Below are 56945 nucleotides of genomic sequence, written 5' to 3'. Positions count from 1 at the left end.
CCGGCAGTCGCTTGCACTGGAGCTCGCGGCCGAGGCGAGTCACCACGTGTCACCGCCCCCGCCCGGTTCCACGCACCCCGAGGAGTTCCTCCACGCCGTCGTCGCATCCCGCAGGGACCGCGACTACGCGGCCATGATGCGGCAGAGGGAACGCTCGGAGACGACGGCCCGGAGAGTGCACCGGCTCCCGTTCAGCTGAGGAGCTCTGCGCGTCAGGGCTGGTTGACCCACTCGGTCCAGGGCACGTTCCAGTCGCCGAAGCCGTCCCACACGTACATGGGCCCGTAGTCCGTGTTGAGGATCTGCACCACGTCACCCGCGCCGAACGTGTCGTAGAAGTACTTGGCGCCCTCCGGGGACATGCCGATGCAGCCGTGCGAGACGTTGAAGCTCCCGAGTGCCACCTGCGCCGCCGGCAGGGCCTCGTGGACGAAGGCCCCGCCGTTGCTGAGCCTGCTGGCGTGGTTGACCACCGTGGGCGGGTAGTACGCGGGGTCACCCGGCTCCAGCCCGATCGACTCCGCGGTGAACTGCGTGGACTCGTACTTCTCCATGACCACCATGTAGCCCTCGGTGGAGGGCCACTCCTCGGTACCGAGCGTCACGGGGAAGGTCCGGTCCAGCTTCCCGTCGAGGTACACGTTCATGGTCTTCGTCGTGTTGTCCACGACGGCGAGACGCGTGTTGTGCGTCTTCACGGTCATGGTGCGGTCGGCGTTGCCGATCATTCCGTTGCCGAAGTCCACACCGAAGAGGGCCGTGGAGACCGTGATGGTGCTGTTGGGGGCCCAGAAGGCCTCCGGTCGGTAGCGGACCTTCGTGTCCGACAACCAGTAGAAGGCGCCCTGCTGGCCACTGGTGCTCGTCACCGTGATGGCCTTCTCGACGGCGTCGCGGTTGACCACGGGCTCGCTGAAGGTGAACTCGAGGGGCTGGCCCGTGCCCACGGTGGCGCCGTCGAGCGGGAACATCGCCGCATCCGCCTCATTGGCGGGTTCCACGGTGCTGAAGCGCGAGGTGGCTTCCTGCCGCTCGCCGCGGGAGTCGAGCACGATGTAGGTGAGTTCGTAGTCGGTGTCGAAGGCGAGGCGCTCCGAGGCCGTCCAGCTCGCACCGTCCTCCGAGAGCGCGCCGGCCACGGGCGTGCCGCCCGCGCGCGGCGCCAGTTCGACGGTCTCGAGGGTGCCCCCGGTGACGGCGATCGAGGCCAGGGTGGCCGGGTTCACCGCGAAGGCCTCGTCGGTGGGTGTGAGACCCACGGTGAACGGCTCGGCGGACGCCTCCGGGGCGTCCGGCGTCGGCTCCTCGGAGGGGGCCGTGCCGGGCGTCGTCGCGGTCGGCCCCGCACTCTCCGTCGAGGTGGGCCCGGCCGAGAGGACATCCCAGGGTGACGCCGTCGCGATCCCCACGCCGCCGCCGATCACGACGACGGCGGCCGCCGCGATGGCCACGACAGTCCACCCCTTGCGGCGTGCCGCGGTTCCGCTCGACTCCTGCTTCATGCGCATGTTCGCCCCTAGGTTCAGCTGATCCCCAGCGACTTTACGCGAGGAAGGGGTGCAGGAGCGTCGGCAGGTCACCGTGTGTTCACAACGATTGGGCTACTGCGAGAACTGCGGGAGCCCCGCGCGCGGTGCTGTCACGCGGTGGCTCCCTCTCCGACCTAAATCAGTAGCGGTACTGCTCGGGCTTGTACGGCCCGGCGACGTCGAGGTCGAGGTACTCGGCCTGGCCCTTGGTGAGCTCCGTGAGCTCCACGCCGAGCGCGTCGAGGTGCAGGCGCGCCACCTTCTCGTCGAGGATCTTCGGCAGCACGTACACCTCGTTCTCGTACTCGCGGTTGCCCTCGGCGTCGTCCTGCTCGAACTTGGTGTACAGCTCGATCTGCGCGATCGTCTGGTTCGCGAACGAGTTGCTCATGACGAAGGAGGGGTGGCCGGTCGCGTTGCCGAGGTTCAGCAGGCGCCCCTCGGACAGCATGATGATCGAGTGCTGCTCCACACCCTCGGCCTCGTTCGCGGGGATGACCCACTCGTGGACCTGAGGCTTGATCTCGATCTTCTCGACGCCGGGGATGCGCGCGAGCCCGGCGATGTCGATCTCGTTGTCGAAGTGGCCGATGTTCCCGACGATCGCCTGGTGCTTCATGCCGGCCATGTGGTGCGCCATGATGACGTCCTTGTTGCCGGTGGTCGTGATGAAGATGTCGCCCTGGGCGAGGACGTTCTCGAGGGTCGTGACCTGGTAGCCGTCCATGGCTGCCTGCAGGGCGCAGATCGGGTCGATCTCCGTGACGATCACGCGGGCGCCCTGCCCGCGCATCGCCTCGGCGGCCCCCTTGCCGACGTCGCCGTAGCCGCAGACGACGGCGACCTTGCCGCCGATCAGGACATCCGTGGCGCGGTTGAGGCCGTCGGGCAGCGAGTGCCGGATGCCGTACTTGTTGTCGAACTTGGACTTCGTGACGGAGTCGTTCACGTTGATGGCGGGGAAGAGCAGCTTGCCCTGCGCCGCGAGCTGGTACAGGCGGTGGACGCCCGTGGTGGTCTCCTCCGTGACGCCCTTGATCCCTGCGGCGATCGTGGTCCACTTCTGGGGCTCGGACTCGAGGGTCGCGCGGACGGTGTCGAGGAAGACCGTGTACTCGTGCGAGTAGTCCGCGTCACCCTCCTGGGGGTTCGTCGGAACCGCCCCGAGTGCCTCGAACTCGGCACCCTTGTGCACGAGCATCGTGGCGTCCCCGCCGTCGTCGAGGATCATGTTGGGGCCGAGACCCTGGGCCTGGCCGGGCCACGTGAGGATCTGCGTGGCGGTCCACCAGTAGTCCTCGAGCGTCTCGTTCTTCCACGCGAACACGGGGACGCCCGCGGGCTCCTCGACCGTGCCCGTGCCGACCACCACGGCCGCGGCGGCTTCGTCCTGGGTCGAGAAGATGTTGCAGGACGCCCACCGCACCTCGGCTCCGAGGGCCGTCAGCGTCTCGATGAGCACGGCGGTCTGCACCGTCATGTGCAGCGAACCGGCGATGCGCGCTCCGGCGAGCGGCTGCGCGTCGGCGTACTCGCGGCGGAGGGACATCAGGCCCGGCATCTCGTGCTCCGCGAGCCGGATCTGGTGTCGGCCCGCCTCGGCGAGGGAGAGATCGGCAACTTTGTAGTCGAACGTCATGGTCAGCTGATCCTTGGTGTCGGGGTGGGAGGTGATGCTCGTGCCTCGGGTGGTGCCGGTCCGGTCAGGACGTCGGACGGGCACCCTCGAGGAGTTCGGTGCGGAGGAGCACGGGGATGCCCTCGTCGAGGGTGTAGGTCAAGGGTGTGCCGTCGGGGCCGTCGGCCCGGGAGGTGAGAATGTCACCGTTCTCGATCAGGGGCGACCCCGTGACCGGGCAGCGGAGGACGTCGAGCAGACGTGCTGGGAGGTGGGCCATGAGTCAGCTTCCGGTCGGGTGGCGGCGGCGTTGGTGCGGTCGATTCTATCGCGGAGGATACGCGGCCCGTGGCCCCGGGGGTCAGGTAACGCGGGCGTCAGGTATCGCGCAGGATGCGCAGATGCCCGCGCCGCGGACCGGTGACGCCCGCAGGTGGTTCCATGGGCGCCCGGACGCCCCGCTGACCCTGGGCCGGCTGCTCGACGGCGGGCTCCGCTGCTGCTTCGCGGACGGCGTCGGCGAGGGCGAGGAGATCGTCGGAGTTGTGCTCGGGTGGCGCGTCGGGAAGGGCGAGGCGGAGGACCTCCCACCCCCGCGGTACGGTCAGGCGATCCGCGTGGATGGTGCAGAGGTCGTAGGTGTGCGGCTCCGCGTACGTGGCGAGCGGGCCGAGGACGGCGGTCGAGTCCCCGTACACATAGGTGAGCGTCGCCACCGCCGGCCGCTGGCAGGCAGATCTGGAGCATTGACGGAGGGATCCCACGAGTAGAAAGCCTACCGGTCCGGCTTCCTACCCTCCGTCAGGCAGGACCGGACGAGGAGTCACCGGTGATCGTGGCGACATCGGGCGTGCGGCTCGAGAGGTCCAAGGCTTAGAGTCGATGCATGCAGGATGGCAGCACCTTCTCGATCGAGCTCGACGACCCCGCGTCGGACGGCTCACGCCCCACGCGGTCGTTCTACGAGCGACGCCGTAATCGGCGCGGGCGCGGCATGCGGGGAGAACTGCTGCCACAGCACCTTCCCGGCTCCCGCTCGCGGTCCGAGCAGTTCGACGACTGGGTGATGGAATCGGCCCAGCGGCTCGAACGCCTGTGGGGCGAACGGATCCAGGACGTGCAGATCATGGTGCAGGAGATCCCGGACGGCCTCGAGGACATGACGGCGGACACGCTGCGCGGGCTCCTGGGTTCCTGCTCCCCCGCCACGCCGGGCCGCCCTGCGACCATAACCGTGTACCGGCACCCAGTCCTCATGGCAGCGCGCAACGCGGTACCCGTCAACGAACTGGTGCACGACGTCGTCGTGGAGCAGACCGCGGAACTCATGGGGCTGGCACCCGAGGCCGTCGATCCCGCCTACGGTCGCTCGCAGGCGTGACTCACCACTCCTGATCCTGCGCAGCGGACGGGATCCAGAGCGGCCCAGTCCTGACGCCTGCGGGTGTCAGCGCACGAGCGCTCGGGCCCTGCGAGAGTCCGGGGTCAGAAGCCGAGGTCGATCGGGATGCTCTGGGGACCCGTGACCGCCGGCGGCACCGTGGTGACAGAGACCCCCGCCGTGTTCCCGGGGAGCGTGAGGACCTGTGCGCCGTACGCCGGATCGCCCGTGGCGTCGATCAGGACACCCACGGGTTCGGCCCCGAGGGCCTGCCGTGGCACCGAGACACTCGTGCCTCCGGCGATACCGATCACGACGGGCGCGCCGAGCGTCCCGTCTGCTGCGACGGGGGTCAGCGTCAATTCCGCCCTCCCCGTCGGCACCCCGAGGACGAGGGCTGCGTCCGCCCCCTCCGCCAGGGCCACCGCGTGATCGCTCCCGAGCCTGCTCGCGGAGGGCACGCCGCCGAGATCCACGGGCTGGCCGACGTCGATCCCGCGGGTCACCCTCGCCGACGCGACGACGGACACGTCGGAGGTGACCGCGACCGTGTAGCTGCCCTCCGGCAGCGCGTCCAGCGCGACGGCGGTGACCGAACCGGCGGCGGCGGACACCACTCCCCCGCCCGGCAGCTCCATCTCGCCGTCACGGCCGTACACCTTGATGTCGAGCACCGCGTCCGTGGAACCCGGGACGAGCACCTGGAGTTGAGGCGTCACGGCCGCATATCCCTCCTGCTCGCGGATGCGACGCGCGTCCGCCGCGCTCTGCACGACGACGCCGGGCACCACCTGCGTGGTGCCTGCGGGAGCGCTCGGCGAGAGCAGGTCCACCCCGCCCGGCGTGAGACCGCGGAGCACGCTCTGCTGGATCACGGCCGAGACCCGACCGCCGTCGCTGCGGACCCGCACGGCCACGAGCTCCTGCGGACCCGTGAGCCCGGCGAGCACGAGCTGCCGTGTGCCGCCCGGTGCCACGAGCAGTCCGCGGGAGCCGGCCGCGTCGATCGGCCCGCCCGGCCCGTAGAGCTCGAGGGCCATGGTGGCGGGTGTGCCGGTGGGATTGGTCAGCGTGAGGATGGCGGACTGGCCGACGGTCGTCGACGCACCGACGAGCCAGAGGTCGCTGGACGGGAGCTGGCAGCTCGTCGCGGCGAGGCCGCGCAGATCACCCTCGCCGGCCGTGTACGTGCTGGTGGCGGCAGCCGGTGGCGTCAGGCCCCCGAGAGGCTGCGCGCGGAACACCGTGGGGGCATCGACGGCCACGGCGCGGGCCACGGCCCCGATCCTCGTGGTCAATCCGGTGTCCGTACTGCTGGCCGGCGCGTCCAGCCCGATCCCTGACTCTTCGCTGAACTCCCTGAGTTGTGCGAGTGGGGCCCCGCCGCCGAGCGGCAGGAGACCGCTGCCGGGTACCGTCGCGCTGAGATCGCTGAGGACCATCGCCGAGACGTTAGTCCGCGCCGACGGTGACGCCGTGCTGAACTCCGGGTCCTCGCCCTCCACGGCGGGCTCGAACAGGCGCGGAGGCCCGGGGCAGACGGCGGTGTAGTCGCCCGCGGGTACCACCGCGACGGGCACGGCGACCTCGGTGTCCGCCGCGGTGGACCAGGTATCGGTGACCGCGCCGGAGGCGACGGCGGCCGTGGCACCGAGGAGCAGGACACCGGTTGCAGCGCCGACGACGGTGCGCAGCCGGGACGTGCCCCCGACCCCCGTTCCGCCGGCGCGGTCGCGCGCGACGGCACGGGCCGCGACGGCGGCATCCTGCGCCGGGGCATGGGCCGATCCGTCGGGAGGGGTTGCAGCCTCCGGTGACTCGGAGACCTGCACCGGCTCAATGGCCTGTGCCGGCTCGTGAAGCTCGTTCTCCTGTTCCGAGGCCGTCGGCTCAACGGGGTCGGTCGGCTCTGTGAGCTCGTGCTGCTGTGCCGACTCGGTCGACCCGGTCACCTCTGCGCGCTCGGTCGACTCGCTGGGCTCCTTCACCTCGGCCGTGGCCTGCGCTTCGTCCGGTCTGTTCTTCCGTCTCCACCTCATCAGGGGTGTCCTCCGCTTCCAACCGGTTGCTCGCGGTGAGGCCCCGATGCGGCGTCACCGTCGATGGGCACGTCAGGCTCCGACCGACGCGCGGGCTGCGCGCGCTGATGCCTACGCTGCGCGGTTGCGCCGGCTGGTCCCGGCGCGCCCCCGTGTGCTGCTCCAGCACGCGCTGTTCGCGGGCGCACAGCCGGTCGACGCGCAGGGATGGGGATGGCGAGAAGGGCGGTCAGCGCGAGGACGGCGATCTGCACGGCTTCGACCCAGGGCTGGTACGGGCTGAGGTAGCTCACGCGCACGGTACCCGCGTCGGGAGGGAGCACGAACGCCTGCTGCCAACCGTCGGGCACCGGCTCGAGCCGCTCGCCGTCGAGCGTCGCCTGCCAGCCCTCGTCCGCCGTCTCGGCGAGCACGAGCATCCGGCCCTCCGCACCTGCGGGAACCGTCCCCTTGGCCGAGACGTCCTGCGAGGGGATCACCGACACGGTGGCGCCGTCGGCGTCGGTCACGCGGACCCTCGCCGTCCGCGACCCGGCGTCCTCCGTGCCGTCGTCGAGCGTGGCAGGGACCACGCGCCAGAGGCGGCCGGAATCGGTGTCGCCCACCGAGGTGAGGCCGGGGACGGAGTCGATGCGCGCACTGAGGAGTTCACCCGCGGCCTCCGACTGGCGGAGGACCACGAATCCGACGCCGAGATCGCGCAGTTCGGTGCGCGGGTCCGCTCCGGTGGCACCGACGATCACGGCGACGGTGCTCCGCAGGATCCGCGACGCCTCGTCGTCCGCGCGGACACCCGCCGGGCTCGAGGCGTCGACCTGGCGCGCTGCATAGAGCGGATTCAGGGCGTCGAGCGTGGTGCCGGAACCGCGCATGAGTGAAGCTTCGACGTCGTCCTCGTCGTCGACCGTGATGACGAGGGTCCGCGTCTGCTCCGGTCCGGTCCCGCGGTCCGACGCCGTCGCGGGCAGCGGCCGCTCGGCGACGGGCCGCAGCGCGACGTCCGTCCCCAGGTCCGTGGTGGACGGCGCGGCCGTCGGCGGTGCATCGGTGGCGGTCGCGCCGGGCAGCAGCACGGGCTCCGCGATCACGGAGGTCGACTCGGTGACCTGCGGAACGACCCACAGCCCGAGGCTGAGCACGGGACCGGCCAGCAGGACGGCGCCGCCGGCCACGGTCAGGCCGCGACGCACCCGCGTGGCTGGAGCGCGCACCACCGGCATACCCGACAGCGCGGCAGCGAGGAGCCCGAGGGTGGCCACGGAGACGAAGGGCCCCGGGAACACGCCGAGGAGCTGGGTGGAGCCGACCGACACCGGCACGAGCGGCACCACGACGGCGAGGGCCAGGGCCGCGACGGTCAGCAGCCAGAAGGCGCGGACCGCCACCGATGCCGCTCCCCGGCGGAACAGGGCCGCGGCGGCGAGCACCACCACCGGACCGCCGATCAGCAGGGCCGCGGCGAGGGACCACGGCCCGGCACCCAGGAAGGCGAGTGCTACGGGAGGCAGGAAGGAATCGAACGCCACCGGGAACCCGAGGAGCTGCTGCCACGGAGCGGCGGTCGCGAAGGCGACGGGCAGTCCGTTCTCGCCCAGCAGGCCGCGCGGCGCGTCGAGCGCGGACAGGACGAAGGGCAGGTGCAGGGCGACGACGGGCAGGAGAGCCCACCACAGCGGCCTCGCCCGGCGCCCGCCGATCAGTACGGCGACCACCAGAACCGCGACCACGAACGAGAGGAGTGCGGGCACCGACGCCGTCACGAGTGCGAGGACCAGCCCGCCGGCGGCGGCAGCGGTCCAGCTGCGCGTGCCGGCAACCCCGGGGGCCGCCACGCCGTCGGGCAGCGGTCGGGCAGAGCGGGCTCCGCCCACGGCGCGCACCACCGCCAGGAGGGCGAGCGGCAGGAGGACGTGCGCCACGAGGGCGCCGAGCCGGCCGCTGCCGAGCGCCACCTGCAGCACCGGAGCGGCGCCCCAGGCGAGTGCCGCCCAGAGCCGCAGCCCGCGTGAGTCCGTCAGGGCTCCTGCTCCGAACCAGGCGCTGAGTCCGGCGATCGGCAGGGCGCAGACCACCAGCGCGACGACGGCGGTGTTCGCCGAGCCGAGCCCGAGGACGGAGAGGATCCAGAGCACGAAGGCGAACGGGGACCCGTGGGCGGCGAACCCGGTACCGAGGGTCGTCCACCAGGCCGTCGCGCTCTCCCAGACGGCCCGAGGGGTCTCGGCCACCGGCAGCAGTGCGCCCCCGGTCAGCGCGGAGGCGCCGACGAGTCCGTGCAGCGCGGTCAGGGCGGCAGCGAGGAGCACCACGACGGCGACCACCGCGCCGCCCCCGACCCAGAGACGCGCAGGCCCGGTCAGGGCCGCGAAGTCGTCGTTGCTGTCACCCGCGGGGATGTATTCCTCGGTGCTCCCGGTGGTCCGATCGGCCCGGTCCCGGACCGATCCTCGGGAGGTGAAGGCGTCGACGACGGAGCGGCGGTGCGCCCAGACCTCGCGGCGTGAGGTGACGAGAGGCCGCACGATGGATCGCGGCCGCCTGCGGCTGCGCGCCGCGGACCGGCGGGACCGCCACAGCCGGAAGGGTCGCAATACCCCGGCCAGGCTGCCGAGCAGTTGTCCGGTGCCGTGGGCCGGATCCTTCGCGAGGAGACCGAGCAGGAGACGCGCGACTCCGCCGAGCACGGCGCCGACGGCGAGGAAGGGCACGGCGACGGCCGGTGCGTGCGTGAGCCGGAGACGGACCTCGGCGGTTCGTGCGGAGCGGGCGGAGGCGAGGGGATGGGGCCTGGCGGAGGCGTGCCGCAGAATTGCTCCGGGCACCACCACCACGCGGTGACCCGCGAGCCGGTTGCGCCAGCAGAGATCGACGTCGTCGCCCACGCCCGGGAAGGCGGGGTCGAACCCGCCGAGCTCGTCCCACGCGTCCCGCCGGACCAGCATGCCGGCGGAGTTCACGGCGAAGACATCGCTCCGGGCGTCGTACTGGCCCTGGTCGTGCTCGTCGACGTCGATGAGTGTGAGGCGCTCCGCCCAGCGGCTGATGGACAACCCCACATCCACGAGTTCACGCGGGTTGTCCCACGCCACCTGCTTCGCTCCGGCGATGGTCACCGAGGGGGCGCGTTCGACGGCGAGGAGGAGCTCGGCGAGGGCCTCGGGCTCGGGAGCGGAATCGTCGTGCAGGAGCCACAGCCACTCATGCGCACGGTTGTCCGCCCCGTCACGGCGGGCGGGGATCTCGGCGACGGCCGTGCGGACGGCGGCACCGAACCCGGAGCGGGCGGGCGCACCGACCACGGGGCTGCCGGTGGGCAGATGGAGCTGCAGGATCGACGCGGATGCGTCGGTGGAGCCGGTGTCGACGCCGACGACGAAATCAGCCGGCCGGATCTGGCGATCAAGCGCCTCCAGGGTGTCCGGGAGGAACTCCGCGCCGTTGTGGGCTACGACAACGGCGGTGACGCGGGGGTGGACCTGAATCAGACCGCTCGCTTCCGCAACCTGCGCCGCTCACGTTCGGACAGTCCTCCCCAGATGCCGAAGCGCTCGTCGTTCTCCAGCGCGTACTCGAGGCACTCGGATTTCACCATGCAGGACCCGCAGACCTTCTTGGCATCCCGCGTGGACCCGCCCTTCTCGGGGAAGAAGGCCTCGGGGTCGGTCTGGGCACACAGGGCGTCGGCCTGCCAGGAGAGTTCGCCGTCGTCGTCGATGGTGCCCGGGACGAGGGGTTCGCTGATCCAGGAGGGCTGCACAGCGGGCGCCGACTGCGGACGGAGATCGAGCGGGGCATCCGGGACCAGGGTGATGCCGGGGTCCGCGAACGGAAGGACGAGGAGACTGCTCGGAGCCTCCGTGACCTCGGGGAGGCCGGCAAGTGCTTCGTGGGCGGTGAGGAACGCCGTGGCCTGGTCGTCGAGCGAGGACGGTCCGCCCTCGCGGTACCGCTCCCCGGCGAGGGGGTCGGCGGGGTCGAGGAACCAGTCGGCGGGAACGCCCCTGGATCCGTAGCGAGCAGAGGCCTGCGCTGCAATTTCTGGTCGTTCTTCGTGGCGCTCTGCGTGCCCCATGGTGTGCCTTCCCGGTCCTACCGTTCCAACATCAGCGTGGGCGACCCTCGCGCCCCGCTGCTGGAACGAATCCGATGACTAATTACACGGGTGTAAGTACGAAGCGTCAAGCCGCGGCCGGAATCTTATAGAGTCGGAATCGCGCGACTCCGGGCGCCACGCCGGAGGCACTACCTGTTCTGCTCGGCGCGTCGGAGCCGGTGCGCTGAGTGCGCCGTCCCCCGCGGAGAGACCCCGCACATGCCCTCCACCGACGGCGACCTCCCAGGAGTCCTGATGCCCCGCACCCCCTCCGACCTGCTGGCCCGCATGCGGTCGGTGCACTCCGCCTCCCCCCGTCTGGTCTGGCACGGAGCAGACGGGCGGATCGAGCTCTCGGGCCGCGTGTTCGACAACTGGGTGGCGAAAACCTCCAACCTCCTCGTCGAGGAGCTCGATGCCGTTCCGGGCACCGCCGTCGAGCTCGACCTGCCACCGCACTGGAAGTCCCTCGCCCTGGCGTTCGCCTGCTGGCAGGTGGGCTGCACCGTCGTCCTGCCCGGTGCAGCCGGCGGAGCGGACGGCGGAGCAGACGGCGGAGCGACGACGACGCAGCCGAACCTCACGGACCTGCCTGACATCCTCGTCACGTCCCGGGAGGTCCCGCCGGTGGATCCCCCGCGACTCCTCCTCTGTGTTGCTCTGGGCTCCCTCGCCTTCAAGTGGGACGGAACCCTGCCACGCGGTGCCGTGGACTACGCCGAAGAGGTCCGCGCGCAGGGCGACGTGTTCCTCGGCGACGGCGACCTCGGACCCGACAGTGGAACCGGACCCGACATCAGGATCCACGCATCGGCATCCGGCGGCGCCGAGCAACTGACGGCCGACGCCCTCGGAGCGCTGCTCGCACCGCCGTCATCCCTCGGAGCAGCCGGGGCCACACCGGATGCTCCGGATGCTCCGACGACGCTCCTGGCTGAGCCGGGAACGTCACTCCTGCACGCGCTCGCAGCAGCCGTCGCCACCTGGGAGCAGGACGGGACACTCGTGCTCGTCGAGGAGGGCGTCGAGGTCTCCGACAGCATGCTCCGCGGCGAGCGGATCACTGGGATGCTGAGGCCCGCCTGACGGGCTGGGGCGCGGCGGTCTCGGCGTGCGCGTCCGCCGCGGCCGGCGAGGCGGGATCGGCCGGTGTTGCGGAGGTCTTCCCACCGGAGGGCTGGGCAGCGTGCGGGTGCAGGATCTCCTGGTCGTGGCTGAACTCGGGCTCCTGGTCCAGCTCCACGTTGAACACCCAGAAGCGGTAGGCCAGGAAGCGGACGGCCGTGGCGAGCACGGTCCCGAAGATGCCGACGAGGAAGATGGTGCTCGGCTCGACGACGCCGAAGCCGTACTTGGCGACCGCCACGCAGCCGGCGGCGATCCCCATGCCGATCACGTTGATGAAGATGAACATCAGCAGCTCGCGGACGGCGTTGGGCTGGCGACGACGGCGGAAGGTCCAGTACCGGTTGGCCACCCACGCGAAGATCGTCGCGACGCCGGCGGACACGAAGCGCGCCTTGACCTCGCTGCCGCTCATGGGCCCGTGGATCAGGTACCAGTACAGACCGTTGTCGATGACGAAAGCCACACCGCCGACGGCGCCGAACTTCGCGAGCTCGCGCCAGAACAGCGAGGCGAGGCCCCTGATCCGATCCATGAGTGCTGCCACTGACTACCTCCGCTGTTGAAGACGAACACCGTGCGCAGCGCACTGTTCGGAGTCCGGCCGGACGTGGAACAGCAGGGGCCAACCGCGATCGGGGCCGGCAGAGCGAGCCACCCATGCGGCCCATTGCGTGGCGTGTTCCTGTTATTTTACGACGACGCCCGCCCCTTCCGCGCGGAAATCTCGGGACGTGGGCTGGCAGGTTCCCGTGAATGGGGCTCCCGGCCGGTCCCCCGCTCCCCCGTGAGTAGGCTGTAAGGGTGACTTTCCCCGTAGTAGGCGTCGTCGGCGGCGGCCAGCTCGCACGCATGATGGCCGGCCCCGCCGTCGAACTCGGTATCCGATTGCACGTCCTCGCGGAAGGGCCCGCGGTGTCCGCCGTCGCGGCCGTGGCGCACGCGGAGGTGGGTGACTACCGGGACGCCGGGACCCTCCGCGCCTTCGCCGATGGGGTGGACGTCCTGACGTTCGACCACGAGCACGTGCCCGGCGAGCTCCTCGCCGACCTGCAGCGCGCCGGCGTGGCCGTGCACCCGTCACCGGATGCGCTGATCCACGCACAGGACAAGCTCGTGATGCGGAGCGCCGTCGAACGCCTGGGGCTGCCGAATCCGCGCTGGGCGAAGGTCCGCTCGGCGTCCGACGTCCTCGACTTCGCCGTCACGACCGGGTGGCCCGTGGTGCTCAAGACACCCCGTGGCGGGTACGACGGCAAGGGCGTTCTCGTCCTCCGCGGCCCCGAGCAGCTCGACGACGCCGCTACCTGGTTCACGGGTGCGGACCTGCTCGTGGAGCAGTTCGTCCCCTTCAGCCGGGAGCTGTCCGTCCTCGTGGCCCGGAGACCTTCCGGCGACGCGGCTGCCTGGCCCGTGGTCGAGTCCATCCAGGTGGACAGTGTGTGCGACGAGGTGATCGCTCCGGCGCCCGACCTCCCACCCGGGATCGCCCGGGAGGTGACCGCAGCGGCCCTGCGACTCGCCGAGGAACTCGGAGTCACCGGGGTGATGGCGGTGGAACTGTTCGAGACACCGGGCAGCGGCGCCGGGTACCTCGTGAACGAGCTCGCCATGCGTCCCCACAACTCGGGGCACTGGACCATGGACGGCGCCGTGACGGGCCAGTTCGAGCAGCACCTCCGCGCCGTGCTCGATCTCCCGCTCGGCGCCACCGACGCCCTCGCCCCGCACACCGTGATGAAGAACGTGCTGGGAGGAGCGAACCCGGACCTCTATGCGGCCTACCAATCAGCGATGTCCTCAGGTCCATCGGCTAAAGTTCACGTCTATGGCAAGGACGTCCGTCCGGGCCGCAAGATCGGCCACGTGAACGTGCTGGCAGGCCCGGGGGAACCGCTCGCCGACGTCCGCGCCCGTGCCACGACGGTTGCCGCCCTCCTCCGCGACGGTGACCACGCGCTCCCGGCAGCGCAGGATTGACCGACGACTTCAAGGGAGCACTGTGACCCACGCCCAGGTAGGCCTTGTGATGGGCTCCGACTCGGACTGGCCCGTCATGGAGGCCGCGGCGGCCGTCCTGGACGAGTTCTCCGTCCCCTTCGAGGTCGACGTCGTCTCCGCCCACCGGATGCCTGCCGCGATGCTCGAGTACGGCACGACCGCGTCGGAGCGCGGTCTGCGCGTCATCATCGCGGGAGCGGGTGGTGCCGCGCACCTGCCCGGCATGCTCGCATCCGTGACCCCTCTTCCCGTGATCGGCGTCCCCGTGCCGCTGGCCCACCTCGACGGGATGGACTCCCTGCTCTCGATCGTGCAGATGCCGGCGGGCATCCCGGTGGCGACGGTCTCGATCGGCGGCGCACGCAACGCGGGCCTCCTTGCCGTGCGCATCCTCGCGTCGGGCACGGACGACGCCGCGGCCACCCTCCGCCTGCGCCTCGCCGAGTTCGCCGACGCGCTCCGCGTCACCGCGGAGGGCAAGGGCGCCGCACTGCGGCACCGTATCGCGGCGTCGACGGCGGACCGGTCGTGATCACCGGCACGAAGGTGCGCGGCGCCGGCCGCCCGGGACCCGACGGCTCGGGCCCGGCCGGCCTCACCGATCCCGTGCGCTTCCCGCAGTCGGCCTCGCCGGCCGTGCGGACGAAACGGGCCTTCGTGCTGATCGCCATGACACTTCTCCTCCCGGGCTCGGCGCAGGTGGTCGCCGGCGATCGCCGGCTGGGCCGACGCGCACTGCGGACCACCTTCGCGTGCTGGGGCCTCGTGGTGCTCGGCGTGGTACTCGCGCTGACCAACCGGACGCTCGTGGTGGGCGTGGTGACGCACCGCTGGTGGTCGTTGCTGCTGATCGTGGCGCTGCTCGGCCTCGCGGTCGCGTGGGCCCTGCTGTTCGTCAACACGCTCCGGCTGGTCCGGATGCCCCTTCTCGAACGGGGCGCGCGTCCTCTCGTGGCGGCATTCCTCGCGCTCCTCATGCTCCTGTCCAGTGGCTCGCTCGCCTACGGTGCCTACGTCCTCGGCGTGGGCCGGTCCACGGTGGGGTCCATCTTCCAGTCCGGCCCGGCCTTCGACCCCGCGGACGGCCGGTACAACTTCCTGCTGATGGGCGGCGACGCCGGCGAGGACCGCACGGGCCGCCGGCCGGACAGCATCTCGGTGATCAGCGTGGATGCCTCCACCGGCTCCACGGTCACCTTCAGCATCCCGCGGAACTTCCAGAACGCGCCGTTCGCGGACGGGTCGCCGCTGTGGGACGTCTACCCCGACGGCTACAACTGCGGTGACCCCTGCATCATCAACAGCCTGTACACGGACGTGGCACAGAACTACCCCGACCTCTACCCGGAGGCCTCGGACCCCGGCGCCGAGGCGATGATGGACGCGGCGAGCGGCGTGCTCGGCATCGAGGTGCAGGCGTACCTGCTCGTGGACATGAACGGCTTCGAGCAGCTCGTGGACGCCATGGGCGGTATCAGGATCGACGCCGGCGGCTGGGTTCCCATCACGGCCGCCGAAATCCCGGGCACCGACCCCATCCGTCACTACCCGCCCGACGGCTGGATCGCCCCCGGCGTCCAGACGCTCGACGGGTATCACGCCCTCTGGTACGCCAGGTCCCGCGAGTTCGTGACCGACTACGAGCGCATCGCGCGGCAGCAGTGCGTGCAGCAGGCCATGATCGCGCAGCTCGACCCGGCCACCGTGCTCACCCGCTTCCAGTCCATCGCCGCCGCGGGGACGCAGATCGTGGAGACGGACATCCCGCAGGACCAGCTGGCAAGCTTCGTGGACCTCGCGCTCAAGGCGCAGGGGCAGGAGACGCGGCGGCTCACGATCGGCCCACCCGACTTCGGGACGCCGGCCGAGAACTTCGTGACCTACCCCGACATCGATCTGATCCACACCCGTGTGCAGGACATGTTCGCCGAACCTGCGGCGGCCGCTCCCCTGCAGGTCGAGCGGGCCGGCGTGACCACGCCCTCGGCCGTCCGGTCCACCGTGCAGCCCCCGGCGCAGGTCACCGGCGACGGCATCACCGAGGAATACCTGCAGGAGCTCGCGACGATCGGCGACGACGCGACACTCGGCGACCTGCTCGCGAACAACGGACAGTGCTCACCGGGCTGAGCCGACCCGCGTCAGGCCGGCTCCGCCATCCGTACACCGCACCGCACGTACATCGCACTACCCGACCGCGACCGCGAAGGACCCCACGATGTACCTCCTCGAGAACACCCTGCGGCCCTACGCGTGGGGCTCCGAGCGTGCCATCGCCGATCTGCTCGGCCGTGAACCCTCGGGCGGGCCGGAGGCCGAACTCTGGGTGGGTGCCCACCCCGACTCGCCGTCCGTCGTCGTGCACACCGACGGGACACGTAGGCGCCTCGACGAGGTGATCGGCGAGGACCCCGAGGGGCTCCTCGGAGCGGAAGTCGCCCACCGTTACCACGGACGCCTGCCCTACCTCCTGAAGGTGCTCGCCGCCGACGCGGCGCTCTCACTGCAGGTGCACCCCAGCCTCGAGCAGGCGGGGGCGGGGTACGACGCCGAGGAGGCCGCCGGCGTGCCGCAGGACGCCCCGCACCGCAACTACCGCGACCGCAACCACAAGCCCGAGATGATCTACGCGCTGACCCCGTTCGACGCGCTCTGTGGTTTCAGACCGCCTGCCGAGACGGCCACCGTGTTCGCGGAGCTCACCGACGCCGTCGCCCCGGGCACCGCCGCGCACACCCTGGTGGACGGCATCGCCGCGCGCCTCACGGTCGGCGGGGAGGACGCACTCCGCGCGGCGTTCGAGGAACTCCTCGCGGCGCCACGGGAAGCGGTCGAGGAGGTCGCCGCCGCCGTCCGGCGCCGCCCGGAGCCCGTCGGGGCAGGATCGCCGTCCGCGCACGGCGTGCAGCGCGACCTCGCGACGATCACCGAACTGCACGACCAGTACCCGGGCGATCCCGGAGTGCTGATCGCACTACTCCTCAACAGGGTGTCGCTGCGTCCCGGCGAGGCCCTCCACCTGCCCGCCGGGAACATCCACGCCTACCTGCGCGGCCTCGGCATCGAGGTCATGGCGTCCTCCGACAACGTGCTGCGTGGCGGCCTGACCCCCAAGCACGTGGACACGTCCGAGCTGCTCGGCACCGTGGTCTTCGAGCCCGTGACGCCGCCGTCCCTCGCCCCGGAGTACACGCTCCTCGACCAGGAGCTGTACCGGCCGCCGTTCGACGAGTTCCAGCTGCAGCGGATCGTTCTCCAGGACCCTGCCGCGGGCCGGGACCGTGCCGCCGCGGAGCAGGGCCGCGGGGCCGGCGACGCGCACGAACCGCTACCTCCCGGGGAGAGCGTCACCCCGGCCCATGTGGCCGTGGTGCAGAACGGCCCGGTCGTCGTCCTCGCAGTCAGTGGCGCGATCCTCCTGGACACCCCCAACGCCACCCTCACGGTTCCCCGTGGGGGCAGCGCGTTCGTGGGGGCCGGGGAGGCACCACTCGTGGTCAGGCCCGCTGCGGACACCCACGGCGCCACGGACGGACCGGTGCTGGCCTTCGCGGTCACGGTCGGCGGCGCACCCTCGCTCTAGGGCACCCGCAGGCTCCCCGACTGCGCTCCCCTGCCTCCCCGGACCGGAGCGTCAGGCCCGCCCTCCACGCACGCGGGCAACAGCCTTGCCTGCTTGGCTGCGTCCCACCTGCAGCGTGCGCTTGGCGAGCGGCAGGGCGCGGCTGAACAGGGGGTAGAACCGTGAGAGCGGCAGGTCCCAGGTACCCGCGAGCTGGTCCTCGTGCGTGGCCCAGCCCATCTTGAACTTCGAGACGCCGTCGTTGAGCAGCCCGTTGAAGTCGTACCGCGAGACCCCCCGGGCCTTCATCTCCTGAATGGCGAACCACTTGAGCGCGTAATTGGCCCGGAGGCGCTCGCCCGCTGCCGTCATGCCGCCGTACAGCTCGAAGGAGGTGGTCCCGGTGGTCGACAACCAGAGGAACGCGACGACGTCGTCCCCCTCGAACGCCGCGTATACGGGCGAGGCGTCGCCGAGGAGGTCGAAGATATCGCGGTAGTAGGAGGCCTCGTGGATCCCGAACTCAGCCCGCTCGGCCGTCTGCCGATAGACGTCCAGGCACGTGTCGAGCTCGCTCCGCAGCACGCGGCGGATGACGAGCCCCTCCCGCCCCGACTTCCGGATGTACTGCCGGTGCTTCTTGGTCATGTCGGCCAGGAGCTCGTCCTCGGAACGCCGCAGGTCCAGGATGAGGGTGCGGCCGATCAGGATGGTGTTGGCGCTCTGCCTCCAGCCGGCAGCGGGCAGGGCCCGCACCGCCTCGCTGTCCGCGTCCCAGTCGGGCTCGATGGACAGCGCCACGGACCGGTGGGCCGCGCGCACGTACCCGGCCACGGCCTGCAGGACCTCGACCTCACGCCCCGCAAGCGTCTGCGGCCCGCGCGGCACGTAGGCGAGGCTGCGCAGCGGAGCAGGCAGGGCCTTCAGCACCAGCTGCGCAGCGCCGACCACCACGCCGTCCTCCTCGACGAGCACGCGATCGGCGCTCCAGCCGTGCTTGGCCTTCGCCTGCCCCCACCCCCACAACTGCTGCGGGTGGCCCCCCAAGCCTTCGACGGTGGCGTCCCACAGGGCGGAATCGGAGCAGGGCGACACGGAAAGACTCATCCGACCAGCCTATAGCCGCCCCGGGCGGTGCCCGTCGGTCACTCCTGCACGCGGGCGTACGTCTGCCACTTGTGCGCCTGGTGCTCGCCGTCCACAACGCGGATGGTGCCGGACTTCGAGCGCATCACCATGGACTGCGTGAGCACCTTGTCCTTGCTGTACCGGACGCCGCGCAGCAGGTCGCCGTCGGTGATGCCGGTGGCCGCGAAGTAGCAGTTGTCGCTCGTGACGAGGTCGTTGGTGGAGAGCACGCGATCGAGGTCGTGGCCGGCGTCGAGCGCCTTCTGCTTCTCGTCGTCGCTCGTGGGCCACAGACGGCCCTGGATGACGCCGCCGAGGGACTTGATGGCGCAGGCCGCCACGATCCCCTCGGGCGTTCCTCCGATGCCCATGAGGGCGTCGACGTCGGTGCCCTCCCGGGCGGCGGCGATGGCACCGGCCACGTCGCCGTCCATGATGAACTTCGTGCGCGCACCGGCTGCGCGGATCTCCTCGATGAGCGGCTTGTGGCGGTCGCGGTCGAGGATCATCACGTTGAGCTGGCTGACCTTCTTGCCGTTGGCCTTGGCGATGAGGTGCAGGTTCTGCTTGACCGGCAGGCGCAGGTCCACCATGTCCGCGGCCTCGGGACCGGTGACGAGCTTCTCCATGTAGAACACGGCGGAGGGATCGAACATGGAGCCGCGCTCGGCGACCGCGAGCACCGCGAGCGCGTTGTTGATGCCGAGTGCGGTGAGGCGCGTGCCGTCGATCGGGTCGACGGCGACGTCGCACTCCGGGCCGCTGCCGTCACCGACGCGCTCACCGTTGAACAGCATGGGCGCCTCGTCCTTCTCGCCCTCGCCGATGACCACCACACCGTTGAAGTGGACGGTCTGAAGGAGCGAGCGCATGGCGTCCACTGCTGCGCCGTCGGCGAGGTTCTTGTCCCCGAAGCCCACCCAGTGGCCACCCGCGATCGCCGCGGCCTCCGTGACGCGGACGAGCTCCAGCGCGAGGTTCCGGTCCGGCTCGTCGTCCCCGACGGCGAGGGCCGGTGAGAGCGTCGAGTACTGGGCATTCATGGCGTTCTTGGGCACGTCTATCCTCATCGTCGAAGGTCATCGGGCAGTGCACGGGCGCCTGGCAGTCCGTGATGTCATCATAGGCGCGACCTCCGCGCGTGCGCCCTGTGACCTTCGTCCTCCACACCGGCCGCGGTCGTGCCGCGTCGCTCCGCGTCCCTTCGCCCGGCCGATGCCCGGCCGACGTCGGGTGACCTCCGCAGCCGGTTAGGCGCAGAGGCCCGCGTCGGCGAAAATGGAGGGGTGACTGATCAAGGCGAGGACCGCCGGGCGGCCGATGCGGCGCGCCTCGAGGCCGAACTGAACGACGACGCACCGCCCATCACGCTGACGCCGAACCAGGCGAAGCGTGCCAGCTCCACGGCACGTGGCATGCTGCTCGCCACCGGCGCCACCATCGCCGTCGTGCTGCCCGTCTACTTCCTGAACCCCACGTACACCGCGGAGACGTACCAGCGCTCCATCGACGTCGAGACCATCGCGCGCCAGGCGGCCGGCGACGCCGGGTACCTCCCCGCCGCCCCCGCCCTCCCCGAGGGCTGGTCCTCCAACTACGCCCGCTGGGTCACGGGCCGCAGCGACGGCGTCGACTTCTGGGAGGTCGGGTACCTGACCTCGGACACCGGGTTCATCCAGTTGACCCAGACCGACGACGCCAACCCCACCTGGACGGCGCAGCGGATCGGCGACGCGCAGGTCTCGGGGACCCGCACCATCGGCGGGCTCGACTGGGAGCTGCTCGATGCGCCCAACGGCGACACCGTGCTGACCGCCGAGGTGGACGGCAATACCGTGATCCTCAACGGCGAGGCCTCGCTCACGGAGTTCGACACCATGGGCGAGACCGTCATCGAGGACGTGCGGCAGAACGCCGTCGAGGAGGCCGAGCGCCTGTCATCCGCCGACACGGACGGCTCATGAGGACCGGCCGTGCGGCCAGGGACGCTACAGTGACCGCGTGACCCAACGCCTGACCCCCGCCGCCGCGTGGCAGCGCCTGCAGGACGGCAATGCGCGGTTCGTCGCCTCGGACGCCTCGCACCCCAACCAGGACGCCTCGCGCCGTGCCTCACTCGTGAGCAACCAGAACCCGTTCGCGGTGGTCTTCGGCTGCTCCGACTCGCGTCTCGCCGCCGAGATCATCTTCGACCTCGGCCTCGGTGACGTCTTCGTGGTCCGGACGGCAGGGCAGGTCATCGACGACGCCGTGCTCGGCTCGCTCGAGTACAGCGTCGGCGTGCTCGGTGTACCCCTGATCGTCGTGCTGGGTCATGACAGCTGCGGTGCGGTCACCGCCACCATGAACGCCGTCGAGACCGGTGAGATGCCCGCGGGCTTCATCCGCGACCTCGTGGAGCGCATCACGCCGTCCGTCCTCACGGCCCGGCGCGCAGGCGTCACCGACGTCAATGCCACCGTGGTGGAGCACACGAGGCAGACGGCGCAGCGCCTCTCCGACAGTTCGCGGGTGATCTCCGAGGCCGTGCGGTCAGGATCGGTCGCGGTGATCGGTGTCTCCTACAGCCTCGACGAGGGCAAGGCCGTGCTCGTCTCGGGCGCCGACGCCGTCTGACACGTCCGTCCGGCACTGGCCCCGTGCGAGAGGGCACTTCCGATTTGGCGCGGTGTCGCGCGGAAGGCGAGAATTGGCGGCATGACTCCATCGCCTGCAGCCAGCCCTGATCCGACGACGACGGGCGCTGCGCCCGGCGGTGAGGATGCGGGTGCCGGCGAGTACCGCATCGAGCACGACACCATGGGTGAGGTGAGGGTGCCGATCAACGCGCTCTACCGCGCCCAGACCCAGCGCGCCGTCGAGAACTTCCCCATCTCGGGGACGCGCCTGGAGCGCGCGCACATCGAGGCCCTCGCACGCATCAAGAAGGCCGCGGCCACCGCCAACGCCGAGCTCGGCGTACTGGACGAGGAACGTGCACGTGCCATCGAGGCTGCCGCCGAGGACGTCGCCTCCGGCCGGTACGACGACGACTTCCCGGTGGACATCTACCAGACCGGCTCCGGCACCTCCTCCAACATGAACGCCAACGAGGTCATCGCGACCCTCGCCAGCCGCGCGCTCGAAGCGGCGGGCAGCACGACGACGGTCCACCCGAACGACCACGTCAACGCCTCGCAGTCCTCGAACGACGTCTTCCCAACCTCCGTCCACGTGGCGGCGACCTCCGCGCTCGTCAAGGACCTCGTCCCCGCTTTGACCCACCTCGCCGAGGCACTCGAGCGGAAGGCCGCGGAGTTCAGCAGCGTCGTGAAGTCGGGCCGTACCCATCTCATGGACGCCACACCGGTGACCCTCGGCCAGGAGTTCGGCGGCTACGCCGCGCAGGTCCGCTACGGGATCGAGCGCATCCACGCCTCGCTCGCACGCGTGGCCGAGGTGCCCCTCGGCGGCACGGCCGTGGGCACCGGCATCAACACGCCCGCCGGTTTCTCCGCCCGTGTGATCGAGCTGCTGGCCACGGACACCGGCCTGCCCCTCACCGAGGCGCGCGACCACTTCGAGGCGCAGGCCAACCGCGACTCCCTGGTCGAGATCTCCGGCATGTTGCGAACCATCGCCGTCTCGCTCACCAAGATCCACAACGACCTCCGGTGGCTGGGCTCCGGCCCCAACACCGGTCTCGGCGAGATTGCCCTGCCCGACCTCCAGCCCGGCTCCTCGATCATGCCCGGCAAGGTCAACCCCGTCATCGCGGAGGCCGTCATCATGGTCTGCGCGCAGGTGGTCGGCAACGACGCGACGGTGGCATGGTCCGGTACCAACGGTGCGTTCGAGCTGAACGTCGGCATCCCGGTGATCGCCCGCAACGTCCTCGAGTCGATCCGCCTCCTGAGCACCTCGACACGGGTCTCCGCGGACCGGATGATCGACGGCATCACGGCGAACGTGGAGCGCGCGCGCTTCCTCGCCGAGGCCTCCCCCTCGATCGTGACGCCCCTGAACAAGTACATCGGCTACGAGAACGCGGCGAAGATCGCGAAGAAGGCCGTCGCCGAGGGGCTCACCGTGCGCGAGGCCGTGATCGCCCTCGGGTTCGTGGAGCGCGGCGAACTCACCGAGGAGCAGCTCGACTCCGCCCTCGACGTCCTGTCGATGACAAGGCCCCCGCAGGGCTGAGCAGGGTCGTCGGAGGGGGTGCACCGCGATCGCGGTGCACCCCTTTCTGTTGTACCGAACAACAATTTGCACTCTAGACCTCAGAGTGTAAATATGTACTCCGTGACTTCGAGTGCAACGAACCAGGACATGGGACTACGTGAACGCAAGCGTCTTCGCACGCGCGCGTCCGTCGTCTCCGAGGCCAGGAGGCTCACGCTCGAGGGCGGCCTGAGCGGCTTCACCGTGGACCACCTGTGCGAGCAGGTGGGCATCTCACGCCGGACGTTCTTCAACTACTTCCCCACCAAGGAGGACGCCGTCCTCGGCCACTCCGACGACACCGGGGCCGAGGAACTCCTCAATGCCTTCGTCGAGTCCGGCAGGGCCGAGCAGCCCGTCCCGCTGCTGGAGGTCCTCACAGCCCTCATCGCCGACTTCGGCGATCGGATGGCGATCTCCCGCGAGGAGTACCTGACCCTGTCCGCCGTCCTGCAGCGCGAACCGCAGCTGCTCGCGAAGCTCTTCGCCCGAGCCGAGGCGAGATCCCAGCTCCTGATCGACGCCATCGTCGATCGCGAGGCGCTGCCCGCGGACCACCCCGTGCCCCGAGTCGCCACCTTCGTGTTCGGCGGACTCGCGCGCAGGTCCTTCGACGAGTTCTTCGCCGAGGGCAACACCCTCACCTACGCCGAGGTGTTCCGACGGAACATCGAGGCGCTGCGCTACCTCTTCCCCACCTCCCAGAACGAGAACCAGGACCCAGCATGAGTTCCACGACGGCGCCGGACGGCCCCCTCCTCCTGACCCAGCGACGCATCTGGATCATCTTCTCTGCCCTGATCGCCGGGATGCTGCTCTCGAGCCTCGACCAGACGATCGTGTCCACGGCCATGCCGACCATCGTGGGTCAGCTCGGCGGCGTGGAGCACCAGGTGTGGATCACGACGGCGTACCTCCTCGCGACCACCATCGTCATGCCGATCTACGGCAAGTTCGGCGACGTCCTCGGCCGGCGGAACCTGTTCCTGTTCGCCATCGCGCTCTTCACCGTCGCGTCGATCGCCTGCGCCTTCGCCACCGACTTCTGGGCCTTCGTGATCTTCCGCGCCATCCAGGGTCTGGGTGGCGGCGGGCTGATGATCCTCTCGCAGGCCATCATCGCGGACATCGTGCCGGCCAACGAGCGCGGCAAGTACATGGGCCCCCTCGGCGGCATCTTCGGCCTCAGTGCCGTGGCGGGCCCGCTGCTCGGCGGCTACTTCGTGGACCACCTCACCTGGAACTGGGCGTTCTACATCAACATCCCCGTGGGCATCGCGGCCTTCGCGATCGCCTGGTTCACGCTGCGGCTGCCCTCGAAGAAGGCCACGAAGCGCATCGACATCGCCGGTGTGGTCCTGCTCTCCCTCGCCACGACCTGCCTCATCTTCTTCACCGATTTCGGCGGTGATGCCGCCGAGGGCTGGACGTCCCCGCTCACCTGGGCCTTCGGCGCAGGCATGGTCCTCGCGGTCGTGGCCTTCGTCATGGTGGAGCGCCGCGCGGAGGATCCCATCATCCCGCTGGAGCTCTTCCGGAACCGCACCTTCGTGACCAGCACGGGCATCGGCCTCACGCTCGGCCTCGGCATGTTCGCCGCCCTCGCCTTCATGCCCACCTTCCTGCAGATGGCCTCCGGCACGTCGGCAGCCGTCTCGGGCCTGCTCCTCGTCCCGATGATCGTGGGGCTCATGGGCACGTCGATCTACTCCGGCATCGCCATCTCGCGGTCCGGCAGGTACCGCAGGTACCCCATCGTCGGCGTCTCCCTGACGATCGCCACGCTGCTCTGGATGTCCACGCTGACCGCGAGCACACCCATCTGGGTCATCTGCACCATGCTGTTCTTCTTCGGCGCCGGTCTCGGCCTCATCATGCAGGTGATCGTCCTCGTGGTGCAGAACTCGGTCGCGCCGACCATGGTGGGCGTCGCGACCAGCACCAACAACTACTTCCGCGAGGTGGGCGCCTCCCTCGGCGTCGCCGTGTTCGGGGCCATTTTCACGAGCCGCCTCTCGGAGCGCCTCAACGGGACGTTCTCCACCTTCGGCGCGAGCCCGGAGGCTGCCGGCGAGGCGACGTCGACCCTCGACCCTGCCGCGCTGAACGCCCTGCCGGACCAGGTGCGGGATGCCGTGGTGAGCGACTACGCGGAGTCACTGGCCCCCGTGTTCCTCTACCTCGTCCCGTTCCTGGTGATCGCCCTCGTGCTGGCGCTGCTGCTGCGCGAGATCCCCCTGTCCGAGACCTCCGGCATGGTGGCCCGGGGCGAGGCCATCGGTGGCGAGGAGGCCCTCCGTCTCGAGCGCGAGCGCATGGCGGGCACGACGACGTCCGCCTCCGAAACCTCGAAGGTGCCCGCAGCAGCGGAGGCCTCGCGCGGTGGGTCCGCGGACAGCGGCGGCTCCGGCACCTGAGGACGGCCGCGTCGTCAGGAGACGAAGCGGGTCCTGCCGTCGAACTCCCGGGCGCCGCGCACGAGCGCCAGGTGTCGGGGGTTGAGCTCCGGCAGGTCGTCGAGGGTGAACCAGCGCACGTCGAGTGATTCGTCGTCGTTGACGCGCGCCGTCCCGCTGATCGCGCGGCACCGGAAGTCGAGATTCAGGAACGTGCACACGTCCCCGTTCGGGAACGTGATCGGGCCGACGACGCCGGTGTCCAGCAGATGCTCCACCTCGACGACGACACCGGTCTCCTCCTCGACCTCCCGGCGCAGGGCGACGGCGGGTTCCTCTCCTGGCTCCACCATCCCGGTGATGATGGTCCAGGCACCGTTGTCGGCACGCTGACCGAGGAGCACCCGGCCGTCGTCGTCGAACACCACACCGCCGACACCGGGAAGCCAGAGCGGGTCATGGCCGATCTTCCGGCGGAGCGCGAGGACGAAGTCGGGCGTGGGCATGCGGATCAGCGTAGTACGGCGAGCGCGAGCGCTGTGCCCAGGAGGAGGAACGGCCCGAACGCGATGCGCGAGGTGAGCGAGGCGCGCCGCGCCAGGACGAGGGCCAGGCTCCACAGCCCGCCCAGCACCACCGCGAGGAACGGTCCCCACCAGACGGCGGGCCACCCGACGAAGCCCAGGTAGAGGCCGAGGACCCCCGCGAGCTTGACGTCCCCGCGACCGAGCCCGCGCCGGTTCACCAGATGCAGGGCGGCGAAACCCGCGAGGAGCGCCGCTGCCCCGCCGAGCATGATTGCGAGGCGTTCCCACTCCCCCGCGGCGCCGGCTGCTGCTCCGAGGAGCAGGGCGGCCGCCGGATAGGAGGGCAGCACGATCCGGTCCGGCAGTCGGTGCGTACGGGCATCGATGACGGCCAAGCGCGCCCCGACGAGCAGGAACCCGGTGAGCGCGAGGACCAGCAGCGCCGCCGCCGCGGGTGCGTCCTGCAGGTAGCGGGCGAGGACGGCGGTCACGAGTTCACGCTAGCCCAGGTCGTCCGGCAGCACTCACCGCCGTCATGGTCCTGTGGACGATGACGACGACGCCGCGAGGACGGCGGCGCCCGGCGCGCACCCGGTCGGCCGACGCGGGTGCGCTCCCGCCGGTCAGATCTCCGCACCCTCCAGCAGATCGGTGACGAGAGCCGCGATCGGCGAGCGCTCCGACCTCGTCAGGGTCACGTGACCGAAGAGCGGGTGCCCCTTGAGGGTCTCGACGACGGCGGCCACGCCGTCGTGCCGCCCCACCCGCAGGTTGTCGCGCTGCGCGACGTCGTGCGTGAGGACGATCCTCGAGTTCTGCCCGATGCGGCTCATCACTGTCAGCAGCACGTTCTTCTCCAGCGACTGCGCCTCGTCGACGATCACGAAGGAATCATGGAGGCTGCGGCCGCGGATGTGGGTCAGAGGGAGCACCTCGAGCATGCCGCGATCCATGACCTCCTCCACGACCTCCTGGGAGACGAGGGCGCCGAGCGTGTCGAAGACGGCCTGCGCCCACGGGTTCATCTTCTCGCTCTCGCTGCCGGGCAGGTATCCGAGCTCCTGGCCGCCGACGGCGTAGAGCGGCCGGAAGACCACCACCTTGCGGTGTTCCCGGCGCTCGAGCACGGCCTCGAGGCCCGCGCACAGGGCCAGCGCGGACTTGCCCGTGCCGGCACGGCCACCGAGGGACACGATGCCGACCTCAGGGTCCATGAGGAGATCGATCGCCAGCCGCTGCTCCGCGGACCTGCCGTGCAGCCCGAACACGTCGCGGTCGCCGCGCACCAACCGGATCTGCTTGTCCGCGCCGACGCGCCCCAGGGCCGAACCGCGTGGCGAGAGCATGATGACGCCGGTGTTCACGGGCTGCTCGGCGCCCGCCGGGGTGAAGACGGCCTCGTGGTCGTAGAGGGCGTCGACCTCCTCCACGGTGGCGTCGATCTCGGCCACGCCGGTCCAGCCCGAATCCTTCACGAACTCGTTGCGGTACTCGTCGGCGCGGAGCCCCATCGCGGAGGCCTTGACGCGCATCGGGAGGTCCTTGGAGACCACCGTGACGTCGTGACCCTCGACGGCCAGGTTCTTGGCGACGGCGAGGATCCGGGAGTCGTTGTCCCCGCTCCTGAAGCCCACCGGCAGCACCTCGGCGGAGACGTGGTTGAGCTCCACCCGCAGCGTCCCGCCCTCGTCACCGAGGGGGACGTCACTGTCGAGGCCGTCGTTGGCCACGCGCAGGTCGTCGAGCAGCCGCAGCGCCTTCCGGGCGAAGTAGCCCAGCTCGGGATCGTGTCGCTTGCCCTCGAGCTCGGTGATGACGACCACCGGGAGGATCACCTCGTGTTCGGCGAACCTCAGGATCGCCCGCGGGTCCGACAACAGGACGGAGGTGTCGATGACGTAGCTGCGACGGCCCGAGGGTGCTGCGGACGGGTCATCGGCGCCGAGGGCGGCGGGACGGGCGGCCTGCTGGCGGGTGCTGCTGAGTGTTGCCACGTGGACTCCGCTCCGGGGTGAACCCACCCCGAATTCGTAGGGTTGGGGTGGGACGTTCCGGCCTGGAGGCCGGGCGCGGCCTCCCCGACTCGTACGAGATGCCTGTCAGCACCGTCGGCGTCATCAGCGGCCTTCCGTCGACGGCTCTGGACGGCCGTCGATGGCTCGACCCTACGCCGTCGTCCGCGGCGGCGCAGGGGTTTTCCGCGTGTCGGATGTTAAGGCCTGATGAACTCTCAGGAGCCGAAGCGCCGCTGCCGGCGCCCGAAGTCACGGAGCGCCCGGAGGAAGTCCACGCGGCGGAAATCGGGCCAGAGGGCCTCGCAGAAGTAGAACTCGCTGTAGGCGCTCTGCCACATGAGGAACCCGGAGAGCCGCTGCTCCCCCGACGTCCTGATCACGAGGTCGGGGTCCTGCTGCCCGCGGGTGTAGAGGAAGGACGAGATGTGCTGGTCCGTGAGCTCCTCGGCGAGGGTCTCGAGCGACATCCCCTTCGAGGCGGAATCGCGCATCAGCTCCTTCACGGCGTCGACGATCTCGCGGCGACCCCCGTAGCCGACCGCCACGTTCACGTGGAGGCCGTCGATCTTCTCGGTGTGCGCGGCGAGGTCCACGAGCTTCGTGCTGAGGTCGTCGGGCAGGAGGTCCAGGGCACCCACGGGTTGTACTCTCACGCGGTTGCTCTCGCCGAGGCGGTCGAGGGTGTCGGCGATGATGCCGAGCAGCTGGTCGATCTCCTCCTGGGGCCGCCCCATGTTGTCCGTCGAGAGCATGTAGAGCGTGACGACGTCCACCCCGAGTTCCTCGCACCAGCCCAGGAACTCGTGGATCTTGTCCGCTCCCGCCTGGTGTCCGTGGCTCGTCGGTGCTCCCGCGAGCCTGGCCCATCGCCGGTTGCCGTCCACCATCACGCCGATGTGGTGCGGGATGCGCTCGGGCGCGAGGTTTCGCTGCAGCCTGCGCTCGTAGAAGCTGTAGCCGACCTCTGGGAAGTTCCACGTCACGCCCGGCCGCCCTCCCTGCTCCGCCCCGCGAGAACCCGGGACTCCATGGTGCGGGACGTTCGTCCCGTCTGACTCCTCATACCGTACCGGCAGCACCTGTGATGAAGGGCTGAAGAGACGGTCCGCTCCACTGTGACCAGCGGAGCCCGGAAGCAGTTCCCGTGCTCCTGGTGGATTAGAATTCCGGGCATGAGCTCGCGCCGCCCAGCCGCCGTCCCGGGTCCGACCGACGGCGACGGGACGGGTCGGAGCGATCTGGGCGGGCCCGTGGACGCGGTTGCCGGTCCGCTCGCCGAAGCGCTCGCCACCAAACCGCTCTGGCGCGGGTGGATCCACGCCGTCGCCGCACCGCTGGCCGTCGCGGCCGGGATCGTCCTCGTCGCCCTCGCACCCACGCCGGGCCTGAAGGTGGCATCGGCGATCTACGCGCTGACGGGGGTGCTGCTGTTCGGCGTGAGCGCCGTCTATCACCGCGGTACGTGGAGCGAGGGCGTCCGGGTGGTGCTGAAGCGCCTCGACCACACGAACATCATGCTCGTCATCGCGGGCTCCTACACCCCGCTCGCGTGGGCCCTGCTCGACCGCGACAAGGCGGAGACCCTGCTCTGGATCATCTGGGGCGGCGCGGTGGCGGGAGTCCTCTTCCGCAACCTGTGGGTCGAGGCGCCGCGGTGGCTCTACGTCCCCATCTACGTGGCGCTCGGCCTCGGGTCCGTGTTCTACATGCCGGACTTCTTCGCCGCGAACGTCCCCGCAGCCGTCCTCATCTGCGTGGGCGGCGTCCTCTACATCACCGGCGCCGTCTTCTACGGCATCAAGCGGCCCAACTTCTCCCTGCGCGTGTTCGGCTTCCACGAGCTCTTCCACGCCTTCACCGTCGCGGCGTTCGCCGCTCACTTCATCGCGATCATGATCGCCGTGCTGCACCCCGCCGGCACCTGAGGCACCCCGACCTCCGCAACCGGTCCGGATGAGATCCGGTCGGCAGGCATCCGGTCGGCACTCATCCGGTCCCCAGTTGTCCGGTCAGCGGTGGTCCGGTCAGCGGTGGTCAGGTCAGCGGTTGTCCGGTCAGTGGTTGTCCGGTCCGTGGGAGCCGCCGGGGCGCGGAACGTCCAGCCGATCGCCGTTCGTCTGCGGGCCGGCGTCCGCGCCTGCGTCGGTCCGGAGGACGGTGCGATCCTCCGCGGGGCTGTCCGAGGACACCGGCACCTCGCCGGTACCGCCCCGGTTCCGCAGGTCCCTCGCCTGCTCCACCTCCGCCGCGTAACGCACGCGACGTACACGCTTCACCATGTCGCGGATCAGGAAGATCACCATCACAACGATGAAGAGGGTCGCGAGGAACCCCAGGGTGCCGGGAGTCACGGACGCCGGGTCGAGGCCCGGCTTCAGCGTCGGATCACCGGACGGCGTCACCGCCGCGGCGAGACTGAGGGAAGCGAACACGCGCACCACTTTCTACCGTTGTTTTCCAGGAACCGTCGGTCCGACCATTCAGACTGCTCAGCCCGTGTGGATCAAGAGGAACGCCGCCCGCACGGGGCGGCACTCCGTCGTAATTCTACGCGGCATAGAAGAACCGCACGGAGAAACCTCCGGCGCCCGTGCGGGCCCTGGTCAGGCCGTATCGCGGATCAGGGGGTGATCCCCGTGAAGAAATCGCTCTCGGGGAGGGGTGACTCCACCCGGGACGTGATGAGCGAGTAGTCCTCCCACGGCCAGACCTTCCGCTGCATCTCCACGGAGACGGCGAAGAAGAAGCCCTCGGGATCCACCTGCGTACGGTGGGCGAGCAGGGCGCGCTCGCGGTGCCCGAAGAACTCGCCCGCGTCGATCTGCGTGGTGGTGGGGTGCGTGGGGACGGGCGGCTGATGCCCCTCGGCGTCGGCCTCCAGCCACTGCGCGAGCCTCTCGGCGTACGGCGACTGCAGGCCGGATTCCTCGAGCGCGAAGTGCAGGGCCTGGAAGCGCTCCGGGTTGAAGGCGCGGTCGTAGTACAGCTTGGACGCGCTCCAGGCGTCTCCCGTGCCGGGGTACCGCGCGGGGTCGGACGCCGCCTCGAACGCCTCCACCGTGACGCGGTGCGCCATGATGTGGTCCGGGTGCGGGTAGCCACCGTTCTCGTCATAGCTGATGATCACGTGCGGACGGAACTCGCGGACGAGCTTCACGAGGGGGGCCGCGGCGCGTTCGAGGGGCTGCAGCGCGAAGCATCCGAAGGGCAGGTCCGGCAGAGGGTCGCCCTCCGGCAGACCCGAATCGGTGAAGCCGAGCCACCGGTGCTGGATCCCGAGTTCCTGCACGGCCCGTGCCATCTCGATGCGGCGGAGTCCCGAGAGATCGCGCTTGCCGTGAGGATCGTCGTTCATGGCGGCGTTGAGGATGTCACCGCGCTCGCCACCCGTGCAGGTGGCGACCATGACCTCGGCGCCGGAGGCGACGTACCCGGCCATGGTGGCGGCACCCTTGCTCGACTCGTCGTCCGGGTGGGCATGCACCGCGAGGAGGCGGAAGCCCTCGTGGGACGTGCGGGAGGAATCCTGGTTCGGCAACACGTGCTCCTGGCTCTGGGGAGAAGATCGGGCGGGTTCGGCGGCCGGACGGGCTGTCGAGGATAGGGCGCTAAAATGGGGACGTGAGTTCCGTCGGTACGCCACCCCCAAGAATAGCCACTCGCTACGGCACCCCCAAGCCGAGGAAGCCGATGGGGCGCGTGCGCCTCCTCGTCATCGCGGTCATGCTTGCCGCCGTCGCCGCCGTCGCTGCCGTGGCGCTCACCACCGGGAGCCCCGACGTGTCCTCCAAGGACGTCGGCTTCTCCCTCGCGGAGAACGGCCGTGCGAGCGTCGACTTCGAGGTGACGAAGGACCCGGCGGCGACCGCCCAGTGTGCGGTGCAGGCGCTCAGCGAGAACTACGCGGTGGTGGGCTGGAAGGTCGTCACCATCGGACCGAGCACGTCCGAGGACGGCCAGGACGCCGGAGGCACCACCGCACACCGGACGGACCTGCGCACCGACGCCCCCGCCGTCTCCGGGGGCGTGAACGCCTGCTGGATCGTGGAGGACTGACCGCGGCCCTTCTTGGGTTCTCGCCACTGCGCCCCTAGAATGAGGGGATACGTATCGCCCCGCTTCGCGCGAGCACCGGTTCGCCGGTCCCATGAGGCGGGGTGTTTGCTTGCCGGAGGACGGGGCGTCCCGCACCACCGGCGGAGTGACCGAGAGCCCCCACCCCGGTGGTGGGAGCCGAACCGAAGGAGTAACGCCGTGTCCACGAACAGCGCACCCGCCGCCGCCTGGCTCACGCAGGAATCCTACGACCGCCTGAAGAGCGAGCTCGAGCACCTCTCGGGCCCGGGACGCACGGAGATCGTCGCGAGGATCGAGCAGGCACGCTCCGAGGGTGACCTCAAGGAGAACGGCGGCTACCACGCCGCCAAGGAGGAGCAGGGCAAGTCCGAGGCCCGGATCCGCCAGCTCACCCACCTGCTCAACAACGCCCACGTCGGCGAAGCCCCCGCGGACAACGGCGTGGTGGAGCCGGGCATGATGGTGTCCGCGAAGATCGCCGGCGACGTCGAGAACTTCCTGCTGGGCAGCCGCGAGGTGGCCGGCGACACCACCGTGGACGTCTACAGCGAGAAGTCCCCGCTCGGCGCGGCCATCCAGGGCCGGAAAGCGGGCGACACGGTGACCTACACGGCCCCCAACGGCAAGCGGATCACCGTCGAGATCATCTCGGCAACCCCGTACGTCGGCTGAAAGCCGCTAGAGGTCCGCAGCTGCACGGCCCGTCCCTCCGGGGGCGGGCCGTCGTCGTCTGAGGAGGAAGGCCGCGAGCACACCCCCGAGCGCCCCGAAGAGGTGCGCCTGCCACGAGATGTTCGAGCCGACGGTGGGCAGGATGCCCCACAGGATCGATCCGTAGGCCGCGAACAGGACGACGGCGAGGAGGATCTGACGCCAGTCCCGGTTGTAGAAGCCGCGTGTGATCAGGTAGGTGAACAGGCCGAACACCACGCCCGACGCCCCGATGGTCAGCCCTCCGCCGAACGCCCAGGTACCGAGGCCCGAGGCCAGCCAGCTGATGCCGAGCGCCAGCACGAACCGCTTCACGCCCTCGAGGAACGCCAGGAAACCCAGGACGAGCAGGGGCAGCGAATTGCTCGCCAGGTGCTCCACTCCCCCGTGCAGCAGCGGCGCGAAGAGCACGCCGTCGAGCCCGTCCGATCTCCGCGGGACGATTCCGACCGTCCTGACAAGTAGTCCGCCGAGCACGAGGTCAAGCACGAAGACGCCCCACATGAGGGCCACCAGTCCCACGACGGCGACCAGGCCGCCCTGGGCCCGGCGCGCCAGCGACGTCTCCGCCACGGGTCAGCCCCGGATGACGACCGGCTGGAAGCCCTCCGCGCGGAGGGCACTGAGGACCTCCTCGCAGTGCGCGTCGCCCTTCGTCTCCATGTTGATGGTGATCGCGACGTCTCCCATGCTGATCGAGCCGCCCACCCGCGTGTGGTCCACGCCGGTGACGTTGGCGTCCGATTCCGCGATGATCCTGGAGATGGTCGCGAGGGATCCGGGGCGGTCGTCGAGCAGCATGCGGACCACGAGGAAGCGGCCCGCCGCGGCCAGACCGCGCTGGATGACCTTGAGCATCAGCATGGGATCGATGTTGCCGCCGGAGAGCACCACCACGGTGTTGCCGGGGTCGGCACCGTTCTCGGTGAGCTTCCCGTCGAGGAGCGCGGCGACGCCCACGGCACCCGCGGGCTCCACCACCATCTTGGAGCGCTCGAGGAGGAAGATGAGCGCCCGCGCGAGCGAGTCCTCGCTCACCGTGACGACGTCGTCGACCAGTTCACGGATGATCGAGAAAGGCAGCTGCCCGGGCCTGCCCACGGCGATGCCGTCCGCGATGGTCGAGACCTTCGTGAGGGGCACCAGTGCATCGGCCGCGAGGGACGGCGGGTAGGCGGCCGCGTTCTCGGCCTGCACCCCGATGACGCGGATGGTGCGCCCGAGCTCGCGGGCGCGCGCCTTGACGGCCACCGCGACCCCCGCGAGGAGCCCGCCACCGCCGACGCCGATGAGGATGGTGTCGACGTCGGGGACCTGCTCGAGGATCTCGAGGCCCATGGTGCCCTGTCCCGCCACCACGTCGACGTCGTCGAACGGGTGCACGAACACGGCGCCGGTCTCGTCGGCGTAGCGCTTCGCCTCGGCGAGCGCCTCGTCCACCGTGTGCCCGTGCAGCACCACCTCGGCACCGTGGCCGCGGGTCGCGGCGAGCTTCGGGAGCGCGACGCCGAGCGGCATGTAGATGCGCGCGGAGATGCCGAGGCGCGCGGCGGCGACCGCCACACCCTGCGCATGGTTGCCGGCGGAGGCGGCGACCACACCGAGCGCGCGTTCGGCGGCGTCGAGCTTCGCCATCCGGTTGTAGGCACCGCGGACCTTGAAGGAGCCCGCGCGCTGGAGGTTCTCGCACTTCAGGGAGACGGTCGAGCCGGTGAGCCGGCCGAGGGCGCGTGACTGCTCGATGGGCGTGCGGGCGATGACACCCTCGAGCGTGCGGTGGGCGGCCTCGACGTCGGCGAGCGTGACGGGAAGCTCGGGGGGGCGCGTGGCGGAGGGGTCGAGCGCTGCGGGCTCGAGGGGCGGGGCGATGGTCTGCTCGGTCACTGGGTGATCTCTCTGGTGAGGGTGTCGTGAGGTTCCTGGGGGCCGGCCGACGACGGGGAGGTGGAACCCTCCGCCGTCGCCGGCCCGCTAATCCCGGAACCGGACGCCGTACCGGGCCAGCCTGCCGCGGCCACCACCGGGTCGTACTCCCACGCCCGGTGCGCGATGTACCGGATCGACGTGTTGAGCACCGCCAGCAGCGGCACGGAGAACAGGGCCCCCGGCACGCCAGCGAGCAACGTCCCGCCGGCCACCGCGAGCACGACTGCGAGGGGGTGCAGCGCGACGGCGGGGCCCATGATGAGCGGCTGGAGGATGTGGCCCTCGAGCTGCTGCACGAGGAGCACGATCACGAGCATGACGACGGCATTGACCCAGCCGTTCGCGACGAGTGCCAGCAGGACCGCGACGGAGCCCGTGGCGAGGGCGCCGACGATCGGGACGAAGGAGCCGAGGAATACGAGGACGCCGAGCGGTAGGGCGAGCGGGACCCCGATCACGAAGGCACCGAGACCGATGCCGATCGCGTCGACGGCCGCCACGAGCATCTGGACGCGGACGTAGCTGGCCATCGACATCCAGCCGCGACGGCCGGCGCCGTCGACGGCCGCCCGCGCGCGAGCGGGGGCGAGCCCCACCGCGAAACGCCAGATCCTGCCGCCGTCGAGGAGGAAGAAGATCAGGGCGAAAACGGTGAGGAGGGCGCCCGCGGCCACGTGCCCCGCCGTCGTGCCGAAGGAGAGCGCCCCGTTCAGGATCGACGCGCTGTTGCTCTGCGCGGCGTCACCGAGATCCTGGAGGTACTGGTCCACCTCCGCGCCGGTGAGCTGGAGCGGACCCTGCGAGAGCCAGTCGAGGAGCTGCTGCACGCCGGCCCGCGCCTGGCCCCACAGGCTGGCGAAGCCCATGGCCAGCTGGCTGCCGACGAGCGTGAGGGCTGCGGCGATGACGCCGAAGAACGCGATGAGCGTGATGGCGACGGCGGCACCGTTCGGCATCCGGCGACGATGCAGCAGGTTCCTGATCGGCATGAGGAGGGCGGCCAGGAGGCCCGCGACCATGAGCGGGATGACCAGCAGGGAGATCTGGCTGAGGAGGTAGATGAGGACCCCGCCCACGGCGATCACGAGACCGACGCGCCAGGACCAGGACGCCGCGACCCTCAGGGCGAACGGGACGTCGGGGTCCTGGACATCGACCACGGCGTCGTGTCGCTGCGTCTGGCGGATGCCGGGCGGCTGCTCCGGGAGCGGAGCCACCAGTGCGTCGGCACCACGACGCACCACACGCTGGAGGGCGCGTCGGGACTTCGCTCCGGGGAGACGCTGCATGGGGCAATCCTTCCACAGAGGAGCCCCCGCTCCGCTACCCCAGAGCTGGCAGTATCCCCCACGTCGCCGAGAAGGACGCGCCGGGTTCCAGCCATCTCAGCCCCCGGCCGGAGTTCAGGGCGTCGGCGGGCGCCGTCATCGGTTCGACGGCGACGGCCTTCTCGACCCCGGGGTAGATGGTGCTCACGTAGACGTGGATAAAGGCGAACGCCTCCTCGGCCCAGAGCGTCACACTGCGGCCGTCCGGTGCGGACAGCACGTGGCGGTACCGCCCGTCGGCCGGTGTGATGTCGGTGAAGGCGGCGTCGAACTCGATGTCACCGATGCGCCGGCCGTCCCGGAGGTCGAGATCGCCGGACACCGCCTCGGATCCGGTGGGGATGGAGCGCTCGTCGGTCCGGAACACCGTGGCCGCCTGCACGGTCAGGGTGAGGTCCTCGGTGGGGACGTCGGAGATCTTCAGGTACGGGTGGGCTCCGAGGGCGAACGGTGCGGCGGCCGCCGACAGGTTGGTGAGCTCCTGCGTGACGGTCAGCTGCTCCTCGGTGAGCCGGTACGTGGCGCGGTGCAGGAGGTGGAACGGGTAGCCGTGCTGGGGGAAGATCTCCGCCTCGAGGACCACGCGCGAGGTCCCGACGTCCGCCGCGTGGTACCCGGTGTTGCGGAGGAGCCCGTGGGTGGCGTTCCCCTTCGAGGGCTCGGTGATGTCGAGCTGCTGGTCCACGCCGTCGAGCACCCAGCGTCCACCCGCCACGCGGTTGGCCCAGGGAGCCAGCAGGATCCCGCTGCCGCCCACGGGGATGTCGTCGTCGCCCCAGGTCTCGGTGAGGGCCACTCCCCCGTGCTCGTAGGAACGCAGAGCGGCCGCGAGGCTCGCGATGACGGCGCGGGCCGGGCCCGCCGTGAGGGTGTGGTTGTGTCCGCTTGCCGGTAGCGCAGAGGGCGAGGTCATGGGCCGATGTTACTGCTGCCACCCGCCTCCGCGCCTGTGGTATTTTTTGTTCGTTTGAGGTAGGAAGTGTTCGAATCGACGAGAGGCCGAAGCATGCTTGCCGCGCAGCGCCATGCGGCGATCCTCGATCTGCTCGCCCAGGAGCCCGCCGTCCGGGTCAGCGGCCTCGCGACCTCCCTCGGGGTGTCGGAGATGACCATCCGCCGCGACATCGACGTCCTCGAGGGTCGCGGAGCACTCCTCCGGGTCCACGGGGGTGCCGTGAGACCGGGCTCCCTCAGTTCGGTCGAGGCGGGGTTCGACGTCAACCGGCACCGCGGCAACGAGGCGAAGCGGCTCATCGCCGAGGCCGCGGTCTCGCTGCTGGCGCCGGGCATGACGGTCTCCATCACCGGCGGCACCACCACGTACGCCCTCGCCCCGCTCCTGGCGCGCATCGACGGCCTCACCGTGATCACGAACTCGCTGCCCCTCGCGGACGAACTCCACCGGCTCCGCACCGAGGCCCGGCCAGGGAGTGCCCCGCACGTGCTGGTCTCGGGCGGCGAGCTCACGCCGTCGAAGGCCCTGGTGGGCCCGCTGGCCACCGCCACCATCTCCTCGCTGCGGGCCGACCTCTGCTTCATGGGCGCCCATGGCGTGGACCCCGACGCCGGGATCACGACGCCGAACCTCGCCGAGGCCGAGACGAACCGCGCCTTCGCGCGGACCTGCGCGCAGCTGGTGGTCCTCGCCGACGCCAGCAAACTCGGCGTCGTCAGCCTGGCGCGGGTCGAGGACCTCTCCGCGAGCTCGGCCCTCGTCACCGACCGCAGACCGCCGGACAGCTACGCCGCCCTCACCCGCATCATCCGTGAACCCGTGCCCGCCCCCACCCCCGAGGACCCGTCATGACCCACATCACGCCCACCAGGCTCTCCGACGGACGGGAGTTGATCTACTTCGACGCGTCCGCCGAGAACGCCGCGCGCCACGCGTCCGCGGACCTCGTGGACCTCCGCGGCCTCCCGCCACGCGGGCCCGCCGGCACCGCGCGCTACGACGCCCTGTCGGGTGAGTGGATCGCCGTCGCGGCCCACCGGCAGAGCCGCACGCACCTCCCGCCGGCCGATCAGTGCCCGCTCTGCCCCACCACGCCCGGCAACCTCTCGGAGGTACCTGCCGCGGACTACGAGGTGGTGGTGTTCGAGAACAGGTTCTCCTCCTTCGGCCCCGATCTCGGCGTCCTGCCGGACACCCCGCCGTGGGGCACGACGACGACGGCGTACGGCCGCTGCGAGGTCGTGGCCTTCGACCCCGCGCACGAGGGCTCCTTCGGATCATTGAGTCCCGAGCGCGCGCGGACCGTCGTCGACGCCTGGGCGCAGCGGACCGGAGCGCTCTCGGCCCTGCCGGGGATCAAGCAGGTGTTCTGCTTCGAGAACCGCGGCGCGGACATCGGCGTCACCCTGCTCCACCCCCACGGGCAGATCTACGCCTACCCGTTCATCCCGCCGCGCGCCGCGACGCTCGCGGCACGCGCCCTCGAGTTCCACCAGGCGTCCGACGGCACGCGGACCCTCATGGGTGACGCCTTGGCCGCCGAGCGGGAATCCGGCGACCGCATGATCCTCGAAGGCGAACACTTCAGCGCATTCGTCCCCTTCGCCGCTCGCTGGCCGCTCGAGGTGCACCTCGTCCCCCACCGCCAGGTGGCGGACCTCGCGGGCCTCACCGGCGAGGAGCGTGACGAACTGACCACCGTCTACCTCGACGTGCTCGGCAGGCTCGACGCGCTCTACCCCACCCCCACCCCGTACATCGCGGCGTGGCAGCAGGCGCCCGTCGACGACGTCCTGCGTCCCGCCAGCTACCTGCACCTCCAGCTCACGTCGCCCCGCCGGGCCGCCGACAAGCTGAAGTTCCTCGCCGGCTCCGAGGCCGCCATGGGCGCCTTCGTCAACGACACCACCCCGGAGAAGGTCGCGGACGCCCTCCGCGCGGCTTCCCCCGCCACCCGGAAGGACCAGCCATGAACACCACGCCCCTCGACCTCGCGTCGGCCTTCACCGAGCGCTTCGACAGGGAACCGGACGGGCTCTGGGCAGCTCCCGGCCGCGTCAACCTGATCGGCGAGCACACCGACTACAACGACGGCTTCGTCCTGCCGTTCGCCATTCAGCACTCCACCACCGTCGCCGTCGCGCGCCGCCCGGACCGGATCGTCCGGGTGGCCTCGATGGTCACGCCCGACGACGCCCCCGTGACGGCGGACCTCGACGAGCTCACGGAGGGGTCCGTGGACGGATGGGCCGCGTATCCCCTGGGCGTCCTCTGGGCCATGGAGGAATCGGGGCACCGCTGCCCCGGCCTGGACATCCTCGTGGACTCCACCGTCCCCGTCGGCGCCGGGCTCTCCTCGTCGGCGGCCCTCGAGTGCTCCGTCGCGGTCGCGGCGAGCGAGCTCTCCGGCGCGGACGTCTCACGCCGGGACCTCGCCGTCATCGGCCAGGTCGCTGAGAACCGCATGGTCGGCGCGCCTACCGGGATCATGGACCAGTCGGCGTCCCTCCTCGGCGAAGCCGGTCACGCCGTGTTCCTCGACTGCCGGTCCGGGGAGTCACGCCTCGTGCCGCTGGACCTCGAGGGGGCAGGGCTCGAACTCATGGTCATCGACACCCGCGTCAGCCACTCCCACGCCACCGGCGGGTACGCGGCGCGGCGACGCTCGTGCGAACTCGGCGCCGAACTGATGCAGGTCCCCGCACTCCGCGACCTGTCGGTCAAGGACCTCGCGGAGGCCGCGGGCGTGCTGGACGAGGAGACCTTCCGACGTGTGCGGCACATCGTCACGGAGAACGCCCGGGTCGAGGACGCCGTGAAGGTGCTGAGCACCAAGGGTCCGGCCGATCTCGGCTCGCTGCTCGTGGCGAGTCATGCCTCGATGCGCGACGACTTCGAGATCTCCTGCCCGGAGCTCGACACCGCCGTCGACGCCGCCCTGGACGCCGGGGCGATCGGTGCGCGCATGACGGGCGGCGGTTTCGGTGGCTCCGCCATAGCGCTCGCGAAGGTGGGCGACGTCCCCGGCATCCGCGCGGCCGTGGAGCACGCGTTCGCGGTCGCGGGTTTCCGGGCGCCGGGCGTCTTCAGCGTGCTCCCCGGAGCAGGAGCTGCGCGCATCGCCTGAGGCCCGCAGCAAGACCGGCGACGCCCTGGCACCAGCGTGGCGGCTCCCGACACGTCCTCCCGCGCTCCTTCTGACAGCTCCCTGCATCCTCCCGCACCCCTCCCCGCAGATGTAGGAGCAGGTTCTCTGCGCGTGTGAGCGCGAGCGGAGAAAGCACGAGACCCGCAGCCAGGGGCTGCGGGTCTCGTGGTGGTGCGGATCGATCGCTGTCCGTTCGTCGGACGGCGGTCGACGTCGGTCAGTCGTCGCCGCGCAGGATCGCGAGGAGCCGGAGGATCTCGATGTACAGCCAGATGAGTGTGACCGTGAGGCCGAAGGCCGCCGTCCAGGAGTACTTCTGGGGAGCGCCCTGGCGCACACCCTCGCTGATCGAGGTGAAGTCGATGATGAGCGAGAACGCGGCCAGACCGATCGCGAGGATCCCGATGAAGACGCCGAGCGGAATACCCATGATCTCGTAGTCACGCATGCCGAACATGCTGTCGGTCGCACCGAAGACCATCATGCCGAGGTTGACCAGCGAGAACAGTGCGTAGCTGATCATCGCGATCATGAAGAACTTCATCGCCTTCGGGGTGGCGCGTACCTTGCCGCTCTTGAACAGCGCGAGCGTCACACCGAAGACCACGAGCGTCCCGAGGACGGCCTGAAGCGCGATACCGGGGAACATGCTCTCGAGGAACATCGTGATGCCACCGACGAACAGGCCCTCGAGCCCGGCATAGGCGAGGATCAGGGCCGGCGAGGGTTCGCGCTTGAAGGTGTTGACCAACCCGAGCACGAATCCGCCGAGAGCGCCGACGATCATGAGCGGCACGGCGAGGCCGGGCAGCAGGAATGCGGGGATTGCCGCGCCGACGAGGACGACTCCGAGGCAGAGCAGCGTCTTGACGATCACGTCGTCGAACGTCATGCGCCCGGTCTGCGAGGGGCCGGCGGACGGCTGGTTGTACATGTGCTCCAGCTGCTGCTGGTTCGCCACCGCTGTTCCGCCGTATGTCGCGGTGCCGAAGCCGGCGGTCTCGTTGCCGCGGGCAGCAGAACGGAAGTTCTTCCCGTTGAAGACCGGATTGCCGCCAAGTGCCATGTCTGTGGTTCCTCCATCGAAGTGCTGGGTGGTCTTGCGACCTTACCAAGTGCAACGGTCCGGCCGCCGGAATGTTCCCGCCGACGCCGAGAACACCACGCCCTTCGCTCACCGCTGAATGAAAAGACTCCTTACCACAAGGGCGGACCGCCGTCGAAGCACTTTCGTTACCCAATCGCTACCTTGCGCGCGGGCTTTTGCGAAGAGTCGAAACATGCCCCTAGTAACATGATGCGCACGTCCGTGACAGTCGTCACACCTGTTGATCCCGATGGTCCGCCATCGGGCCTGCCCCCACCGTGGAGGTTCCCATCTTGATCACCCTATCGACGCCTGCGCGGATCCTGAGATCCTTGCTGCTGGTGCTCGGCCTGCTGGCCGCGGTGCTGCTCGGCGCTCCAGCGGCGCATGCGTCTCCCCCAGCCCCCGTACCGGCCGCCCATCCCGCGGTCCACGCTGCGGCCGATGTGTCGATGGAGACGCTCGCGCGGACCCCGGCCCACGCCATCGCGAACGTCGCCGCCAATGTCCCCGCCCAGCAGTTCGAGAACCGCATCGGTGGAGTGCTCCGCGGCGTCGACGGGCCCATCGAGGGCGTGACCATCACGGCCACGGGCAACGGCTTCGAGGGCGAGGCCATCTCGGGGGCCGACGGTCGCTGGACCATCGGCGTCCCCGAGCAGGGCACGTACGAGGTGTCCCTGGACGAGGACACGCTGCCGGAGGGCATCGCACTGGCCGAGGGCCAGGAGAACCCCCGTCAGGTCACCTTCGCGAACACCTCGAGCGTCAGCACGCTCTTCCTGTTCGGTGAGGGGATCGTCTCGCAGCAGGCCTCCTTCGCGGACACGCTGGCCGAGCGCGCACTGGCCGGGTTCAGCTTCGGGCTCCTCCTCGCGCTCAGCGCCGTCGGCCTGTCCCTGATCTTCGGTACAACGGGTCTGACGAACTTCGCCCACGGCGAGATGGTGACGGTCGGCGCCGTCCTCGCGTTCGCCTTCGCCGCCGCCGGGCTGCCGATCGCGGTCGCCATCGTCCTCGCGGTCGTGGCCGGTGGAGCGCTCGGGTACGTGCAGGATGCCGGGCTCTGGAAGCCGCTCCGCCGGCGCGGAACCGGTCTCGTCCCCATGATGATCGTGAGCATCGGCTTCGCCCTCGCGCTGCGTTACATCATCCAGTTCTTCTTCGGCGGCGCCACGCAGCAGCTGCCCGGTTCGCAGAGCGAGATCATCGACATCGGTTCGGTCTCCATCTCGACGAACAACCTGACCTCGCTGATCGTGAGCCTGGTGATCATCCTGATCGTCGCGTTCCTGCTGCTCCGCACCCGGATCGGCAAGGCCACCCGAGCGGTGGCCGACAACCCCGCGCTCGCGGCGGCATCGGGCATCGACGTGGACCGCGTGATCCGGATCGTCTGGGTGATCGGCGGCATGCTCGCGGCTCTCGGCGGCATCCTCTGGGCCTACTACCGGCCCGGCGTCTCGTACAACATGGGCCAGCAGATCCTGCTGCTCATCTTCGCCGGCGTGACCCTCGGCGGTCTCGGCACCGTCTTCGGGGCGCTCGTCGGCTCCATCATCGTCGGACTGTTCGTGGAGATCTCCACCATCTGGCTCGAAGCAGACCTCAAGTACGTGGGAGCGCTGCTGATCATGATTCTCGTGCTCCTCTTCCGGCCACAGGGCATCCTCGGCCGCCGAGAGCGCATAGGTTAGGGGCTCGTCATGGACTTCGGAAACATCCTCATCAACGCCTTCGGCGAACTGATCAGCCCCACCACGGCGGCCTACGCGCTGGCGGCGCTCGGCCTCGCGGTGCACTTCGGCTACTCCGGGCTGCTGAACTTCGGGCAGGCCGGCTTCATGGCGGTCGGCGCCTACGGCTACGCCATCGCGACACTCTCGTTCAACGCCCCCCTGCCCGTCGCGGTCCTCGTGGCGCTGCTGGCGTCGGTCGTCTTCGCGATCGTGCTCGGCATCCCCACACTGCGCCTCCGGGCCGACTACCTGGCGATCGTGACCATCGCGGCCGCCGAGATCATCCGGTACATCGTGACCACGAACGGCCTCACCGACGTCACCGGTTCGGCCAACGGCCTCGCAGCGTTCGAGGGCGGCTTCTTCGGCCTCAACCCGTTCCCGCCGGGAACGTACAACGTGGGTCCGCTGGCCATGAACGAGCGCGACCTCTGGATCCGCATCGTCGGCTGGAGCGTCGTCATCGTCGCGTGCCTCGTGGTCTGGCTCCTCATGCGCAGCCCCTGGGGCCGCGTGCTGAAGGGTATCCGCGAGGACGAGAACGCCGTGCGCTCGCTCGGCAAGAACGTGTACGCCTACAAGATGCAGGCCCTCGTGATCGGCGGCGTGCTCGGCTCGCTGGCCGGGATCATCTTCACGCTGCCCCGCGGCGCCGTGCAGCCCGCCAACTACGCGACGGAACTGACGTTCTTCCTCTACACCTGCCTCCTGCTGGGCGGCATGGCCACGGTCCTCGGACCGGTAATCGGCGCCATGATCTTCTGGGTGGTGCTGTCCCTCACGCAGGGGCTGCTCTACGGCGCGATCGAGGTCGGCCTCATCACCTTCCTCTCCAACGCGCAGGTCGGCCAGCTGCGCTTCATCCTCGTGGGTGTGGCCCTGATGCTGCTCATGGTCTTCAGGCCGCAGGGAGTCCTCGGTAACAAGAAGGAGTTGGCGTTCGCATGACCACCAACAGCAACGACAGCAACCACGCCCACGGCGGCTTCCCCGCGCACGACGACGGCTCCTCCGCGTCCGGTGCCCACGTGGCGGACGCGCCGCTGGACGCGCCGGCCGGCGTCGCGCCCTCGCCCGGTGCGTCCGGGTCGCACGCAGCGACCGCGGTCTCCGACGACCCGATCGCCTCGGACATCGCCGGGCCCGGGTGCCGGAAGAGCGATCCGATCGTGATCGCGAAGAACGTGACACGGAGCTTCGGCGGCATCAACGCCGTCGACGTCGAGCACCTCGAGATCCCCCGCCACAAGATCACCGCCCTCATCGGCCCGAACGGCGCGGGCAAGACCACACTGTTCAACCTGTTGACCGGTTTCGACACCCCGAACAGCGGCGACTGGGAGTTCGACGGCAAGCCGCTCGCGAAGGTCGCTTCGCACAAGGTGGCCCGCATGGGCATGGTGCGCACGTTCCAGCTCACCAAGGTCATGGGCAAGCTCACGGTCATGGAGAACATGCGCCTCGGGGCCACGGACCAGCCGGGCGAGAGCCTCGCGCGTGCGCTGTTCAAGGGTATCTGGGGTGGTCGCGAACGCGAGATCACCGAGCAGGCCGAGGTACTCCTCGCGAAGTTCAAGCTCGACACGAAGCGCGACGACTACGCCGGCTCGCTCTCGGGCGGGCAGCGCAAGCTCCTCGAGATGGCGCGGGCCCTCATGGTCCGGCCACGGCTCGTGATGCTCGACGAGCCCATGGCGGGCGTGAACCCCGCGCTCACGCAGTCGCTGCTCGACCACATCAAGGACCTGAAGTCCGAGGGCATGACCGTGCTCTTCGTGGAGCACGACATGCACATGGTCCGCCACATCGCCGACTGGGTGGTGGTCATGGCCGAGGGCAAGGTGGTGGCCGAGGGTCCGCCGGACGTCGTCATGAAAGACCAGGCCGTCATCGACGCGTACCTCGGCGCTCACCACGACGTCGACCTCGGTGACTCCACGGGCATCGAACGCCTCGAGGAGGAGCTCGCGAACGACGAGGGATCCGTGGTCGGGACGGCGGACGAGGGCATCCTCGGCCACGGCGGCACCGAACTCGGCGGGACGCACTCCCCCGACACATCGGGGCACAGGAACGAGGAGACGAAGTGATGGACGAATTCGAGGGCGACTCCGTCGTCAAGGTCACCGATCTCGTCGCGGGATACCTCCCCGGCGTCAACATCCTGAACGGCTGCAGCATCGAGGCCCGCCGCGGTGAGCTGATCGGCATCATCGGCCCGAACGGGGCCGGGAAGTCGACGCTGCTCAAGGCGATGTTCGGTCTCGTGAAGGTGCATTCGGGCACGGTGGTGGTCCGCGGTCAGGACCTTACCGGGCTGAAGGCCAACCGGCTCGTGAGCCGCGGCGTGGGGTTCGTCCCGCAGAACAACAACGTCTTCGCGACCCTCACCATCGAGGAGAACCTCCAGATGGGCATGTACCAGCGCCCGAAGGACTTCAAGGAGCGGTTCGAGTTCGTGACCGGGCTGTTCCCCGAGCTCGGCAAGCGGAAGGCGCAGCGCGCCGGCTCGCTCTCCGGCGGCGAGCGGCAGATGGTCGCCATGGGCCGGGCGCTGATGATGGACCCGGCCGTGCTGCTGCTGGATGAGCCCTCCGCCGGCCTCTCCCCGGTGAAGCAGGACGAGACGTTCCTGCGGGTGCACGAGATCAACCGCGCCGGCGTCTCGGTGATCATGGTGGAGCAGAACGCGCGCCGTTGCCTGCAGATCTGCGACCGTGCGTACGTGCTCGACCAGGGCAAGGATGCCTACACCGGCACCGGTCGCGAGCTCATGAAGGACCCGAAGGTCATCCAGCTCTACCTGGGGACGCTCGCGGACACGGCCTGACACTCCGCGCCGCGGCGGTCCGATACGCAAGCAGACCGCCGGAACGCAAGGGGCGGGTGGTACCGGCAACGGTGCAGCCCGCCCTTCGTGTGTCCGGCTACGTTGGAGGAGTCGGACGAGCGGCACATCGGAGGAAGGACGCCCCTACATGGCCGGAACCGTCAGCAGTGTGATCGGCACGGGTTTCGAGGTGCTCTTCCGGGGCATCAAACACGTACGGCGCCACCGGCCCATCCACTCCCGCGGTCTCCGCCTCGACGGCACCGTCGTGGTCCACGCGCACGGACTCGTCAGTGGCATCTCCTGGGTGGACCAGCCGGGCGAGAACGCCGTGACCGCCCGCGTCTCCCGCTCCGCCGGTACGCCGGACCACCTGCCGGACGTCGTCGGGCTGGCGGTGCGAGTCCATCACCAGGAGTCACGGAGCATACCGTCGACGTTCTCGGACATCCTGCTCTCCTCGACCGGGTGGTCCTACCCGAGCCGCTTCGTCCTCGTACCGCGCCTGAGTGTCTCCCGCGCACCGCTGACCACGATGATGCCCTACAAGGGCGAGGAGGGGCCCGTGCTCATCGGCGCGAGGACGCTCTCACCCTCCGGCCTGCCGGCGTCGCTACGGGGCTTCACGAGGGTCCTGGGGGTAACACCGTGGCAGGTCGGCCTGTTCTTCGCGCACCCACGCGGGCGCTGGCAGCGGTTCGGCACCCTCACTCTCCGACTCGACCCCGGAGCAGAGGAGAAGCACCTGCGCTTCGACGCCGTGCTGCATCCCCTCGCGGGTGCCCAGACCTACGAGTGGGCACGCAGGGTCAGGGAGCCGTCCTACGCCCTCTCACGCCGCGAGCCGGGAGAGGGCTGACAGGAAGCGCGGGGTGGTCCGGCTCGGTCCGGTAGCACCTGCACGCCGTCGGTGTCCGGCACGGGCACCGGCACCTGCACCTCTTCCTGCCGATGAAGCCCGGTAACGACGATGGAGTTCGGCTAGGACAGAGTTCGGCAACGACGAAGCCCCGGCCGCCCGATAAGGGCTGCCGGGGCTTCGCCGTCCGGGGGCCAGGGCCTGAGCCCCGACGTTCCCGTCCGTACCGTCAGTGGTGCATCGAGCTAGAGCTTGCCCACCTCGGAGCGGCTCGGCTGCGGCACGTTGTCGGCGTCGTACTTGTAGATGCCGATGGCGGCCTCCGTGGGATCACCGTTCGCATCGAACGAGACCGGACCGGAGATGCCGTCGTAGTCGATGTCCTCGCCACCGCGCAGGAGCGTGACGCACCCGGCGAAGTCGAAGCACTTGGTGCCGTCCTTCGATACTCCCTCGAGCTCTCCAGCGATCGCCGCACCCTCGACGCTGCCTGCAGCCTCTGCTGCAAGGGCGATGAGGTTCACGGAGTCGTAGCTCTCACCCGCGTAGGCGTAGCTGGTCAGCGCAGGATCCACGGTGGCCAGGGCTTCCTGGAATCCGGTTCCGGTGAAGGGGCCGGGGATGGTGCCCTGCGCTCCTTCCAGGGTGCCGGGCTCGAGGTCCGCGCTGTAGTCCGAGGTGTTGCCGTCCACCATGAACAGCGAGGTGGGATCGATGCCCTTGGCGATCAGCAGCGGCACGATGCTCTTGGCCTCGTCGAAGCTGATCAGGACGATCGCGTCCGGAGCCGCCGCAGCGATGGCGTCGACCTGGCTCGAGAACTGCGAGTCACCGGTGTTGAACATCTCGTTCGCGACGACCTGTCCGCCTGCGGCCGTGACGGTCTCCTCGATGTTGGTCTGGAGACCCGTGCCGTAGGAGTCGTTCAGCGTGATCATGCCGACGGTCTGGGCGCCGCAGTCCATGATGTAGTTGCCGAGCGTGCGGCCCTGGAGAACGTCCGAGGGGGCGGTGCGCCAGTAGAGGCCCTTGTCGTCCCAGTCGGTGAACTCGGGTGATGTGTTGGCGGGCGAGAACTGCACCACGCCGGCTCCGGTGATCTGGTTGATGACGGTCTTCGAGACGCCCGAGGACGCGGCGCCGATGATGGCGCTGACGTCCTGCGAGAGCAGGTCCGTGACGGACTGCGTCGCGATGTCCGTGGTGGTGTCGCCCGAGTCGCGGTGCGTGATGGTGATGTCCTGGCCCAGCACGCCGCCGGCGGCGTTGACCTCGTTCACGGCGAGATCGACACCCGCGATCTCCGGGGGGCCGAGGAACGCGAGCGTTCCGGTGGTCGGCAGGATGGAGCCGAGCTTCAACGGCACCGGGCTCGTCGTGGCACTCGCCGGGACTGCAGCGGGATCGCCCTTCTCACCCTGCTCCTCGCCGGCGCCACCCTCGCTCTCGGCGCAGGTCAGTGCCGAGGCAGCAGCGGCATCAGTTGTCTCGGTGGCCGCGTCGTCGCCGCCACCCTCGGTGCCCGAGCTTCCACCGCAGCCGGAGGCGAAGAGCGCGATGCCCAGGCTGAGGGCCGCGATCTTGGCCGTGCGTGGGGCATTGTCCCCGATGCCGAACCACGCCGAGTTGCGTGTTGCAGTCATTGATTAGTCTCCTCGACCGAAAGGCTCTTGCTGCCTTTGATGCGCTGCCAGGTGTTCCTGGCTTAGGGGAAAAGCTAATGCAATTTTGTGTCCGAGATAAGGGAATCGGGTTACATCCTTGTAACGCTCGTCACAGCGGGCCCGACGCACTCTTGACAGGGGACGACGAAGGGGCAGGTGTCCCTCGGGGACGCGGTACCGCTCTGCGCGCCGCGAGAAAGTTCAGGTGCCCCAGCAGGGACTCGAACCCTGACTGAACAGATTTTAAGTCTGCTGCCTCTGCCATTGGGCTACTGGGGCCGCGAGCCGCCTCAGCCTATCGCGCTCGCAACGAGGAACGACGACGGACCGCAAGGGGCCGTCGTCGTTCCGGGGTTCGTTCCACCGACCGGTGGGGTCAGGCGGACGCCTTCGCGGCCGCAGCCTGGCCCGCGAGCGTGGGGGGCTGGCTCTGGAGAGCCGTGTCCTTCTTCGGCGGCGGGGTGGCCGCCTCGGTGAACTGGCGGCGGGGTTCCTGCAGGTCGGGCAGCGGCGCGAGGTCACGCCCGAACAGGAAGCTCATGCTCCAGTTGGTGATGACACGGGCCTTGCGCTCGTACATCGGCATCGCGAAGCCGTGGTAGAAACGGTGCGCGAGCCACGCGGGCAGGCCCTTCATGCCGAAGCCCATGATGTTCGCGACGCCCTTGAACTGGCCGAAGCCGGCAACGGCTCCGAGGTTCGTGTGGCGGTACTCCTTGACCTCACCCAGCCCGTAGTTCGCGGCGAGGACGTTGGCTGCGAGGAGCTTGGCCTGGCGCACGGCGTGCTGGGCGTTGGGGACGCAGAACCCGCCCACGCCGCCTCCCGTGAGGTCGGGAACGGCCGCGACGTCACCGGCGGTCCACGCGTGGTCGATCGGGCCGTCGTCGCCCGTGATCCGCAGGTCGGGGGTCGCGCGGATGCGTCCGCGCTCGTCCACCGGGAAGTCGGTGGAGCGGGCCACGGGGTTGGCCTGGACGCCGGCGGTCCAGATCAGGGTGTCCGTCCCGAACTCGTCCGCCGGCGTCTTGTCCGGCATGTTGATGAGCTTGAGGTGGCCTCCCACCGCACTGGAGAGCGAGGTGTTGAGGAGCACCTCGATCTGGCGCGAGCGGAGGTGCCCCACGACCCACTCGGCCTGCTCGGCGGTGACCTCGGGCATGATGCGCCCCATGGCCTCGACGAGGACGAAGCGGAGATCGGAGCGGTCCAGGCGGGCGTTGGCCTTCACGGCGTCGCGCGCGGCGTCCTCCATCTCGGTGATGGTCTCGATACCGGCGAACCCGCCGCCCACCACCACGAAGGTGAGGGCGCGGTCTCGCTCGGGCCCCTCGGGGAGCACGGACGCCGTCTCGATGCGCTCGAACATGCGGTCGCGGAGCGCGACAGCCTCCTCGATGGTCTTGAGACCGATGCCCTCGTCCTTGAGGCCGTCGATCGGGAACGTGCGCGTGATCGAACCGGCCGAGACGACGACGTCGGTGTAGCCGAGCTCGAAGGAGTCCCCGCCGCCGGTGGGCGTGATCGTGGCCGTACGGGCCGCGTGGTCGATCGAGGTGACCTTGCCCGTGATCAGCTCGGTCTTCTTCAGGTGCTTGCGGTGGGAGACGACGGCGTGCCGCGGCTCGATGCTCCCGGCAGCGACCTCGGGGAGGAACGGCTGGTAGGTCATGTAGGGCAGCGGATCCACCAGCGTGACGATCCCGCCGTGGTCCCTGACCTTCTTCTGCAGCCTGTGAGCGACGTACAGGCCGACGTATCCGCCGCCGACGACGAGGATGCGCGGGCGGTCGGAGAAATGAGTCTTGGTTGCCATGGGCTCGATGCTACCGGAGTTTGTGAAAACGTTCACTAGCAGGCGGGCCGTCCGGGAACGCCGCCGTCACTCCGGTCGTTGAGGGCCCGCCGGGACCCGTTCGATCAAGCCCGTGTCGTCCTCCGAGGCCGGTGCCGGGCGCCGTCGGACCCGCGCCACGTGCAGCGCTCCGCCGACCAGCATCGCGAGCATCAGCCCTCCGAACCCGAGCACGACGACGGCGGGAAGCGGATCCTCCGCGGCTCCCGGATCGACGGCCACGGGAGCCGGCTTCGCCGGCACCACCTGCGCCGGGGCCACGCTGGTCGGTGCGGGCGTCGGCGCCACCGGACCGTCCCCACTGCGGCGGTAGAGCCCGATCCACTCCGCCATGCTCCCCAGCCGGTTGTCCTCGGGCACCGGGACATCCGCTCCGACGGCGGCTGCGACGTCGAGGATGCCGTAGCCGTACAGGGTGTCGAAACCCGGCGCTCCGGCGTCGCGCGCGGTTCCCACGATCCTGTTGACCACCTGTGCCGCGGTCAGCTCGGGATACTTCGATCGGATCAGGGCGGCGACTCCCGCGACGAGCGGGGCCGCGCCCGAGGTCCCGGACCACTCCGCGTACTGGCCACCGGGCAGCCCTCCGACGAGGCCCTCCGAAGGTGCCGCCACTGCGATGCTGATGCCCTCCGAGGAGGCCTCCGCGCTCGCGACGCCCGACTTGTCGAGGCCCGCGACGGCGAGGACACCGGGAATGGTGGCGGGTGCGCCCACCTGGGTGAGCCCGCCCGCGCGGTTGCCCGCCGCGGCGACCACGACGACGTCGTTCTGCTCCGCGTAGAGGAATGCCTCGTCCCAGCTCTCCGGCCAGGCCGTGCTCGTGCTGCCGAGCGACATGTTGATCACGTCGGCACCGTTGTCCACGGCCCAGCGCACGGCGACGGGGATCTGCTCGTCGACGGTCACCCCCGCCGGATTGGGTCCGCTGGTCTGCCCGTCGATCCAGACCGAGACGGCCAGGAGGTCCGCCTCGGGAGCGACACCCACCACCCCGTCCGGACCCGCGCCGTAGCGCTCGAGCGGAGGGACGGTCGGCGCAGGACTCGGCGGCGGCGTCTCCTTCTCGCCCGCTTCCGCGCCCGGCGTCGCCGTCGCGCTGGGCCCCGAGGTCGACGACGGTGCGGGTTGCGCCCCGTGTCCCCGTCCGGCCAGGAGCGTGGCCACGAGCGTGCCGTGGCCCGGGACCTCACCGATGCCGCGCTGGCCCGCCGGATCGCCGGCGCCGGAGGCATCCGTGCCCCCGACCACCGCGCCCACGAGATCGGGGTGGGTCGGATCGACGCCGCTGTCGATGACCGCCACCGTGACGCCCTCGCCGAGCGTGGTCTTCCACGCCTCGGCGATGCCGTACTCCTCGAGCCAGTACTCGCGGCTCCTCACCTCGTCAGCCGCCGCGGGGCCTGCGGGCAGCACTGTGGCGGGCACGACGACCAGCCCCGCGATCAGGACGGCTGCGAACGCGGGGAGAGTCGGGCGTATACCGACCCGTGTCCGCATCCGTGTACGTGGGTGGTCAGGCATGGCGCTCGGCCACGCTGAGCGCGATGCCATCCAGGATGTCGTGCTCGCTGGTGACCACCGTGGACACGCGCCCCCCGGTGACGTCCGCGATGCGGCGGACGACGCAGGCCCAGATCAGCGCACCGGCGCCGATGACGTCGACCCGGCCCGGGTGCATGAACGGCAGCGCGGCGCGCTGCTCGCGGGTCATGTGCAGCAGATCCGACGCCGCGGAGACGACCGCGTCGACGGGCAGCTCGGCGCCGTGGATGCTCTCCGGCTCGTAGGCCGGGAGCCCGAGGGCGTGGGCGGTCACCGTGGTGACGCTGCCGGCCACTCCAATGATCCGGGTGACATCCGCGAGGGGCACCTCCGCTGCCGCCTGGTCGATGAGCGCGGCCACCTCCGCCTCCATCCGGGCGACCTCATCCGCGGTGGGCGGGTCGTCCTGCAGGAAGCGCTCGGTGAAGCGCACGCACCCCATGTCGGTACTCCGGGCGGCCAGCAAGCCGGCGGACGTCCCCGCCACGAACTCGGTGCTGCCCCCGCCGAGGTCCACCACCAGCACCGTCTCGTCCGTCGCGGTCCCGAGGACACTGACCGCACCGGCGAAGGACAACCGCGCCTCCTCGTCGCCCGTGATGACCTCGGGCTCCACCCCCAGCCGTGCGCGGATGCCGTCCACGAACACCTGGCGGTTCTCGGCGTCCCGTGAGGCGGAGGTGGCCACGAAGCGGACCTCGGGGCTGCCGTGCCGGCGGATCAGCGCTGCATACTCCTCTGCGGCGGCGAACGTCCGCTCGAGCGCGGCGTCGGACAGCCGACCCGTCGCATCGACGCCCTCACCGAGCCGCACCACCCGCATGAGCCTCTCGACGTCCGTGAGTGAACCGTCCGGGCCGACGTCGGCGATGAGGAGGCGGATGGAGTTGGTCCCGCAGTCGATGGCTGCCGTACGCATGTGGGCTCCTCGGGAAGTGGTGGGTGAAACCTGGGAAGCGGCGGAGATCGGGGCGGTGACGTCGCGGGGCGCTGGATCGGCGCTTGAGCGGGATCCGGAGCCGGCTCCCGATCCGCCGCCGGGAATCGCAGCCGAGCCGTGATCAACACCGGACCCGGCGCGACGCGCGGCGCGTTTCGCCTCGAGCTCGGCCGCACCGAGTCCCTGCGTCCGTGTGTGGCGGCTGAGGTCGGCGTCCGGGGCCTCTCCGCGCGTGTCCCAGGCGCCCTCGCACGAGCAGCGGTCGCGCGACCACCACGGGCTGATCCGTTCGATGGCCTCGTCGCCCAGCACATTGACGCCGGGACCGGCCGCCAGTGCGTGACCGACGAGCACGTGCAGGCACTTCACGCGGGTGGGCATGCCTCCCGCGGAGACGCCGTCGATCTCGGGGACCTCCCCGGTGCCGGCCCGCTGTCCGACGTCGTGCCGTGCGTCGAGGTAAGCGGTGTGGGCCTCGGCGTGCCGCGCCGCGAGCACAGGGTCCTCGACGAGCCGCACCGTCATCTCGGCCATGACGCCCTCGGCCTCCAGCCGGGACACCGCGGCGGTCACGACGGGGTGGGAGAGGTAGAAGGTGGTGGGGAACGGTATGCCGTTGGACAGCCTCGGGGCCGTGACCGCGACCAGCGGGTTACCGCACACGCAGCGCGCGCCGATCTCCACCACGTCCCGGACCGGACGTCCGAGCTGTCGGCTGAGAACCTCGAGATCCCGTGCGCTCGGGGTCCTCGGGTCCTGGCGGTCCTGCTGCGTCACGCTGTTCCTTCCGAGGTGGCGATCGGGTGTTCCCCGTGCCGCCCGTTCCGATCCCGCGGTCGTGTGATCCGCGGGGTGAATGGTACCCGCGTGTGGGCCGCCCACCTCAATCGGTGGCTGCACGCTCCACGGACTGCCACAGGGCATCGGCCCACGGAAGATCCTCGGGTTGCGTGGCCGAGCCCTCGCCCGTGCCCTCCTCGAGGCCGCTGCCACCCTTGACGAGATAGCGCGTCTCCCCCGGCATCACCAGGAAGATCCGCTCACGGGCCTGCTGGCGCACGAAGGCCGGATCATCCCAGCGGGCGAGCTCCGCGCGGTAGTCCTCCTGCACCTGCTGCTGATAGGCGATGTCGGCCCGGAGGGCGTCCAGCTCCGCCTGCTGCTGGATGTAGCGGCTCACCGACGGCGCCAGCAGGACGATCACGACCACCAGGACGACGGCGAGCGCGAGGAGCCTGCCGGAGAACGACTTCGCGGGGATCGGCGTCGCCTCCTCGGCGGGCTGGATCGGCGATTCCGCCCGCCGCGAGCCGAGCCGCCCACGACGGATGTTCGCGGCCAGCTGGGATCGCTCGGCAGCACGCGCCTGCGACGGTGAGGCCGGTGCCGACGTCGTGCGCGAGGCCTTCACGGAAGACGTCGGTGCTTTCTCCGTGCCGGAGGCCTTCGCCGACGACATGGGGGCCTGTGAGGCGGGCGGTCGGACCGAGGCGGTCGACCCGGCGGCGGACGGCTTCGTCGTGGAGCGCTTCGACGCCGTGGTCGCCGGTGTCGTCGCCGCGATGGCCGCTCGCCCAGCCGCCGAGCGGGGCGACGGACCCGCGCCTGTGTCTGCGGAGCGCGGATCCTTCGTGGCCGACGGGCCGACCCCGCGGGGTACGGCCGGCTTGCGCCGGCCCGCCGCGGAAGGAGCCGGCGTCGAGCCCGTCGAGGGCGCGCTCTTCGAGGCGGTGATCCGCGGTGCGTGCGCGCCGTCGGCGCCCGCCCGGGCGCCGACGGCCGGCCTGTCCTCCGCGGGAGGCGCAGGACGGCCGGCTCGCGGCACATTCGGGCGGCGGGCAGTCATGGAGCTCCTCGTCAGTACTGTCGCGCACCCCCGGTGGAGGGGGAATGCGCTGGTCCGCGGTCGAACGGTCGCGGACCCGTCCTATCGAGGGTAGCCGCCCACCCGATCCCCCGCCGGTGAACTAGGCCGTGAAACGCGGGAACGCGCTCCTACCGGCGTACCGGGCGGCGTCGTCGAGCTCCTCCTCGATGCGCAGCAGCTGGTTGTACTTCGCCACGCGCTCGCTGCGCGCGGGCGCTCCGGTCTTGATCTGACCGGCGTTGGTGGCCACGCAGATGTCCGCGATGGTGGTGTCCTCGGTCTCGCCGGAGCGGTGCGAGGTGATCGTCGTGTAGCCGGCCCGCTGAGCCATCGAGATGGCGTCGAGCGTCTCCGTCAGCGTGCCGATCTGGTTGACCTTCACGAGCAGGGAGTTGGCGGTGCTGCTCTCGATGCCGCGGGACAGGCGCGTGGGGTTGGTGACGAAGAGGTCGTCACCGACGATCTGCACCTTGTCGCCGATCGCCGCGGTGAGCTGCTTCCACCCGTCCCAGTCCTCCTCGTCGAGGGGATCCTCGATCGAGACGAGAGGGTAGTCCCGGACGAGCTCCACGTAGTAGGCACTCATCTCCTCGGTGCTGAGGGACTTGCCCTCGAACTGGTAGGTGCCGTTCTCGAAGAACTCGGAGGCGGCGACGTCGAGCGCCAGCGCGATGTCCTGGCCCGCCGTGTAACCGGCGCGCTCGATGGCGACGAGGATGAGGTCGAGTGCGTCGCGGTTGGACGGCAGGTTCGGGGCGAAGCCGCCCTCGTCGCCGAGGCCCGTCGCGAGGCCCTTCTCCTTCAGCACGGACTTGAGCTCGTGGTACACCTCGACGCCCCAGCGGAGGCCCTCGGAGTAGGTCTGCGCGCCGAGCGGCACGATCATGAACTCCTGGATGTCGACGTCGGAGTCGGCGTGGGAGCCACCGTTGAGGATGTTCATCAGCGGGACGGGGAGCACGTGCGCGTTCGGTCCGCCGAGGTAGCGGTAGAGCGGCAGCGCCGAGGACTCGGCGGCGGCGCGGGCTATGGCCAGGGAGACGCCGAGCATGGCGTTCGCACCGAGGTTCGACTTGTTCTCGGATCCGTCGAGGTCGAGCATCGCCTGGTCGATGGCGCGCTGGTCGGCGGCGTCGAAGCCGAGGAGCGCGGGCTGGATCTGCTCGATGACGGCTTCGACGGCCTGCAGCACGCCCTTGCCGAGGTAGCGTCCCTTCTCGCCGTCCCGCCGCTCGTTCGCCTCGAACGCGCCAGTGGACGCGCCGGAGGGAACGGCCGCCCGGCCGAAGGTGTCGTCGTCGAGCAGGACCTCGACCTCGACGGTGGGGTTGCCGCGGGAATCGAGGATTTCCCTCGCGTGGATGGCATCGATGATGGCCATGGATTTGCTCCTCTTCGTTGGAGTGCGGGTGTTCACATCGTGTTGGGACGTCTTTGTCGAGAGCAACGGAGGTGGTGGTTCCAGCCTAGTTCACGGGGCGGGCGAGCGTCCGGTGGATCGAGACGCCGGAGCGCTTCCACCACTCTTCCGCCACGCTTCCGACCACTGTTCCAACCACTCTTCCGACGCCGTCATTGGGCTGGCGCTACCCGCCTGCGGAGACGCGTCTCTGCAGGTCGAGAACGGCCCTGCGCAGCGCGCGCTCCGGATCGATTCCCGCTGAGACGGCCCTCCGGGTCAGCGAGAGCAGCTCCGCGCCGACCTGCGCCTCCTCGTCGACCGGCTCGGGGACGGGCTCGCCGGCAGGCCGGGCCGACGTCTCGTCGAGGGGCTCGCCGGCCGCCACACCGGCGGCTCCGTGCGTCGAGCCGTCGGCGGGGCTACCGCCCGGAGAGGTACCGCGCGGCAGCTCGGCTACACGGTCCAGGGTCTTGGCGGCGAAGGCCAGCGCGGGCAGGTGCGGCGGTATGCCGTCGAAGGGGGACGTCCGCGAGGGCTTCTCCCGCTGCTTGACGGCGCGCCACGCGGCGACGATCTCCTCGGTGGTCGACGACGACCCTCCTGCCGCGAGGTCCTGCCGCAGTGCGCCGTCCGATGAGAAGACGTGCGGGTTGCGCCGCACGAGCTTCGCCGTGAGGGCCTCGGCGACATCGGCGAGCGCGAAGGTGCCCTGCTCGGACTGCAGCTGCGCATGGAGCACCACCTGGAACAGGAGGTCGCCGAGCTCGTCCCGCAGGTCACCGAGCAGTGCCGCATCCGGTGCCGCGGACCGCGAGACGTCGTCCACGGCCTCGTACAGCTCGTACGTCTCCTCGACGAGATAGTGGAGCAGGGAGGCGTGGTCCAGTGCCGCGGTCCAGGGGCAATGGCGCCTCAGGAGGTCGACCACCTCGACGAGGCGGTCCACCGGTGGTCCGGCGGGGACGCCGACGGGACCACCGGTGGTCCTCACGGGATCCACCGGGTCGGTCAGGCCGAGGCGTGCGCGGCTGCGGCGTCGAAGCTCTGCGCGATGTGCTCCGCGAGCGCCTCGCGATCCTCGAGGGGCAGGAACGAGGCGTCCACCGCGTTGAGCGTCAGCTCCAGCAGGTCGCCGAGATCGTACCCGAACGTCTCGACGAGCAGCTCGAACTCACCCGTGAGGGTCACGCCGCTCATCAATCGGTTGTCGGTGTTGACCGTGACCTTGAACCCCAGCTGGTACAGCAGGTCGAAGGGGTGCGCGTCGATCGTGGTGCCGAAGGCCGCGATGGCACCGGTCTGCAGGTTCGACGACGGGCACAGCTCCAGCGGGATCCCGCGGTCGCGCACCCACGAGGCGATGCGGCCCAGGTTCGCGATCCCGACCTCCTGTCCGTC

The 56945-nt window shown here is 70.3% G+C and carries 52 protein-coding genes, 1 tRNA gene and 1 pseudogene (2 of these 54 running past the window's edge); 23 read left to right on the top strand and 31 right to left on the bottom strand.

The annotated features are described in order from the left end of the window. Nucleotides 1-199, top strand: partial view of an RDD family protein gene (locus AC4D16_RS10855; RefSeq protein WP_490954996.1) — the 3' end only. It extends 602 nt beyond the left edge of the window; the window shows 199 of its 801 coding nt (coding positions 603-801); the start codon falls outside the window, past its left edge; its stop codon occupies nt 197-199. A 13-nt stretch (nt 200-212) separates the two neighbouring features. Here AC4D16_RS10855 and AC4D16_RS10850 read toward each other — a convergent pair whose 3' ends face one another. The 4 genes from AC4D16_RS10850 to AC4D16_RS10835 all read right to left on the bottom strand — a co-directional run bounded on the left by AC4D16_RS10850 (nt 213) and on the right by AC4D16_RS10835 (nt 3911). Continuing rightward, the gene (locus tag AC4D16_RS10850; RefSeq protein WP_490954995.1) at nt 213-1508 is read right to left on the bottom strand and encodes a L,D-transpeptidase; all 1296 of its coding nucleotides are present in this window, start codon (nt 1506-1508) and stop codon (nt 213-215) included. A 160-nt stretch (nt 1509-1668) separates the two neighbouring features. Further along, the gene (gene ahcY, locus AC4D16_RS10845; protein ID WP_490954994.1) at nt 1669-3168 is read right to left on the bottom strand and encodes an adenosylhomocysteinase; all 1500 of its coding nucleotides are present in this window, start codon (nt 3166-3168) and stop codon (nt 1669-1671) included. 64 nt (nt 3169-3232) lie between these two features. After that, nucleotides 3233-3427: a Trm112 family protein gene (locus tag AC4D16_RS10840; RefSeq protein WP_490950228.1), complete on the bottom strand. Its 195-nt coding sequence runs from the start codon at nt 3425-3427 to the stop codon at nt 3233-3235. Nucleotides 3428-3524: 97 nt separating this feature from the next. Then, nucleotides 3525-3911, bottom strand: a complete 387-nt coding sequence (locus tag AC4D16_RS10835; protein WP_490954993.1) for a DUF3499 domain-containing protein — start codon at nt 3909-3911, stop codon at nt 3525-3527. A 122-nt stretch (nt 3912-4033) separates the two neighbouring features. Here AC4D16_RS10835 and AC4D16_RS10830 point away from each other — a divergent pair, with 122 nt between their 5' ends. After that, entirely contained in the window at nt 4034-4528 is a 495-nt protein-coding gene (locus tag AC4D16_RS10830; protein WP_490950230.1) for a metallopeptidase family protein, read from the top strand. Nucleotides 4529-4632: 104 nt separating this feature from the next. Here AC4D16_RS10830 and AC4D16_RS10825 read toward each other — a convergent pair whose 3' ends face one another. The 3 genes from AC4D16_RS10825 to AC4D16_RS10815 form a co-directional block, all read right to left on the bottom strand. Beyond that, nucleotides 4633-6567 (bottom strand): DUF5719 family protein, encoded by a 1935-nt coding sequence (locus AC4D16_RS10825; protein WP_490954992.1) that lies wholly within the window; start codon nt 6565-6567, stop codon nt 4633-4635. Then, nucleotides 6567-9980, bottom strand: a complete 3414-nt coding sequence (locus AC4D16_RS10820) for a glycosyltransferase (protein WP_490955190.1) — start codon at nt 9978-9980, stop codon at nt 6567-6569. Before AC4D16_RS10820 ends, AC4D16_RS10825 begins: the two co-directional genes overlap by 1 nt. A 68-nt stretch (nt 9981-10048) precedes the next feature. Further along, entirely contained in the window at nt 10049-10639 is a 591-nt protein-coding gene (locus tag AC4D16_RS10815) for a WhiB family transcriptional regulator (protein WP_490954991.1), read from the bottom strand. A 276-nt stretch (nt 10640-10915) separates the two neighbouring features. Here AC4D16_RS10815 and AC4D16_RS10810 point away from each other — a divergent pair, with 276 nt between their 5' ends. Then, a complete protein-coding gene (locus AC4D16_RS10810) occupies nt 10916-11746 on the top strand; it encodes a TIGR03089 family protein (RefSeq protein ID WP_490954990.1) in 831 nt (276 codons plus the stop codon). Here the strand turns inward: AC4D16_RS10810 and AC4D16_RS10805 are convergent. Further along, nucleotides 11721-12320 carry a GtrA family protein gene (locus tag AC4D16_RS10805; RefSeq protein WP_490950644.1) on the bottom strand — a complete coding sequence of 200 codons (600 nt, stop codon included), beginning with the start codon at nt 12318-12320 and terminating at the stop codon, nt 11721-11723. The two genes, AC4D16_RS10810 and AC4D16_RS10805, sit on opposite strands and share 26 nt — an antisense overlap. A gap of 269 nt (nt 12321-12589) precedes the next feature. Between AC4D16_RS10805 and AC4D16_RS10800 the strand changes: the two genes are divergently transcribed. The 4 genes from AC4D16_RS10800 (at nt 12590) to manA (ending at nt 17369) form a co-directional block, all read left to right on the top strand. Then, nucleotides 12590-13765 (top strand): 5-(carboxyamino)imidazole ribonucleotide synthase, encoded by a 1176-nt coding sequence (locus tag AC4D16_RS10800; protein WP_490954989.1) that lies wholly within the window; start codon nt 12590-12592, stop codon nt 13763-13765. Between the two features lie 49 nt (nt 13766-13814). Continuing rightward, the gene (purE, locus tag AC4D16_RS10795; RefSeq protein ID WP_490954988.1) at nt 13815-14318 is read left to right on the top strand and encodes a 5-(carboxyamino)imidazole ribonucleotide mutase; all 504 of its coding nucleotides are present in this window, start codon (nt 13815-13817) and stop codon (nt 14316-14318) included. Continuing rightward, nucleotides 14318-15916, top strand: coding sequence for an LCP family protein (locus AC4D16_RS10790; protein ID WP_490955189.1), 1599 nt, complete (start codon nt 14318-14320; stop codon nt 15914-15916). The genes purE and AC4D16_RS10790 overlap by 1 nt, the downstream gene beginning before the upstream one ends. Nucleotides 15917-16004: 88 nt before the next feature. After that, nucleotides 16005-17369, top strand: a complete 1365-nt coding sequence (gene manA, locus AC4D16_RS10785; protein WP_490954987.1) for a mannose-6-phosphate isomerase, class I — start codon at nt 16005-16007, stop codon at nt 17367-17369. A 51-nt stretch (nt 17370-17420) separates the two neighbouring features. Here the strand turns inward: manA and AC4D16_RS10780 are convergent, their stop codons facing one another. Both AC4D16_RS10780 and glpX read right to left on the bottom strand, forming a co-directional pair. After that, complete coding sequence (locus tag AC4D16_RS10780; protein ID WP_490954986.1) at nt 17421-18455, bottom strand: lipid II:glycine glycyltransferase FemX; 1035 nt, start codon at nt 18453-18455, stop codon at nt 17421-17423. A gap of 38 nt (nt 18456-18493) precedes the next feature. Then, nucleotides 18494-19519: a class II fructose-bisphosphatase gene (gene glpX, locus AC4D16_RS10775; RefSeq protein WP_490950646.1), complete on the bottom strand. Its 1026-nt coding sequence runs from the start codon at nt 19517-19519 to the stop codon at nt 18494-18496. Nucleotides 19520-19762: 243 nt separating this feature from the next. Between glpX and AC4D16_RS10770 the strand changes: the two genes are divergently transcribed. From AC4D16_RS10770 to AC4D16_RS10750, 5 genes are all read left to right on the top strand, one after another. After that, on the top strand, nt 19763-20440 hold the full coding sequence (locus AC4D16_RS10770) for a DUF4245 domain-containing protein (RefSeq protein WP_490950238.1): 678 nt from the start codon (nt 19763-19765) through the stop codon (nt 20438-20440). A 37-nt stretch (nt 20441-20477) separates the two neighbouring features. After that, nucleotides 20478-21092 (top strand): carbonic anhydrase, encoded by a 615-nt coding sequence (locus AC4D16_RS10765; RefSeq protein ID WP_490954985.1) that lies wholly within the window; start codon nt 20478-20480, stop codon nt 21090-21092. Between the two features lie 81 nt (nt 21093-21173). After that, nucleotides 21174-22655, top strand: coding sequence for a class II fumarate hydratase (locus tag AC4D16_RS10760; RefSeq protein ID WP_490954984.1), 1482 nt, complete (start codon nt 21174-21176; stop codon nt 22653-22655). A 129-nt stretch (nt 22656-22784) separates the two neighbouring features. Continuing rightward, entirely contained in the window at nt 22785-23405 is a 621-nt protein-coding gene (locus AC4D16_RS10755) for a TetR/AcrR family transcriptional regulator (protein WP_490954983.1), read from the top strand. Next, nucleotides 23402-25093: an MDR family MFS transporter gene (locus AC4D16_RS10750; protein WP_490954982.1), complete on the top strand. Its 1692-nt coding sequence runs from the start codon at nt 23402-23404 to the stop codon at nt 25091-25093. The genes AC4D16_RS10755 and AC4D16_RS10750 overlap by 4 nt, the downstream gene beginning before the upstream one ends. A gap of 14 nt (nt 25094-25107) precedes the next feature. On the opposite strand, the gene AC4D16_RS10745 is transcribed toward AC4D16_RS10750, so the two are convergent. The 4 genes from AC4D16_RS10745 to AC4D16_RS10730 all read right to left on the bottom strand — a co-directional run bounded on the left by AC4D16_RS10745 (nt 25108) and on the right by AC4D16_RS10730 (nt 28597). After that, nucleotides 25108-25578, bottom strand: coding sequence for an NUDIX hydrolase (locus tag AC4D16_RS10745; protein ID WP_490954981.1), 471 nt, complete (start codon nt 25576-25578; stop codon nt 25108-25110). A 5-nt stretch (nt 25579-25583) separates the two neighbouring features. Beyond that, nucleotides 25584-26090, bottom strand: coding sequence for a prepilin peptidase (locus tag AC4D16_RS10740; RefSeq protein WP_490950244.1), 507 nt, complete (start codon nt 26088-26090; stop codon nt 25584-25586). A gap of 132 nt (nt 26091-26222) precedes the next feature. Continuing rightward, nucleotides 26223-27494: an RNA 5'-3' helicase PhoH2 gene (gene phoH2 / locus AC4D16_RS10735; RefSeq protein WP_490955188.1), complete on the bottom strand. Its 1272-nt coding sequence runs from the start codon at nt 27492-27494 to the stop codon at nt 26223-26225. A 335-nt stretch (nt 27495-27829) separates the two neighbouring features. After that, entirely contained in the window at nt 27830-28597 is a 768-nt protein-coding gene (locus tag AC4D16_RS10730; protein ID WP_490950245.1) for an isoprenyl transferase, read from the bottom strand. 189 nt (nt 28598-28786) lie between these two features. On the opposite strand from AC4D16_RS10730, the gene trhA reads away from it, so the two are divergent. Then, the gene (trhA, locus tag AC4D16_RS10725; RefSeq protein ID WP_490950246.1) at nt 28787-29539 is read left to right on the top strand and encodes a PAQR family membrane homeostasis protein TrhA; all 753 of its coding nucleotides are present in this window, start codon (nt 28787-28789) and stop codon (nt 29537-29539) included. 129 nt (nt 29540-29668) lie between these two features. Here trhA and AC4D16_RS10720 read toward each other — a convergent pair whose 3' ends face one another. Both AC4D16_RS10720 and mca read right to left on the bottom strand, forming a co-directional pair. Further along, nucleotides 29669-30046 (bottom strand): hypothetical protein, encoded by a 378-nt coding sequence (locus AC4D16_RS10720; RefSeq protein ID WP_490954980.1) that lies wholly within the window; start codon nt 30044-30046, stop codon nt 29669-29671. 188 nt (nt 30047-30234) lie between these two features. Next, nucleotides 30235-31155: a mycothiol conjugate amidase Mca gene (gene mca / locus AC4D16_RS10715; RefSeq protein WP_490950248.1), complete on the bottom strand. Its 921-nt coding sequence runs from the start codon at nt 31153-31155 to the stop codon at nt 30235-30237. 149 nt (nt 31156-31304) lie between these two features. Between mca and AC4D16_RS10710 the strand changes: the two genes are divergently transcribed. Both AC4D16_RS10710 and greA read left to right on the top strand, forming a co-directional pair. Beyond that, nucleotides 31305-31670 (top strand): DUF4307 domain-containing protein, encoded by a 366-nt coding sequence (locus AC4D16_RS10710; RefSeq protein ID WP_490950249.1) that lies wholly within the window; start codon nt 31305-31307, stop codon nt 31668-31670. A 198-nt stretch (nt 31671-31868) separates the two neighbouring features. After that, nucleotides 31869-32363, top strand: a complete 495-nt coding sequence (greA, locus tag AC4D16_RS10705) for a transcription elongation factor GreA (protein ID WP_490954979.1) — start codon at nt 31869-31871, stop codon at nt 32361-32363. Nucleotides 32364-32369: 6 nt separating this feature from the next. Here greA and AC4D16_RS10700 read toward each other — a convergent pair whose 3' ends face one another. From AC4D16_RS10700 to AC4D16_RS10685, 4 genes are read right to left on the bottom strand one after another with little or no spacing between them, the layout of a single operon-like run. Next, nucleotides 32370-32975, bottom strand: coding sequence for a rhomboid family intramembrane serine protease (locus tag AC4D16_RS10700; protein ID WP_490950251.1), 606 nt, complete (start codon nt 32973-32975; stop codon nt 32370-32372). Between the two features lie 3 nt (nt 32976-32978). After that, nucleotides 32979-34271: a threonine ammonia-lyase gene (gene ilvA, locus AC4D16_RS10695; protein WP_490950648.1), complete on the bottom strand. Its 1293-nt coding sequence runs from the start codon at nt 34269-34271 to the stop codon at nt 32979-32981. 11 nt (nt 34272-34282) lie between these two features. After that, complete coding sequence (locus tag AC4D16_RS10690; protein ID WP_490950252.1) at nt 34283-35617, bottom strand: AI-2E family transporter; 1335 nt, start codon at nt 35615-35617, stop codon at nt 34283-34285. Between the two features lie 34 nt (nt 35618-35651). Beyond that, nucleotides 35652-36569, bottom strand: a complete 918-nt coding sequence (locus tag AC4D16_RS10685) for an aldose 1-epimerase family protein (protein WP_490954978.1) — start codon at nt 36567-36569, stop codon at nt 35652-35654. Nucleotides 36570-36662: 93 nt separating this feature from the next. On the opposite strand from AC4D16_RS10685, the gene AC4D16_RS10680 reads away from it, so the two are divergent. Genes AC4D16_RS10680 through galK form a run of 3 tightly spaced genes read left to right on the top strand, consistent with a single transcriptional unit; the run spans nt 36663 to nt 39738 of the window. Further along, nucleotides 36663-37463, top strand: a complete 801-nt coding sequence (locus AC4D16_RS10680) for a DeoR/GlpR family DNA-binding transcription regulator (protein ID WP_490954977.1) — start codon at nt 36663-36665, stop codon at nt 37461-37463. Further along, nucleotides 37460-38584 carry a galactose-1-phosphate uridylyltransferase gene (galT, locus tag AC4D16_RS10675; protein ID WP_490954976.1) on the top strand — a complete coding sequence of 375 codons (1125 nt, stop codon included), beginning with the start codon at nt 37460-37462 and terminating at the stop codon, nt 38582-38584. The genes AC4D16_RS10680 and galT overlap by 4 nt, the downstream gene beginning before the upstream one ends. Beyond that, the gene (gene galK / locus AC4D16_RS10670; protein ID WP_490954975.1) at nt 38581-39738 is read left to right on the top strand and encodes a galactokinase; all 1158 of its coding nucleotides are present in this window, start codon (nt 38581-38583) and stop codon (nt 39736-39738) included. The genes galT and galK overlap by 4 nt, the downstream gene beginning before the upstream one ends. Before the next feature lie 238 nt (nt 39739-39976). Here galK and AC4D16_RS10665 read toward each other — a convergent pair whose 3' ends face one another. Beyond that, a complete protein-coding gene (locus AC4D16_RS10665; RefSeq protein ID WP_490954974.1) occupies nt 39977-40825 on the bottom strand; it encodes a Bax inhibitor-1/YccA family protein in 849 nt (282 codons plus the stop codon). 314 nt (nt 40826-41139) lie between these two features. On the opposite strand from AC4D16_RS10665, the gene AC4D16_RS10660 reads away from it, so the two are divergent. The 5 genes from AC4D16_RS10660 to AC4D16_RS10640 all read left to right on the top strand — a co-directional run bounded on the left by AC4D16_RS10660 (nt 41140) and on the right by AC4D16_RS10640 (nt 46274). Next, complete coding sequence (locus tag AC4D16_RS10660; RefSeq protein WP_490954973.1) at nt 41140-42543, top strand: branched-chain amino acid ABC transporter permease; 1404 nt, start codon at nt 41140-41142, stop codon at nt 42541-42543. Between the two features lie 9 nt (nt 42544-42552). Beyond that, complete coding sequence (locus AC4D16_RS10655; RefSeq protein WP_490954972.1) at nt 42553-43533, top strand: branched-chain amino acid ABC transporter permease; 981 nt, start codon at nt 42553-42555, stop codon at nt 43531-43533. Then, the gene (locus AC4D16_RS10650) at nt 43530-44675 is read left to right on the top strand and encodes an ABC transporter ATP-binding protein (RefSeq protein ID WP_490954971.1); all 1146 of its coding nucleotides are present in this window, start codon (nt 43530-43532) and stop codon (nt 44673-44675) included. Before AC4D16_RS10655 ends, AC4D16_RS10650 begins: the two co-directional genes overlap by 4 nt. Further along, nucleotides 44675-45415 carry an ABC transporter ATP-binding protein gene (locus AC4D16_RS10645; protein WP_490954970.1) on the top strand — a complete coding sequence of 247 codons (741 nt, stop codon included), beginning with the start codon at nt 44675-44677 and terminating at the stop codon, nt 45413-45415. Before AC4D16_RS10650 ends, AC4D16_RS10645 begins: the two co-directional genes overlap by 1 nt. A gap of 148 nt (nt 45416-45563) precedes the next feature. Further along, complete coding sequence (locus AC4D16_RS10640) at nt 45564-46274, top strand: hypothetical protein (RefSeq protein ID WP_490954969.1); 711 nt, start codon at nt 45564-45566, stop codon at nt 46272-46274. Nucleotides 46275-46519: 245 nt separating this feature from the next. On the opposite strand, the gene AC4D16_RS10635 is transcribed toward AC4D16_RS10640, so the two are convergent. The 10 genes and pseudogenes from AC4D16_RS10635 to AC4D16_RS10590 all read right to left on the bottom strand — a co-directional run. Then, nucleotides 46520-47917, bottom strand: coding sequence for an ABC transporter substrate-binding protein (locus AC4D16_RS10635; RefSeq protein ID WP_490950263.1), 1398 nt, complete (start codon nt 47915-47917; stop codon nt 46520-46522). 227 nt (nt 47918-48144) lie between these two features. Continuing rightward, nucleotides 48145-48217, bottom strand: a tRNA-Leu gene (locus AC4D16_RS10630). Between the two features lie 97 nt (nt 48218-48314). Then, nucleotides 48315-49754 carry an NAD(P)/FAD-dependent oxidoreductase gene (locus AC4D16_RS10625; protein WP_490954968.1) on the bottom strand — a complete coding sequence of 480 codons (1440 nt, stop codon included), beginning with the start codon at nt 49752-49754 and terminating at the stop codon, nt 48315-48317. Between the two features lie 66 nt (nt 49755-49820). Then, nucleotides 49821-51293 (bottom strand): S8 family serine peptidase, encoded by a 1473-nt coding sequence (locus tag AC4D16_RS10620; RefSeq protein WP_490954967.1) that lies wholly within the window; start codon nt 51291-51293, stop codon nt 49821-49823. Between the two features lie 16 nt (nt 51294-51309). After that, nucleotides 51310-52257 carry a Ppx/GppA phosphatase family protein gene (locus AC4D16_RS10615; RefSeq protein WP_490955187.1) on the bottom strand — a complete coding sequence of 316 codons (948 nt, stop codon included), beginning with the start codon at nt 52255-52257 and terminating at the stop codon, nt 51310-51312. 324 nt (nt 52258-52581) lie between these two features. Further along, nucleotides 52582-53202 (bottom strand): annotated as a pseudogene (locus AC4D16_RS10610) (DUF501 domain-containing protein); the annotation flags it as partial. Further along, nucleotides 53162-54124, bottom strand: a complete 963-nt coding sequence (locus tag AC4D16_RS10605; RefSeq protein ID WP_490954966.1) for an FtsB family cell division protein — start codon at nt 54122-54124, stop codon at nt 53162-53164. The gene AC4D16_RS10605 and the pseudogene AC4D16_RS10610, both read right to left, overlap by 41 nt. A 121-nt stretch (nt 54125-54245) precedes the next feature. Further along, complete coding sequence (gene eno / locus AC4D16_RS10600) at nt 54246-55526, bottom strand: phosphopyruvate hydratase (RefSeq protein ID WP_490954965.1); 1281 nt, start codon at nt 55524-55526, stop codon at nt 54246-54248. A gap of 205 nt (nt 55527-55731) precedes the next feature. Beyond that, nucleotides 55732-56538 (bottom strand): MazG nucleotide pyrophosphohydrolase domain-containing protein, encoded by an 807-nt coding sequence (locus tag AC4D16_RS10595; protein ID WP_490954964.1) that lies wholly within the window; start codon nt 56536-56538, stop codon nt 55732-55734. Nucleotides 56539-56555: 17 nt separating this feature from the next. Then, a protein-coding gene (locus tag AC4D16_RS10590; RefSeq protein ID WP_490950269.1) for an adenosine deaminase crosses the window boundary here: on the bottom strand, nt 56556-56945 show its final stretch. It continues 756 nt past the right edge of the window; the window shows 390 of its 1146 coding nt (coding positions 757-1146); its start codon lies beyond the right edge, outside the window — the gene reads right to left on this strand; its stop codon occupies nt 56556-56558.

The sequence above is a fragment of the Arthrobacter sp. TJ-236 genome (genome assembly GCF_058269235.1).
The sequence above is the reverse complement of the archived record's forward strand: the minus strand, read 5'-3'. Positions and strand labels throughout refer to the sequence as shown.

What these genes read in the sequence shown, in the direction of transcription:
- AC4D16_RS10850 (WP_490954995.1), bottom strand. Translation starts at nt 1,508, where the DNA reads ATGCGCATGAAGCAGGAGTCGAGCGGAACCGCGGCACGCCGCAAGGGG.
- ahcY (WP_490954994.1), bottom strand. Translation starts at nt 3,168, where the DNA reads ATGACGTTCGACTACAAAGTTGCCGATCTCTCCCTCGCCGAGGCGGGC.
- AC4D16_RS10840 (WP_490950228.1), bottom strand. Translation starts at nt 3,427, where the DNA reads ATGGCCCACCTCCCAGCACGTCTGCTCGACGTCCTCCGCTGCCCGGTC.
- AC4D16_RS10830 (WP_490950230.1), top strand. Translation starts at nt 4,034, where the DNA reads ATGCAGGATGGCAGCACCTTCTCGATCGAGCTCGACGACCCCGCGTCG.
- AC4D16_RS10825 (WP_490954992.1), bottom strand. Translation starts at nt 6,567, where the DNA reads ATGAGGTGGAGACGGAAGAACAGACCGGACGAAGCGCAGGCCACGGCC.
- AC4D16_RS10815 (WP_490954991.1), bottom strand. Translation starts at nt 10,639, where the DNA reads ATGGGGCACGCAGAGCGCCACGAAGAACGACCAGAAATTGCAGCGCAG.
- AC4D16_RS10810 (WP_490954990.1), top strand. Translation starts at nt 10,916, where the DNA reads ATGCCCCGCACCCCCTCCGACCTGCTGGCCCGCATGCGGTCGGTGCAC.
- AC4D16_RS10805 (WP_490950644.1), bottom strand. Translation starts at nt 12,320, where the DNA reads ATGGATCGGATCAGGGGCCTCGCCTCGCTGTTCTGGCGCGAGCTCGCG.
- purE (WP_490954988.1), top strand. Translation starts at nt 13,815, where the DNA reads ATGGGCTCCGACTCGGACTGGCCCGTCATGGAGGCCGCGGCGGCCGTC.
- manA (WP_490954987.1), top strand. Translation starts at nt 16,005, where the DNA reads ATGTACCTCCTCGAGAACACCCTGCGGCCCTACGCGTGGGGCTCCGAG.
- AC4D16_RS10780 (WP_490954986.1), bottom strand. Translation starts at nt 18,455, where the DNA reads ATGAGTCTTTCCGTGTCGCCCTGCTCCGATTCCGCCCTGTGGGACGCC.
- glpX (WP_490950646.1), bottom strand. Translation starts at nt 19,519, where the DNA reads ATGAATGCCCAGTACTCGACGCTCTCACCGGCCCTCGCCGTCGGGGAC.
- AC4D16_RS10760 (WP_490954984.1), top strand. Translation starts at nt 21,174, where the DNA reads ATGACTCCATCGCCTGCAGCCAGCCCTGATCCGACGACGACGGGCGCT.
- AC4D16_RS10755 (WP_490954983.1), top strand. Translation starts at nt 22,785, where the DNA reads ATGGGACTACGTGAACGCAAGCGTCTTCGCACGCGCGCGTCCGTCGTC.
- AC4D16_RS10750 (WP_490954982.1), top strand. Translation starts at nt 23,402, where the DNA reads ATGAGTTCCACGACGGCGCCGGACGGCCCCCTCCTCCTGACCCAGCGA.
- AC4D16_RS10745 (WP_490954981.1), bottom strand. Translation starts at nt 25,578, where the DNA reads ATGCCCACGCCCGACTTCGTCCTCGCGCTCCGCCGGAAGATCGGCCAT.
- trhA (WP_490950246.1), top strand. Translation starts at nt 28,787, where the DNA reads ATGAGCTCGCGCCGCCCAGCCGCCGTCCCGGGTCCGACCGACGGCGAC.
- AC4D16_RS10710 (WP_490950249.1), top strand. Translation starts at nt 31,305, where the DNA reads ATGGGGCGCGTGCGCCTCCTCGTCATCGCGGTCATGCTTGCCGCCGTC.
- AC4D16_RS10690 (WP_490950252.1), bottom strand. Translation starts at nt 35,617, where the DNA reads ATGCAGCGTCTCCCCGGAGCGAAGTCCCGACGCGCCCTCCAGCGTGTG.
- AC4D16_RS10685 (WP_490954978.1), bottom strand. Translation starts at nt 36,569, where the DNA reads ATGACCTCGCCCTCTGCGCTACCGGCAAGCGGACACAACCACACCCTC.
- AC4D16_RS10680 (WP_490954977.1), top strand. Translation starts at nt 36,663, where the DNA reads ATGCTTGCCGCGCAGCGCCATGCGGCGATCCTCGATCTGCTCGCCCAG.
- galT (WP_490954976.1), top strand. Translation starts at nt 37,460, where the DNA reads ATGACCCACATCACGCCCACCAGGCTCTCCGACGGACGGGAGTTGATC.
- galK (WP_490954975.1), top strand. Translation starts at nt 38,581, where the DNA reads ATGAACACCACGCCCCTCGACCTCGCGTCGGCCTTCACCGAGCGCTTC.
- AC4D16_RS10665 (WP_490954974.1), bottom strand. Translation starts at nt 40,825, where the DNA reads ATGGCACTTGGCGGCAATCCGGTCTTCAACGGGAAGAACTTCCGTTCT.
- AC4D16_RS10655 (WP_490954972.1), top strand. Translation starts at nt 42,553, where the DNA reads ATGGACTTCGGAAACATCCTCATCAACGCCTTCGGCGAACTGATCAGC.
- AC4D16_RS10650 (WP_490954971.1), top strand. Translation starts at nt 43,530, where the DNA reads ATGACCACCAACAGCAACGACAGCAACCACGCCCACGGCGGCTTCCCC.
- AC4D16_RS10645 (WP_490954970.1), top strand. Translation starts at nt 44,675, where the DNA reads ATGGACGAATTCGAGGGCGACTCCGTCGTCAAGGTCACCGATCTCGTC.
- AC4D16_RS10640 (WP_490954969.1), top strand. Translation starts at nt 45,564, where the DNA reads ATGGCCGGAACCGTCAGCAGTGTGATCGGCACGGGTTTCGAGGTGCTC.
- AC4D16_RS10635 (WP_490950263.1), bottom strand. Translation starts at nt 47,917, where the DNA reads ATGACTGCAACACGCAACTCGGCGTGGTTCGGCATCGGGGACAATGCC.
- AC4D16_RS10625 (WP_490954968.1), bottom strand. Translation starts at nt 49,754, where the DNA reads ATGGCAACCAAGACTCATTTCTCCGACCGCCCGCGCATCCTCGTCGTC.
- AC4D16_RS10620 (WP_490954967.1), bottom strand. Translation starts at nt 51,293, where the DNA reads ATGCGGACACGGGTCGGTATACGCCCGACTCTCCCCGCGTTCGCAGCC.
- AC4D16_RS10615 (WP_490955187.1), bottom strand. Translation starts at nt 52,257, where the DNA reads ATGCGTACGGCAGCCATCGACTGCGGGACCAACTCCATCCGCCTCCTC.
- AC4D16_RS10605 (WP_490954966.1), bottom strand. Translation starts at nt 54,124, where the DNA reads ATGACTGCCCGCCGCCCGAATGTGCCGCGAGCCGGCCGTCCTGCGCCT.
- eno (WP_490954965.1), bottom strand. Translation starts at nt 55,526, where the DNA reads ATGGCCATCATCGATGCCATCCACGCGAGGGAAATCCTCGATTCCCGC.